We start from the raw sequence: 57,671 nt of genomic DNA on the forward strand, positions 1-57,671 counted from the left end.
GAGCTTTAAAGGTGTAATGCATCACATAATCAATAATAAACAAATTAAATTTCAACAAACTTAAGATGCATAGAATATGAAAATGTCACAAAAAGTCTTTTATTTTTAAAAACTTAAGACAGCTATCTTTTTGATCGCCCAAGTTGTTACGACAAAAGATACTATAAGGTTTTTACCCCCCTTTATTTACACTGTTTTTTGGCCACAGCCTCAGCTAAGTCAGATTCCCGCCCATTTCCCAGAAGTTTGTTGGGCAATTCTCTTTAATTTTTTTTAAAATACATTATTTTAAGCGCCCAATAAAGCGATTTTGCAATCAATCATTTGGGCAATAAACAGGCAGGCCACCCCTAGCCTTTTTTTATGCCCAATAATAGCCCGTTAATGAAAACTTTTTTTTGGACCCTAATCACGCTATTCTTGGCCGCTAACTTGCTCGCCCAAAACCCTCCAAGCAATCAAGCAGATAGTCTCCGCCAAGATTCTATCGCCCAGGCCCATATCCAACTACTAGCCGATAGCCTCGCCCAAATTAACGTCAAAAGAGATACACTCCCACAATACGATACCCTTGGCATCGCTAGCTTCCAATATGAATGTATCCAAGAAAATAAAGAGAGCTTCCTCCGCTTTTCTGTGGTCAACAAAAAACCCTTTTTAGGCAAAATCTCTATCAATGGAGAAGAACAACTCCTCCTCTTTAAAGAGGGACAAAGCCAAAAACAAATTAACCCCCAACTCCAAGGAGAACTTTATCAGCTCTCTAGCCAATCGGGGCGACAAAAAACGCACAAGCTGGTCCACCTACGCAAACGTACCGACGGAAGCATCCGCGTTAAACCTATCCCCCTTTGGTGGTCTATTCTCCCCCCACTGGTCGCTATCCTGATCGCCCTGATGTTTAAACAAGTAGTCTTGGCCCTTTTCTTAGGCATCTTTTCCGGCGCCTGGATTGTCAGCGGAATGCCCCTAGAGCCCTACCTGATCGTTAAAAGCTTCTTCAGCGTTCTCGATACTTATATCATTAAGGCCATGTCCGATAGTGGCCACCTCTCCGTCGTCCTCTTTTCCATGATGATCGGCGGAGTGGTCGCCCTGATTTCCCGAAATGGCGGTATGGCCGGCATTGTCAAACAATTGGCCCCCCTAGCCCGTGGACCAAAAAGTACCCAACTGGTCGCCTGGTTCCTCGGTATCGCTATCTTCTTCGACGATTATGCCAATAGCCTGATTGTCGGCAATACAATCCGCCCCCTTAGCGATAAGTACAAAATTTCTAGAGAAAAACTCGCCTATATTGTAGATAGTACAGCCGCCCCTATCGCCGCTATTGCCTTTATTACCACCTGGATCGGCGCCGAACTCGGCTATATCGAAGATGCCCTCCCCAGCCTAGAAGGTATCGGCCAACCGCCCTCGGCTTACTCCGTTTTTCTCTCTTCTCTCCAATATTCTTACTACTCTTTCTTTACCCTCCTCTTTATCCCTATGATCGTGATCTTTGGCCGCGATTTTGGCCCTATGCTTAAGGCCGAACGCCGCGCCCGCCACCAAGGTCAAGTTTTTGCCGTCTCTGGCAATGATGGCGATAGTAGCGAACTAGAAGAATTGGACCCCAAGCCAGGCGCGCCCCTCCGCTGGATTAACGGACTGCTTCCCATTCTCGTCGTAGTACTCGGTACCCTACTCGGCCTGATCGATACGGGCATGAATAGTTGCTACCAAAACCTAATCGATAAAGGCCTGGCCCTAGAAAGTAATAGCTGGGAACTGGTCTGGCAAGAACTCGGCTACCTAGAAGCCGACCTCAGCCAAGGCCTCGCCGCCGCAAAAACAGAAGCCCTGGCCATTTCCGATTTGCGCAAGTTGGGCATCCTCATCGGTAGCTCCGACTCTTATTCTGCCCTCCTCTGGGCCTCTCTCTCGGCCATTATTGTCGCCATTTTCCTCTCCATGATTCAAGGAATCCTCAAGTTAGGAGAAGGCCTCGAACTGATGGTCTCTGGCTTCAAAACTATGGTGCCCGCTCTCCTGATTCTGGTCTTCGCCTGGTCACTCGCCCTCACTACAGAGGAATTGGGCACCGCCGAATTCCTGACCTCTAGCCTAGAAGGGAACCTCAGCCCCTACTTCCTGCCCGTGGTCATTTTTATCCTCTCCGCTCTGATTGCCTTTTCTACAGGCTCTAGCTGGAGCACCATGGCCATCCTCTACCCCATCGCCATTCCCATGACTTGGGAACTCTGCCGTGCCAATGGCCTCCCCATGGAAACGACCTGGGCCCTGCTCTATAATAATATCGCTATCGTCCTCTCCGCCTCGGTCCTCGGCGATCACTGTTCCCCCATTTCCGATACAACTATTCTTAGCTCACTAGCCTCCAATTGCCGCCATATCGACCATGTGCGCACCCAACTCCCCTATGCCCTAACGGTTGGTGCCGTGAGTTTGGCCTGCGGCTATGCAAGCACAGCTTTCGCTATTCCCTTTACGATTTGTTTCCCCGCAGGCTTAGTGGTCTTGCTTTTGGTCGTCATTTTCTTTGGCCGATCAGTCAAAAAGAATCCAGATGCAGAAGATAACCCTCCCCTAAATACAGAACAAGAATAATGATAACTGGCCCTTTTCACTTTTTGTGAGAAGGGCCTTTTTTGGGGCCTCCGCTGCGGCTTCGCCTTGCGGCGCTACGGGTACTCCCTTTGGTCGTTGAACTGGAGACTGTTTAATATTTTGTGTTTCCCCTTTTTGCTGCCTAGGGACAAGCCCCTAGGCGACTACTGGCCAAATCCTAACAAGCTAAAGGCCCAAATTTTATTCTAATACACAAAATCCTGAACAGTCCCCTACCCAGCTAGCAACCAGACCTAGCCAGCTAGCAAACAGACCTAGCCAGCTAGCAACCAGACCTACTCAGCTAGCAACCAGACCTAGCCAGCTAGCAGCCAGACCTAGCCAGCTAGCAACCAGACCTACTCAGCTAGCAACCAGACCTACTCAGCTAGCAACCAGACCTACCCAGCTAGCAGCCAGACCTACCCAGCTAGCAACCAGACCTAGCCAGCTAGCAACCAGACCTACCCAGCTAGCAACCAGACCTACCCAGCTAGCAACCAGACCTACTCAGCTAGCAGCCAGACCTAGCCAGCTAGCAACCAGACCTACCCAGCTAGCAGCCAGACCTAGCCAGCTAGCAACCAGACCTAACTTTTGCCCTTTTTCATTTTGTTGCCTTATTTTTACTTTTAACATCTCCCTAACAATTAGGGCTAAAGGCCGCAGCCAATATTTTTGGGGCCATCATCTTACTCGCCGCAGCGGCTTAAAAGTCCCTGCTTTTTTAGGCTAGACTAAATAGGTTTTGTTTTCAGGTCCTGCGGCTTTTAAGCTGCAACTACCTAAGCATCAAGAAAAACTAGCCGCCGAAGAAGACACTTAAGCTGGAAAAAGACAGATGAGCGGCCTAGCGATGTGCAGCAGTGGCGCGTAGCGCCAGACCAAGGAGCGAAGCGACGCAGGGCCGAGCGAATAGCGAGCTGCGAAACGTAGCGCCCGCCCTAGGCGGGAGGCCCCAAAACAACAGCAAGCAGCGACAACAAGCCCTTTAGGGCGCCGTTTGACGACTGAAAGGAGTAAGGTAACGCCCCGAAACATCCATCAATTAGCCCCCAAAAAAAAGCCCGCATTGCTGCAGGCTAAAACACAAAAACCAAATACTTCTTCGGCCCTATTTAGAGCGATAATTATAGCGCAATTGCAGAAAGAACTGCCGGCCCGGGCTAATCGCCATGCTGCCGCTGCCCCCCGAATGCGCAGAGCTGCCATCGCCGCTCGCTACGGTTTGTACATCCAGCAAATTGCGAACGCCCGCCCCTAGGGTCCAAACTTTCTTAAAGCGCTTTTGTATCGTTAGGTCCATTAAAGAATAGGCCCCTAAACTATACTCATAGACCTCATTTTCTTGTGTAATGGGGTTGTAGGTCTCGGCATAGCGCAATAATTTGTCATAATCTCGGCGAAAGATCGAGCAGCTCCAGCCCGTTTTGGCCCAATGATAAGAGAGCTGCTGGCTAAATTCTAGGGTATAGTTGTAGCGGGGCACCGCCTCCGAATCTTGGCTAAGGCTATTGTATCGGCCCGTATAAATGGCGCCCAACTGGATACGCCAACCGCCCTTTTGGTAAGACAGGCGATAATCGGCCCCCAAACTTTCGTAGCGCTCCAAGTTGAAATAGCTATACTGATTGCTCGCATTGGGCGCAGGTTGATAACTGCCCGAACTATCCACCACAAAATCTTGTAGTGTAATTTGGTCCTCAATATAATTGTAGAACAAATTGAGGCCCGTTTGCCAAGGTCCTTTGCGGTAATCTAAATTGAGGCGCAGATGCTGAGAACGCTCCGCCTTGAGGTCGGCATTGCCCTGAATAAAATGGTTGGCATCTACAAAATCCATATAGCGCTCTTTGAGCGAGGGCGCCCGAAAACCCGAAGCATAAGAGCCCCGAAGCGTCCAGTAAGGATGCCATTGCCAACGACCCTGCACACTATAGGTCAATGGGGCCTGATAATCGGTATGATAGCTCCCTCTAAGGCCCAATTGCAGGCGTAACTTGGCCGTGGGTTGATAACGGACCACCCCAAAAGCCGCATAATCGCCCTGCTCGCTATCCTCCTTGAGGCGTTGGCCCAAAGCGGCCTCCTGTCGAAAATCTAAGCCCGCTTGAAAATCCCAAACTTCTCGAAATTCAGTGGCCATCACCGCCCGAAAATGCCAGGCAGAAAAAGCTGAAGTATCAGAATCTAGACTATCATGCCGCAGCGCTTCGGGGTTTTCTCCCAAGGGCTGGCGGTAGGCATTTTTCTGCCGCTCATAAAGATTATTTGCCAAAAAAGCCTGCAAATGATAGCGCTCATCAAATCCCTTTTTCCAAGATAATTGTTGGTCCAAACTGCGAGTAGTAAAGCTATAATCATTGGCATAAGAAAGGCTGGGAAAATCAGGCAAACGAGTATCGCCCAACTGCTTAATTTCCTCTAGTAAGCCCCCAATACGATAGCGAAATTGCCCCAGTTTTTTGGCATCCCAACGCAAAAAAGCCTGTATATCATGCTGCGTTTTTGGATTAAAGGCCTGAGAACGCAGACTATCAAAACCATAACCCGCCCAATTTAAATATCGGTAGTTAATGCGGCCAGAAACAGCCTTATAACGGCCCCCAAAATAGGCAGATCCCTGATAGCGGCCCTTGCTTTCACCCAGCAAATGCCCGCCAGCCTGCCCACCTTCTTTGATAAAATCTTGGGTCACTAACTGAATCGTTCCACCCAGTGCATTACTGCCATAAAGGACAGACATCGGGCCCTCGACAATCTCCACCTGCTTAAGGTTTTCTAGGCCCATACGGCCCAAATCAAGCTGACCATCTTGTCTCCCCACCAAAGGGACACCATCCACTAAAACGTTAATATAACGGCCCGACAACCCCTGCATTTCTATCTGCGAGCCCAACACCCCATCCTGCTGAATCCGAATATTGAGTTGTTGTTGCAAAAGCTCGTCTAAAACCAGGGCGGCCCGCCTTCTAATTTCCTCTAAAGAGATGAGTTGCAGCGGCTCGATCGCCTTCGCTTGCCCAATAGGCAAAAACTCTCCACTCACAATCACTGCTTCTTCCTGCCGCTCCTCTAACAACAAGCTATCTGCAGTGGGTGGAGTTTGGGCGTTCAGCAGCTGCAAACCGCATCTCCAAAGCAAAAATGAGAAAATACTGCTAATCTTTAGGTAGTTCATATCTACTTTTTTCTTTTTTGGGGCTGCCCCGCCCTTGCGGGCGGGTCGCTCCCCTTTGGGCTCGCAGGTCTGCTCGGCCCTTCCTTTTTCGCTGCGCTCAAAAGTCGGTCTGGCCTTCGGCCACCCGCCGGGCAGCTCAGCCGCGGCCCCTTCGGGGCCTGTAGGACGCAGAAAATGAAGTTACTTAAACCGATTCGGGCTGGACCAAAACGGGCAAAGTTTCTAGCAAGGCACGCCAGTCTTCTCGTTCTGGAATACCGGGTTTGCGTGCGCCAAAGAAATAAGCAATCAGTTCTCCTTGCTCATCAAAAAGCTCTAGGCTAGAGACGATTCCATCGGCAGAGGGTTTGCGGACCCACCAAGCCTCGGCAACGCCAGCCAAATCTAAGTGCAGGTTAAAATCGGGATCCATGACATTGATCCAAGTCCCTCGCTCTACAATGCGTTTTACTGGACCTGTATGAATTTGGATACAGCCTTTATTGCCTACAAAGACCATAATGGGTTGGCCCGTCTCCGAGGCTTTTTCCAGCATTTGGGTAACGGCTGCTTTTTCCATTTGGCGGGCATGGCCTCCTGGGGCCAAACGCAGAGCATCTTGGCGGGCCAAGCCATGGCGCTTGAGCATCCCGAAGAAATCATGCGTATCTTGCAAATTCAACCAATCTTGCTGAAAGGCGGCCACATCTACCTCTTCTTTTGAAGCTTCGGGCCCTTCCCAGGCGGGATAAGGCAGCAGCGCTAAAGGCGATTGGTCCTCTGCTCGGAATTTATCCAACAGCTGCTGATAAGCCTCCATATTGCTCTCTTTGGTACAATAGACCTTATGCACGGCTTCCCCTCTATGATCAAAAAACTGTAAGCCATGCAACATCTCTTTTCCTTTGGGAATGCCTACGGCATAGACATAGGTCCAGCTAGACAAAAATAGGCGCAAATCGATATCGGGGTTTACCACCAGCCCCAGTTGCTGAGTTGGGCCCATAAAAGAGACATTTTCATAAATGCCTTTGCGCTCATGCACCACATAAGGGTTACGGCTAAGGGCCATCAGGCGGCCCAAAGGCGCTAGGCTAGCCAAAATCTCTTGGGGTTTATTCTCTAGGCGAATACAGCGGCCGCCCAGCTCCAATTCTAATAAAGACAGCTCGGCCACGCCCAATTTTTGGGCTGCTTGGCGGATGCGCAAATGAGGGGTTTCTGCTTGGAGGGCCGCATAAGCTTGGGCCAAATCCTGAGGCGTATTCAATTGATTCTCCATAATATGTTATATAGTTTGGCCCTTTAGCCAGCCGCTAAAGATGACCTGTGGACAATGATGTATAGGATGTTTTTCTATAAATGTTTCTACTTGATACATAGCTTTGAGGGCTTCTTGAGTGAGCACCTCTTCGGGCGGGCCGAGGGCCCATTGTTGGCCTGGGGCCAAGAGCAGTAGACGGTCGGCATATTGGGCGGCAATATTGATATCGTGCAAAATGGCCAGGGCTCCCAATTGCTGTTCTTTGCAAAGTTGGGCCACCAACTGCATCAATTGCTGTTGGTGGGCAATATCGAGGGCGGCTAGGGGCTCATCTAATAAAAGCAGGGCTTCTTTTTGCTCAATCGCCTCCTGCAGTTGCCAGAGGAGGCGGGCCAACTGCAGGCGCTGTCGCTCTCCGCCCGAAAGCTGTTGCCAAAGGCGGTCTTCATAGCCTTTTAGGCCCAATTGGGCCAGTAAATCTAGGGCTCGTTCATCAGAGAGGGCGGTCTTTTGTTGGGCATGGCCCAAGCTCATAAACTCTTGGACCTTTAAGGGAAAAGGCAGATGCAAACGCTGCGACATCACCGCCCTAAACTGGGCCATTTCAGATAGGCTGTATTGGGCCAAATCTTTCCCTTTGAGTTGGGCCTTGCCCTTAACTTTGAGAGCGGGCGTTTTTTGGCCCGCCAACCATTGCAAAAGAGAAGACTTTCCGACTCCGTTGGGGCCTAGAACCACCAAGAACTCTCCAGCAGAGAGCGAAAAGCGCAACTCTTCGAGCAAGGGCTTTTGGCCCCAAAACAAGGCCGCATCTACATCTAAAAGCATAATTACTTCGTTTATTTTGCGTCCTACAGGCCCCAAAGGGGCCGCAGGCCTAGCGATGTGTAGGGGTGGCCGAAGGCCAGACCCAGCCAGCTTGCTGGCGCAGGGCCGAGCGAGCAGCGAGCCCCGAAACGTAGCGCCTGCCGCAGGCAGGAGGCCCCAAAACATAAATAAGACTAGACCAACTGATGTCTTCCTCTGGCTTGCAGGACCAGATAGAAAAAAAGCGGAGCGCCCAAAAGGGTGGTCAGGACCCCAAGGGGCAGCTCTTGAGGGGCCAAAAGGCAGCGGGCGAAGGTATCGGCCAGCAAGAGCAGGCAGCCCCCCAGCATGGCCGAAGCCGGCAACAAAAAGCGTTGATTGCTACCTCGCCAAAGGCGGATAAGGTGTGGGGCCAAGAGGCCAATAAAGCCAATACTGCCCGAAAGCGCCACCGAAGCTCCCACCGCCAGACTGGCTGCAAACAAGACCTTCCATTTTATTTTCTGGCTATTCCAGCCCATATATTGCGCCTCGGTTTCGCCCAATAAAAGGGCGTTTAGGGCGGGGCCCATGGGCAGTAAAATGAGCAAGGCGGGGACTAAGCAAATCAATAAAATTAGCAAATTGGACCAGCTACTGCCGGCTAGGCTACCGAGGCTCCAAAAGGTAAAATCTCGGAGTTGGGCCTCATCGGAAAAATAAGTCAGTAGGCCCGTAAAGGCGCCACAAAGGGCGGTAATCGCCACTCCAGCCAGCAGCATACTGGCCGTATAAGTTCGGCCATTTAGCGTACTCATGCGGTAGACCCCCAAGCAGGCCAAAATGGCCCCCAAAAAAGCAAAAATCGGCAGGCCCCAAAGCGAATAACTGCCCAAAAGGGGGCCGATGAGGACCAAATAAATGGCGGCGGCCAGCATACTTCCGCCCTGCACCCCAATCAGGCTGGGTTCGGCCAAAGGGTTTTGGAAAAGTCCCTGCACCCCCGCCCCAGAAAGGCCCAGGGCCGCCCCCACAGCATAAGCCATAAGTAGGCGAGGCAGGCGAATTTGCCAAAAGAGAAAATAGCTAGCGCCCTCTTGGGTTTGGCCAGAAAGCAGGGCCCATAAATCGGCAGCAGAAAGCGGATAGGCCCCAAAAGTGGCTGAGCCTAAGAGCAGAAAGACCGAAAACAGTCCGCCTATCAACAGCCATTGTAGATCTTCCTTTGCCAGATTCATCACTATCTTTATTTAGATCAATTACTAATAGTGCAAGTATAGGCCCTATTTTTTAAAAGGCAAAACTTATTTAGACTTATTTTAAGTAAGCAGTCTTAAAAGATTTAGGCTAGTAAATATGAAGGCTGTTTGATATTCCTTAGATTAGCGATTCACCGAACGAATTGGATTGTGAAAAAAATTATTTTGACGGGAGCCTCGGGCTTTTTGGGTTGGCATTTGGCCCAGAGTTGGCAATTGGGTGGAGAGGCTGTAGGTTTATATTATCGGCAGCAATTTGAGGGGGCGCCTTGGTCTTGGGAGCGCATCAACTTATTGCGCGATCAGGAGCTGCGGGAACTACTAGACCGTTTGGCTCCTGATGCCATTATTCATGCGGCGGCCATTGCCAACAGCAGTTTTTGCGAGGAGCATCCGGCCCTCTCCTATCATGTAAATGTATATGCGAGTTTGACTCTAGCGGATTATGCCAAGGCTAGGGGAATTCCCTTTTTGTTTGTCTCTTCGGATATGGTATTCAATGGGCATTCGGCACCTTATGACGAAGATAGTTTTGCTTATCCGCTCTTGCAGTATGGCAGTCAGAAATTGGCGGTAGAAGAAGCTTTATTGGCCGATTACCCCAATGCTTATATTTGTCGCTTGCCCTTATTGCTGGGCATTGGGCCGGCTTACAGCAAGCATTTTTTTGGGCGTTGGTTGGCCCAATTGGCCGATGAAGAGGGCGAGCAACTAGCGGCTTTTAGCGATGAATACCGAACGCCATTATCGGCTTATGAGGCTGCTCGTTATTTGCAGCAACTTTTGGCTTTAATTTATTATAATACGGAAGAGAAATTGCCTAGAATTTGGCATTTTCCGGGGCCAGAGCGTTTATCTCGTTTAGCATTGGCCCAAAAAATGGCCCATTGTTTTGGCCTTGATGCGCATAAAATTTTGGCGGCTAGTTTGGCCGATATACAGCCTGCTCGCCCAGAGGACCTCAGCATGCAAAGTCTGTATGCTGCCAAATACCTCAACTACAGTCCCTTAAGTTTGGCCGCTCAGCTAGAGGAGATTGCCGCCAAAAGTTAAGGCCCAACTTATTTATTCTTTCTAAAGCTAGTTTATTCCCTATGCGACCCTTTCGACATCTTCTAATTGGTAGTTTTGTTTTTTTACTTTTGACTGCTTGTACCGAAGAGGCGCCCAAAGAGCAGCCTCGGGGGCCAGAGCATCGTTTGGCGGCCAAAAACAGCAAAACGAGCCTCTTGCCACAGTTTGTAGAAGTTAGTATTCCCAACCTTCGGCTGCGCTCTACCCCTGATTTGGAGGGGGCTGTTTTAGAGCGTTTGGCCTTAGAGAGTGTGGTAGAATACCTCAACGACAGCACCAACTTTACCACCCTAGTAGAAATGGGGGGCGAGGATCGCTATGAGCATTGGTACAAGGTGCGTAGTAGCAACGGCAATGAGGGTTGGGTGTATGGGGGATGCATCAAGTTTTTGACGGAGCGAGAGAACCTTCGTTTTCAGAGCATTAAGGAGAGTCAGGCGCCTATTCCCTTGAGCAAAAAAAAGGAAATTGACCCCATGGAGCAGGCGCAGATGAATCGTTTTGGGGAGCTGCTTAAAAAGATTTCGATACAAAAAAAATCGGCCTTTGAAGAGGCCATACAATACTATGAGGGGATGTTTCCCAACCGCAAAGCGGCGGCTTCAGATTGGGCTTTGGCCAAGCTAGTTGCGTTTCAGCAGCAGGTGCATAGCTATTGGGTAGACCGTTTGCCCAGCAGTAAATTTCAGGCCCATTTGGCCGAGCTCAAGCGCTATGGCTCTGTAGATATGCAGCAAAATGCCAGTTTGCGAGAGCTCGATCAGCTCTATTTGGCCTTTGCCTTGGGCCCCAAGGGCGAGCTATTGCTGGTCCCGAACATTGATAAATTTCAGCGGCGGGTGTATCGCATTGCCCCGGCCAATGGCCGTATTTTTCTAGACCTTTATGCCCAAGACATCGAGGAGCCGGTGCTTAAAGATGGGGAAATCATTCGGCCCATTACGGAGTTGGCGGCTCGTTTAATTAGCTGGGATAAGTTCTTATTGCGTTTGCCCGATTATGAGCTCAAGGACTGGATAGAGGAGCAAAAAAGCCTTTATTTGCGGGCCTTATTGCAGGGCACGGCCAATCGGCCAGCTTTTGCGGGCCAACCCAAGCGCTTAGAGGATGATTTTCAGTTGGCCTATAAAAACCTGCTCGAGCAAATGGGGGAAGCCAGTTTGATTCTAAAAATGCAGCCCTATGTCGAGGTATTGGCCCAAGAAAACTATATTTACAATGAGCGAGTAAGGGCGGCACAAGCCAAGGTATATGAATAATTTTTTGGGGCAGTCCCTCCCTTCGGTCGGGTCGGGCTGTCTCGCAGCTCGCTAATCGCTCGGCCCTGCGCGGGCTAAGCCCGCTGGGTCTGGCCCTTTGGGCCACTGCTGCCCATCCCTCAGCCGTTCTGGCCTTTGGCCAGGGGCGGCTAGGCCGCCCAAGCTGGCCGCAAAACCATACAGTATGATTATTAGTCCATATTTAGAAGAAGAACAAAAGGCCTACTTAGTAGAAAAATGGCAAGAGGCCGCTGGGGCTTATCCGATCAAGCCCAAGCAACAAGAAGAAATCTGGGATTTGCTCTATGCGGCCTATGCCGATTGGAATCGGCATTACCACAACCTTTCTCATTTGTATAATCTGCTACAGCTGGCGGATAAATGGGAGGCCCAGCTACAAGATAAAGCCTTGGTTCAGATGGCTATCTTTTTTCATGATGTAGAGTACAATCCCAAATCCAAAGACAATGAGCGGCTCTCGGCCCAATTTGCTCGGCAGCAGTTGCGGAGGTCCTTGGGGGCCAAAAAATGCAAACAGCTCGAACAATATATATTGAGTACAGTAAAGCATGCGCCTTTGCTCGATGAGCCCGACTGTCGTTTATTTCTAGATTTTGATTTGGCCATATTGGGCCAAAGTTGGTCTATTTATGAAGAATACGCCCGGGCTGTGCAGAAAGAATACGTCAATTGGTACAACTTCCTATTTTATAAGCAAGGGAGGCGAAAAGCCATGAAAAGCTTTCTGGATCGTCCTCAAATTTACTACTCGGCGGGCTTTAGGGAGCAATATGAGGAGCAGGCCAGAGAAAATATAGATCGAGAGATTAGCCAATAGCGCTTAAAAAGCCTATTTTTGGGCCTTTGCCTTTAGGCCAAGGCGCTGAGCGGCTTTAGCCGCCTTTCTTTTGGCTGAGGGATGGAAAAGGGGGCGGCGAAGCCGCAGACCGAGCTTTTGAGCCTAGCGAAAAAGCGAAGGGCCGAGCGAACAGCGAGCCCTGACACAGCCCGACCCGCCCGCAGGGCGGGGCAGCCCCAAAAAAACAGTCTTTGAAACAGAACAGCAACAAACAACCGATGAACAAACTATATTATCCAAAAGTATTTATCAAGCCGGGAAAAGAGAGTGCAATTTTGCGCAAGCATCCTTGGTTATTTTCTGGGGCCATCAAGCGCATTGAGGGGCAGGTAGAAGATGGCGATATTGTGAGCTTGCACCGCAGCAATGGCGAGTTTTTGGCCATTGGGCACTATCATCATGGCAGCATAGCCGTGCGGGTATTTAGTTATGAGCCCTTGGCGCCCGATGCTGATTTTTGGGCCGAAAAATTTAATCGGGCTTGGAAAGTTCGGCAAATAGAGGGTTTGGACCAAGACCCCAAGACCAACTGTTTTCGCTTATTGCATGGCGAGGGAGATGGTTTGCCGGGTTTGATCATTGACTTTTATGCGGGGACGGCTGTTTTTCAGGCGCATTCTATTGGGATGCATCGTTGTCGCAATGAAATTGTGGAGGCCCTCAAGCGTTGTTTGGGCGATAAGCTACAGGCGGTTTATGATAAAAGTAAGGCGAGTTTGCCGGCCCTTTATGCCCAAGAACTGGAAGATGGTTTGCTTTATGGCGAAGGGGAAGAAGGTTTGGCCGAAGTGTTGGAAAACGGCCATAAGTTTGAGGTCAACTGGATTACGGGCCAAAAAACGGGCTTTTTCTTGGACCAAAGAGAGAACCGTGCGCTTTTGGGGCGTTATGCCCAGGGGAAAACTGTATTGAATGCCTTTTGCTATTCGGGTGGTTTTTCGATTTATGCCTTAAAGGCGGGAGCCAAGCGGGTAGACTCTGTAGATGTATCGGCCAAAGCGATTGATTTGCTCAACAAAAATGTGGCAATAAATGATTTGGAAGGGGAAACGCATCGGGCGTACACCCAGGATGTCCTCAAATTTTTGCAGCAATCGGAAGAAAAATATGAAGTAATGGTCCTTGATCCTCCGGCTTATGCCAAGAGTCTTAAGAAGCGGCATAGGGCGGTTCAGGGATATAAGCGATTGAACATTGAGGGCTTTAAGAAAGTGGCGCCGGGAGGTTTGCTATTTACCTTTTCTTGTTCTCAGGTGGTTGATGAGCAGTTATTTTACAATACCATTACCTCAGCGGCTATTGAAGCGGGTCGGCAGGTGCGGGTACTGCGTCGTTTGAGTCAGCCGGCAGATCATCCTGTGAGCATGTTTCATCCAGAGGGGAGTTATCTTAAGGGATTGCTTTTGCATGTAGAGTAATTTTAGAAAAAGCTAATAGAATTTGTCTATTAGCTTTTTTTTGGTCTTTCATCCTCGAGCTATCTTCTAGAAGAGTTTATTCTGGCAAAATCGGGGCCCTAAAAAACAAAAAAGAGCGCAGTACCCTTTGGGTACTGCGCTTTTTCTATTGGTCCAATAGCTTAATCTAGAGCGGGTAAAATTTTGCCAGTGCAGGGGCCAAAGCCGATGCGTACTCCTTCGGCGTTGTAGCCATAGCCAGAGAGGCTAAGTTCATCGCCATCTTGGAGGAACTTGCGTTGGCTGCCGTCGGGCATATCGATGGGGCGGGTACCTCTCCAGCTTAGTTCTAGCATAGAGCCGTAGCTAGAGGGTTCTTTGCCTGAGATTGTACCGGAGGCGCAGAGGTCGCCAACTTGAACATTACAGCCATTTACGGTATGGTGGGCCAATTGCTGGGCCATATTCCAGTACATGTACTTAAAGTTAGATTGGCAGATAGTTTTCTCTGCTCCCTTTGCAGTTTTGAGGCTAACTTCTAGTTCAATATTGTAGTTTTTCTTGCCTTCATATTGGAGGTAGGGAAGTACTTCGGGGTCTTGTTTTGGGCCTTTTACGCGCATATCTTCAAAGGCGTCTAGGCTAACGACCCAAGGGGAGACGGTAGAGGCAAAGCTTTTGGCCAAGAAGGGGCCTAGGGGGATATACTCCCATTTTTGGATATCTCGGGCGGACCAGTCATTAAAGAGGAGGAGGCCAAAGATATAGTCCTCGGCTTGGGTGGTGTTTACTCTTTTGCCTAGGGGATTTTCTTTACCGATAACGAAAGCCATTTCCAGTTCGAAATCGAGTAATTTAGAAGGGCCAAAAACGGGATTTCCGTCATTGGGTTTTTGTTGGCCTTTGGGGCGGTGAATGGGCGTGCCAGAGACCACAATAGAAGAAGCGCGGCCATGGTAGCCTACGGGCAGGTGGCGCCAGTTGGGGAGCAGGGCATTATCGGGATCGCGGAACATAGTTCCTACGTTGGTGGCGTGTTCGATAGAAGAATAGAAATCGGTATAATCGCCTACTTTGACGGGCAGGAGTAATTCTACTTTATCGAGGGGGAAGAGGGCTCGGGCGCGGAGTTCGGCATGTTGGGCCATGGCTTTATTATCTTGGGCAAAGATTTCGGCTAGGCGGAGGCGGAAGGCCGAGGTTTTGGCTTTACCGAGGGCCATAAAATCGTTGATATAGCGCTGGCTAAAGACGGTTTTATCGAGGTCCATATCATCGAAGAGGCCTAATTTGGCCAACTGTTGTAGGTCGATAACGGTATCTCCGATAATTGTAGCCATACGGGGAGTAGACTGAGCTGTTTTGAAGACTCCGAAAGGCAAATTTTGGATAGGGAAGTCGTTATTTTGCTGAACGGGCAACCAGCTTTTGAGTGCTGCTGCTATAATAGAAGCCATATAATATTTTTAGATGAGTTTATTGAATAGCGTCTAAGCTATAAAAAAAAGGGGAAGCCACAAGGCTTCAAAACTTAATTTTATTCAAAATTTGGCTGGGTTGGGTGATGAATTGGCCTAGCGATGTGGAAGGGTGGCCCGCAGGGCCAGACCGAGCGGGCGAAGCCTGCGAAGGGCCGAGCGAAGAGCGAGCCCTGTAACGTAGCGCCCGCCGCAGGCGGGAGGCCCCTAAAAAAAATAGAAAAGCCCCTGTAAAGAACAGAGGCTTTTATAGAAAGGGCTAAGATTAGCCACCAAAGTCATCGAAAGAGATATTTTCTTCTGGCACCCCTAGGCGATCTAGGGTATCGATCACTGATTTGTTCATCATGGGAGGGCCACAGAAATAGTACTCAATTTCTTCTGGTTCTGGGTGGTCTTTAAGGTATTGCTCGTAGCAAACGGGCATAATAAAACCTTTAAAGCCATCGCCATTGGCTTCGATATTTTCTTTGACCTGCCAGTTATCTTCGGGCAAGGGGTTATCGAGAGCCACATAGAAGCGGAAGTTAGGGAACTGCTTTTCGATTTCGCGGAACTGTTCGATATAGAAGAGTTCTCGGCGGGTACGTCCACCATACCAGAAAGACACCTTACGGTCGGTTGTTTTGAGGGTATGGAAGAGGTGGAAAAGGTGAGAGCGCAGAGGTGCCATACCGGCACCACCGCCGATGTAGACCATTTCTTTTTTGGTGGGTTTGATATGGAACTCACCGTAGGGGCCAGAAACCACTACCTTATCGCCAGGTTTCTGGTTAAAGATATAAGAAGAGCAGACACCGGGGTTAATATCTTGGTAGCCGTCCCATACGCGTTTGCCATCTACCTGTTTAAACTTGAAAGGAGGCGTAGCGATACGGATATTGAGCATTACGATATTTCCTTCTGCGGGGTGGTTAGCCATAGAGTAGGCGCGGAACTGCGGTTCATCGTTCACCATTTGGAGGTCCCAAAGTTTGTAGGTATCCCATTCGTCTTGGAATTTATTGGGATTATCGCCATGGTGTTCGGGGTGGGCTTCGATATCGATATTTTTGTAATCCACGGTAATTTTGGGCACATCGATTTGGATATATCCACCTGGGTCGAAGTTCATCTCTTCGCCTTCTGGGAGGCGGACCACAAACTCTTTAATGAAAGAGGCTACATTATAGTTAGAGACGACGGTACACTCCCATTTTTGGATACCGAAGATTTCTTCGGGGACACGGATTTCCATATCGCCGCGTACTTTCACTTGGCAAGCTAGGCGCCAGTTATCTTGGGCATCTTTACGAGAGATGTGGTTGAGTTCGGTGGGGAGGATATCACCACCGCCGTTATCTACTTGGCAGCGGCACATGGCACAGGTACCACCACCACCACAGGCAGAGGGGAGGAAAACACTTTGGCTAGAGAGTACCCCGAGGAGAGTTCCGCCGGGTTTAGCCTCAAATGTTTTCTCGCCATTTACCTTAATCTTAACATCTCCTTGGGGGAGAAGTTTTTTACGGGCAGAGATCAGTCCGGCAGACATAAAGAGAATGAGGACCGAAAAGACGATGACTGCCAGTATGATAGGAATAATAATTTCCATAAGGTCAGCTATTTTTTAATTCAGACGAAAATCGCTTTGATTAGTTAAAAGCCGCGGGATCGATACCCATGAGGCTCATAAAGGCAAGGCCCATAAGGCCAGTAAGGATAAAGGCCATACCCAGGCCGCGGAGGGCGGGTGGGATAGCGGCGGTTTTGAGTTTTTCGCGGATAGCGGCGATAGCTACGATAGCGAGGAAGAACCCAAGTCCGGCGCCGAGGCCAAAAGATACAGAAGTACCAAACTCATATTCTCTAGAGACCATAAAGAGAGATCCGCCGAGGATCGAGCAGTTTACGGTAATGAGCGGCAGGAAGATCCCGAGGGAGTTATAGAGAGAGGGGGAGACCTTCTCGATAATCATTTCTACCAGCTGCACCATAGAGGCGATAACAGCGATAAAGAGGATTAGTCGTAAAAATACGAGGTTTACGCCTTCTACGATAGCTCCATCTTGGAGAATATATGTATTAAGTAGCCAGTTGATAGGCACGGTAATACCGAGAACAAAGATAACGGCGAGGCCGAGACCGAAGGCTGTTTTTACAGTTTTCGATACGGCTAGATAAGAGCACATTCCTAGAAAATAGGCTAGGATCATGTTATCGATAAAGGCCGCTTTGATAAACACGTTCAACGCATCCATGATAGTTGAATATTAATTAGCGTTTGGAAAAAGAGGTTAAATCTAAGATACATCTACGAGTTTGGGGTTCAGGCTACGCTGAATCCAAATAAAGATGCCGATAATGAAAAGAGAAGCCGCGGGCAGCACCATTAGGTTATTGGCGATATAGGCGTCGGGCATAACTTTCCAGCCCATAAAACTTCCTTTTCCAAAGAGTTCGCGTACAATAGCCATAGCGACGAGGACGACACCATAGCCAATACCGTTACCGAGTCCATCGAGGAAAGAGCGCCAGGGCTTGTTGGCCATAGCGAAAGCCTCTAGGCGTCCCATTACGATACAGTTAGTAATAATAAGGCCGATAAATACGGCCAAGCTTTCGTAGGCGCTATAAGCGAAAGCGCCGAGCACGATTTCTACTACCTGAACGAGGCCTGCAATAACGAGAAGTTGGACAATCATACGGATTGAGCCGGGGATGCTATTGCGGAGCATCGAGATAATCAGGTTAGAGAAAGAGGTAACAAAAATGAGGGCTACAGCCATAATTAGCGAAGGATAAACCTGAGAGGTAACCGCTAGGGCCGAGCAGATACCCAAAACCTGTACGGTAATGGGGTTATTATCGTTAAGGGGGTCAGTCAGTAATTGACGTTCCTCTTTACCGAAGCCAAAGGCGGGTTCTTTCTTCTCCGCCTCGGCTAGCTGTTGTGTATCTTGAGCCATAATGCTAAAAATTTAAACAAATGAGATCAAATGCAATGCGGGGGCGGCTTAGCGCTGTCCGATTGCTTTATTATCGGCAGATTGAAGGCCTTTAATGTAGGGCAAATAATTGCCGATACCGCGCTGCATCATTTCAGACACACCATCACAAGTAACAGTAGCGCCAGAGATGGCCTTTACTTGATATTCTGGATGTTTGATATTTTTCTTTAGCACTTGTACAGAGACATATTTACCTTCTTCGTTAAAGATCTGCTTATTTTCAAATTGGGCTTTGAAGTCGGCATTATCTTTAATTTCGGCACCAAGACCGGGCGTTTCTCCTTTGTGGTCAAAGTTTACGCCAGCCACCTGCCATTTGTCGGCATATTCTAGAGCGACATAGCCCCAGATTTTGTCCCAGAGTCCGTTTCCACGAACAGCAAGTACAAAATAGTTTTTGCCTTCGTCTCCTTCATATTGATAGATAGGATAGACACGATTTTCAGCGGCGAACTTCTCTTCTGAAGCGAGGTCAATATCGACGAGTTTGCTATACTTTACGCCTTGGCCACGTTCATTGAGTTTATCGAGAGCCGTTTTAATTTCTGTTTCAGATTCTGCGGCGGGCTTCTCTTGATCGAAGAGGATATTGCCATTGGCATCTAAGATAGAAATCTTCACTTTTTGGTCAAAGACAGACTGCACATCGGCAGACATATCTTGGCCGGGGATACAGCTAAGAATAGCTTTTTTCTTAGCGGTTTCTTTGTTCTTCAAGAACATAGGGTTCAAACTATTGAACAAGAGCGAAAGCACAATGGCAATAACTCCAGTTAGCTTGAGCACATACAAATAGATTTGCGTATTACTTTGCATATTCCTTCGCGCGTTTCAATCGTTTACTAATATTTCCTTCGAGTACGTAGTGGTCTACCAATGGAGCAAAAACGTTCATGAGTAGAATTGCAAGCATCCATCCCTCGGCATAGGCGGGGTTCATCACGCGGATGACCATACCAAAGAAGCCGATCAAGAAGCCATAGATAATTTTACCACGGTTGGTTTGGGCAGCGGTAACGGGGTCAGTAGCCATAAATGCCATAGCAAAGAGCAAACCGCCCATACCGAAGTGCTGATACCAAGGTACATTCATAAATACAGTAGCATCCCAAGCGTTAAAGATCATCCCGGTGAGGGCAGTACCAATAACAAAAGAAAGCATTACTCTCCAGCTCGCTACTCTAGTAATCAACAAGAAGATCGCCCCAAAGATAATAGCGGGCTTAGAGGTTTCACCAATACAGCCGGGGATACCGCCCATCCACATCTGCAAAGCAGAATATTGAGAAAGGATACCGCCAGTTACTTCACCAGTGACTGCATCTACCTGCGCCCAACCCTGTGCGGCACCAAGGGCCAAAGGTGTGGCTCCAGAATAGCCCGCTACAAAGGGAGTTCCTTGCACAAAGGTACTCCATCCGGCAGCATCAAAAAGAGGATTAAACATAGTGTGAGCCCAGTAGTAATCGGCCACTTTAGTAGCTCCATCTTCGGCCAAAGCCCAAGCAGCAACCCAAGGACCATCCCCTGAGATTTCTGTAGGATAAGCAAAGAAGATAAATACACGAGCCAAAAGCGCTACATTCAATACGTTCATACCCGTTCCACCAAAGGCTTCTTTACCAATCACTACAGCAAAAGCTACAGCCAAGGCCAACATCCACAAAGGAATATCGGGGGGCATGATTAAAGGAATAAGCATACCCGATACCAAGAAGCCCTCTTCTACAGCATGGCCTCTTCGAGCAGCAAAGTAAAACTCGATCCCGAGCCCTACAACATTAGCAACAATAACAATAGGAAGCAATTGCACCAAGCCAAAAACAAGCTTGAGGTGAAAGGCTTCAATAAAACCAGTATGAATACCAAGAGCAACAAAGTGCTGATGGCCAATATTAAAAGTTCCTACCAATAGGCAGAGCTGTAAAGCGATCACTACATGAAACATAGTGCGCTTCAAATCCATAGCATCACGAATGTGCACCCCTTTTCCCTTGGTCGTCAAGTTTGGCTTGAACATAAAGGTAAAAAAGGCATCATAAGTAGCATGAAGAAACTGATTCTCCTTACTAGGCTCAATCCGTTTCCAGAAGTCTATTAATGCCATAACAAATTAGTTCTTATTTAGGTGGCTGAATCCAACGTTTTATAATCAAACCCTATTGAGCACGTAGCTCCTCTAGGCCTTCTCTTAAAATTGCTTGCAAAGGTTGCTTAGATGTACATACATACTCGCAAAGAGCAATATCCTCCTCGCCGAGCTCCAACAAACCAAGACCTTCCATTTTCTCAAAGTCCTTGGCCAAAATGGCCCGCATTACATGCTGAGGATAAATATTCATGGGCAAAACGCTCTCATACTCCCCTGTCATCACAAAGGCACGCTTCTCTCCATTAGTGTTTGTATCAGGTACATAATGAGTGCCCGGGAAAAATCCACCAGGGAATGTCCGCGAACGTGTGGGGTGCCCCGCCTGAGGAACCAACCAACCAAACAACTCATAATAATTACCTTCTTTTACCACAGATAATTGGTCGTCGTAAAAGCCCAAAAAGCTTTCTCGCTCCACCTGCTTACCCGACAAAAGATCGCCAGAGACAATGCGGATGCTACGCACCTCTACCATTTTCTCCTCTTTCTGCCCCTCAGCATTACGTACATACGCTTTCTCTGTAGTCATATCATCTGCCATGCCTTCCAATAGCGCAGCAATATGAATCCCCTGATGAACACGAGCATAATAACCCTCTTCAGCCGGCAATTCAGCGCCACCCACAGCAATTACTTTAGAGGTATCAAAAATACCCTCCAACAACAACTGACCAATCAAAAGTACGCCATGTACATCGGTATGCCAGACAACCTGACCGTTGGGAAGCACAGGGTCTACATGATGAATGTGTACCCCTACATTACCCGCAGGGTGCTGACCCTGAAAATAATGAAGCTCTACACCCTCTACCTCATCCGCTTTCAAGAAAGCATCAGACGGACGCTCCTGAGCCATGCCGTTTACTCCCAAATGTACCTTCGTACCCGAAAGCATCGCCAAAGCCGCTAAGCCCTTGCGAAAAGCAGCCTCCTTACCCGCTACAGAAAAATTGGCATCTGTAGCCCAAGGAGCCGTGTCAAATGTAGATACAAAAATAGACTTTGGCGTCATGCTAGGATCTGCAACAATGTCAAAAGGACGCTGACGCAAGAAAGGCCATGCCCCACTCGCCGTCAAGAAATCAACCAAGTCAGCACGACTAGCCGTCTCCAAATTAGGCACATCCTCATGCTTGTGGTACTGCATCTCTCCCTGGTCAGCCAAAATAACCAACTCGTTGATCGAACGCTTCTCCCCACGACGCAACTCAATGAATTCTCCACTCACTGGCGCAGCATAAATAATCTCAGGATGCTTCTTGTCATAAAACAAGGGCTCCCCTGCCTTAACAGTAGCCCCCAATTCAGGCATCACCTTAGGTATAGGCGACATCCCAATTAAGTCTTTTGGCTTCAACGCATAAGTAGCCGAGCGTAATTCCCGAATACCCGCCTGGCCCAAAGAAGGACCACCAGCCAAGTTGACATCAAATCCCCGTTTGAGGCGCTTTACAGGCGCATCATCCGGTACATACTCCCCCTTTTTCTTGCCCAACCCCAATAACTCTTGCAAGCTGGTGGGCAATACGGAGTAGCCGCTGGTGTCTTCCCCAGCCTGACTTGCCGTTACCTTCAACAGCCCGTCTCCTAGCGTCAATAGTGTAAAGATGAATAACACCAACACTATCGCAATGATAATTCCCCAGGTCATCTAATTTTCAAAATTTTATTTCAATTCAATAAAAATTGTGTACCAAGCCCACATTATAAATGCTAGCTTTTCTAACTTTGCAATAGACAGAAGCCCCCCCAAAGCTGCGCAAAACTACCAAAACTAAGGCGTCCAAAAAAATTTAAGGCCTTTGTTTTGTAGCATTAGTCACAGTTTTATAGATCTCTGATCGACTTTGCGCAAATATATAATTTACTATCACATTCTATAGCCCCCTTTTTAGCTTTTATTAACCTCTATTTTTATTTAGAAGTAGTCTAAATTACTTTACATATGTCTACCCCAATACAACTGCTAAAAAAACACAAAATTAGAAATACCGCCATCCGTAGAGCCATCCTGCAGATCTTTATCCAAAAAGACTACGCCCTCTCACATGCCCAAATAGAAAAAGATCTCAAAGGCCAATTCGACCGAGTGACGCTCTACCGAAATCTCAAAACCTTTGAACAAAATGGCCTGATCCACCGTATCGCTAGCGAACAAGAGAGTGCCCAATATGCCCTCTGCCAAGATAGCAATTGCCAAAATCATAAACATAGCGATGATCACCTGCATTTTCGCTGCACTAAATGTAAACGCACGTTCTGCCTCAACCATAACCCTATCCCCGAAATACAACTCCCCCAAGGATTTACCGCCAAAGAAAAACAAATTTTACTCATCGGGCAATGCCCCAATTGCCAAGATTAAAACAAGAATTTTTTAGTTATGTTTATTCTCAATATTACGCATAAAGTGGATGCCGATATCCTCCAAGAATGGAAGAACTGGATGCAAGAAGAACACATCCCCGCTATCATGGATACTGGCCTTTTTACCAATTTTCAATTTTCTAAGGTCCTCTTTCCCAGAGATGAAGAAGGCGCTAGCTTCGCTATCCAACTCCATTGCCAAGAACTACGCCTCCTCCAACGTTTTCAAGCTAAGTTTTCCAACGATTTCCACGCTCAAATGGCCCAGAAATATGGCACGAAATGCCTCTCTTTTCGTACCGTTCTCGAACTCCAATAAAATTCCTACAGTATGGCTATTCTAAACATTCCCGACCAAAATTTCCAATCCCAAAACCCTAAGGAAATTCAAGATTTCCTGGCCCAAAAAGGCATTCTCTTCGATCAATGGCAGGCCAAAGAAAAACTTCCCCTCCAAGCTAGCCAAGAAGAAGTCCTCGCCGCCTACAAACATGTCCTCGAACCCTACATGAACCAAAATGGCTATAAGGTGGCCGACCTGATCAATATCAATAGCGAAACCCCCAACTACCCCGCTATCCGAGCCAAATTCCTCGATGAACATACCCATACCGAAGATGAGGTCCGCTTTTTCGTAGAAGGCCAAGGCCTCTTCTGGTTCCACCTGCCCAATTCCCCCGTTTTTAATGTACTCTGCCAAGCCGGCGACCTCATTTCAGTCCCCGCCAATAGCAAACATTGGTTCGATGCCGGCAAAGAAAACCCCTCGGTCAAAGCTATCCGCATTTTTATCGATATGGAGGGCTGGGTCCCCCATTATACGGGCAGCAACTTGGCCCAAAAATATGCCGCAGAATAAGTTTTTTATCTTGGGGCCTCCGCTGCGGCTTCGCCTTGCGGCGGTTACTCCCTTTGGTCGTCGAACTGCGGCCTAAAGGCCTTGTTGTCCTTGCGCAGCTCGCTGCTTTTTTGGGGCCTCCGCTGCGGCTTCGCCTTGCGGCGCTACGTTGCAGGGCTCGCTATTCGCTCGGCCCTTCGCAGGCTAAGCCTGCTCGGTCTGGCCCTAAGGGCCACCCTTCCACATCGCTAGGCCATTTGGCCTGCGGCCAAGGGCCGCTGCGCAGCCCTTCTTCTGCGGCAGACAGGGCCAAAGGCCCGCAGGCTGAGGGATGGATAGCAGGGGCGCAAAGCGCCAGACCCAGCGGGCGCAGCCCGCGCAGGGCCGAGCAGACCTGCGAGCTGCGACACAGCCCGACCCGACCAAAGGGAGGGGCAGCCCCAAATCCTTTTCTAAAAATAGCTAAATTGGCTCAAAACCATATGCCTAAATCTTTACATAGCCCCTACCCTATCCGTTTTGCTCAGGCCGATTTTCAAGCACTCAAGGAGCAGATAGAAGACGGAAATTATGGGCAGATTTTTGTCCTCCTCGATGAAAATACCCAAAGAGATTGTTGGCCCATTTTGGCCCCCACCCTGACGCCTTACTCCCCGCAGTTGCTCCAAATCCCCCCCGGAGAAGAACACAAAAATCTGCAAACTTGCCAAAGCCTCTGGACCAAATTGCTCCAAAAAGGGGCCCAGCGAAATAGCCTGCTCATCAATTTGGGCGGTGGCGTGATTGGCGATATGGGCGGTTTTGTGGCCGCTACCTTTAAAAGAGGTTTCGATTTTGTCCAAATCCCCACTAGCCTGCTGGCCCAGGTAGACGCTTCTGTAGGCGGTAAATTAGGCGTCGATTTTCAAGGACTCAAAAATGGGATCGGCCTTTTCCAATTCCCTAAAATGGTCCTGATTTATCCGCCATTTATCCAAAGCCTCCCCCCCGCAGAAGTCCGCAGCGGCTGGGCCGAAATCCTTAAGCATAGCCTAATTGCCGATGCCCAAAGCTGGCCCCAACTTCAAGAAATGCCCCCCCTGCAAGATATAGACCGCTGGCAACAAATTATTGCTCAGTCTATCCAGATTAAGGACCATATTGTAGACCAAGATCCTCAAGAAAAGGGCCTCCGAAAACTACTGAATTTTGGACATTCTATTGGCCACGCCCTCGAAAGCCTAAGCTGGAACAGCCCGCAGCCCCTCCTGCACGGAGAAGCCGTGGCCCTCGGCCTCCTAGCCGAAGCCTACCTCTCGGCCCAATATCTCCAACTTCCCCAAAAGGAATTGGACCAAATTGAGGCCGCTATCCGCCCCCTCTACCCTAGCTTTCCCCTGGCCCAAATTCCTCCCAATAGCTTCTTCCCCCTCCTTCGACAAGACAAAAAAAATGAAGGTAAAACCCATAGTTTTACCCTCATTTCCGCTATCGGCCAAGGCCAGTTTAATCAAAGCATTCCCTATACAGAAGAAGACCGTATTTGGGAGGCCGTGGTTTTTGCTTTAGGGGATTAGTGCTTTATTTAGCTCTTCTATATAAAGCTCCCAACTCCTATTTAGAAAAAATAAAAGCATTTGTTTCATCTCCTCATCTAATGGCAGGTAATCTTTTATTAAGTCATTAATGATCCCTTGAAATAGCATCGCTTCTATTTCCGTTATAATGCATTCATAGACCAAATGGAATACCTGTATTTCTCTTAGTCCCTCTATGAGCGATTGGTAAATTGGGAAAAACGAGCCCTCTAAAACGGCTTTAGTAGGCTCTGCAAAACCAGATTTAACCAACTCATTTTTCAACTGCAATTGGAAGTCATCTATAATCTTTTTTCGCTTTTCTTGTAAAGATGACCGATTCAGACTTAAACAGTTAATTGTAACTTCTGCCCGCTTCGTCTTTACATCAGTAAGTTTTGGACGAGGAACCAGCATACCATTAAAGTTTACGGCTAAATAATCTTCTACCGAATCTACCTCAGGATGTAAAAGAAGCGCTTGCTCTTCTAATAGATAATCATGATCAGCTTTTCGGCTTTGGTCGTTCAGATAATCTTCTATGTTCTGAGTTAAAGGAGACTGGGGCCCTGTCCGACGCAAAGCTTCATCTAAAAGCGGAAAGTCTCGATCCTTTGAGTTATTGCAGGTCTGACAAGCAGGAAAAATATTAGTCCACTCATACCCTAGCCACCAATAGGAATGCGGCCCTCTTTTAGGTCGATAATGCTCAATAGAGTAAAAGTTTTCAGTTCTTTGTACATTTCCTAATGCTTGCTCACAGTAGCCACACTTGTCATGATAATAAACAGCTAAGTCTGCTTTTAAAGCATGATTGTAAATTCTTTTAGTCGGCCTATGATTAGCCCCTTCCCTAATTAAAGTGGCTAATTTATTCCTTAGCTTTCGTTTCCATTCCTCAGGCGCAAGATTAAAGTTTTTGTTAATACTCCTCATCCTAATCCTTTTTATCTGAGGGATTAAAATCTTGCTGTTTCTTCTTATTCAAGAGGTCAAACAGCTTTTTATTTAGCGCTTTATTATCTTCTATTTCCTGATAATTACTTTCTGTTTGCAAATCGCCCTCCTCCTTATGCTTAATCGACCGCAAATCTTTCAAGCCAAAAAGAGGCGAACTCAAAACCGTATTCGGCAAAAGGTCCTCGATCTCTTTCTCTAGCCCCTCTAGACGCTCTACAAAGATGCCCCGCTCTTGGTCCCGATCTACCTTGAGGAAAACAGCCCCCTCAGGCGCCCCCAATAAGGGAATTGGACTATGCGTAGAGGCTATAAATTGTACATTCGGAAAAGCATCAGATAATAATTTAGGCAATTTATGCTGCCACTTAGGATGCAAATGCAACTCTAATTCATCAATCAATACAATGCCGCCCAAAGCCTTGATATCCGTAACCGTAGGCTGCAACTCATATAAATTAAGGACCAAATCTCCCAAAATAGCTAGGATGTTTCTGTAACCTGCGGAGAGACGATTGAAAGGCAAGCGCTCTGTCGTTTCGGCCCAGTCCCCCTTGAACCGATAGTACAAACGATCAAAGTTTTCCTCATCTATTTCTAGCTCTAAGTCGGGCACCACCTCCTCAAATAAAGCTTTGACCTGCTGATAACGTGCCTTAGATCGAGGATGAATCTCCTTGCGAGCAAACCAATTGATGTACTCATCTTCTATATCCCGAAGAGGAGCATCTGACTCAAATAAGGAACGGACCATATTGTACTCCCCGGCCTGCTTTACTACCTGACGAGGAACCAAACGAGAAGAACCATAGGCAATGACGTTGCGGTGGGGGTGGTAATGACCATTAACTGCTGTTACTGCACGACTAAAAAAACTATAACGGAGTCGTAGAAACAAAAAACCTCTATTTATCCCATGAGCTGAGACTCCTATTCCTTCTTTCAAAAACTCATAAGTCACCTCATCTTCTCCATATAAAGCAGCCGCTATGGCTTGTAATACTAAGGTTTTCCCATAGCCGTTTTCTCCAGTCAAAAAAATCCAGGAAGGAGCCTCCTCAAAATCAAGAGATACTTTTTTCAAGCTATATACATCACTAAAAAACAACCTATTCAGTTTCGCCCTAGGCAAAACAACTCGTCCCAAAAACGCATATAAATCCCATAAGACAGACTCAAAATAAGCTAGCGACCCCGCCTCTACTTTTTCATTCAGATAAACTGCAGAAAAGGCCTTGCTTTCTTTGACAAAAAAAGCAAGGTTCTCCTCTTCAAAGGCTTTGAGAAAAGCGGGCTTTTCTTGGGCCAGCTTTTCCTTCTCCATAAAAAGGAGATAGGCCGAAGTCAAAAACTCGAAAAGGGCCTCATCTTCTCTTAGAAAATCTGCATTAACAGCTCGCTTAATAGAGGCATCAAATTCTATTTCTTCTATTAAATGTCTGTCCTTAAGTAGTTTTTGACCTTGAACATACTCTATATACCCCAAAGCCTTCTTTAGGGACTCTAAAAAGTTCGATAAAAACAATTTCACCTTCCCTTCCCAGTTCGACTGATTAACTAGGAATGTATTTCCTCCAGCTGTCCAATATGCACTGTTCTTGACTAGAGCATTTAAACTATCATAGTTTAAAAAAGCAGTTTCATATTTTTTTTCAGGATCTAACCACAGCTCTCTATTTTGAGAATTTTCTAATGCTGCGAAGAGAATTGTATCCACATGTCCTCCCCCTTTACGCATATACATCATCCCCACAAAAGGATGCGTCAAAAGCGCCTGCTCTGCCCGATAAAAGCAATAATATGCCTCTGGCATAACCTTCCTCAAAAACTCAAAATTAGACGACATAAAGCAACAGAAATTAACTCCTCAATAATAATAACACTCAAAGGTAAGGAACCGAAACGAACTCCCCCTACTTATCCCAATTCAATATAGCCGCAGCCAAGCTCCGCAACTCCCCCGCTCTATTTTGCCAAAAGTTGAAGGAATACAACTCCAACACCCAATAGCCCTCTTGGGCCAAACGATTTTGGGCCTCTACCGCCGATAGATAATCGCCTGGGGCTTGCTGTTTCATCCAACCATCCAATAAAAGGATTAAGGGTTTTTCTCCCGCTCGACTAGATGCCACCAATAAGTTGGCCCAAACTCCCTCTACTTTCTGATTGACCAATAAACGCTCTTCATCTATGTAGCGACTCAAATAGGTTTTGAGGGCCTGACCAAAACTAGGGGCCGGCAAACTCAAGGCCTTGGGCTGCATAGAATAGGCCGCTGCCGATTGCCCCCTAAAGCTACTCAAAGGCAATTCTCCTACGCTCCATTGTTGCGCCCCCAATTGCAATAATCGGCGGCTCCGCTCTGCAGGCATTTGCTCCCCAGATTCTAATAGGACCAATTCAAAATGTGCCAAACGCTCTGGCAAAAATTCTTCTAGCATGGCAGGCGTAGCCATGATGACCGGAGACAATTGATGAATCCGCTCCCAACCCAAACGCTCAATCAAAGCCGCCAAGGGTTCATCCTGCCAAGCTCTACTCCCCTGCGATAAGGGCAATTTGTTGTTTTTCTTCCAATCCTGATGCAATTCTTCATGCCGCAAAGCTACATTCTTGCGGGCCGCCTCTCTCAAATGTGGCTGCAAACTGCGCTCCTGCGCCAAAAGGTCCTGCAAATCGGTCCCTGCCGAAGGTAAGGCCAAAGAATAGGTAGCCGCCAAATAGTTATAGTAGTACCAGCTCTTAAAGGCCGTTTCCCAAGATTTGGGACGGCTAGCAATCAACGCTTGGAGCAACTGCCGCCCCCGCTTGCCCAACAATAACCAATGTTTCCGCCAGCGATAATAGGCCAAGAAGTTGGGCAACTCCTCTTCTATGGCCAATAACTGCGCAAAGCTATCTCGCAAAAACTGCTCTCTAGCAGGCAGAGAATCAGCCCCTAAATTAAAGCGCTTTTTAAAGAAAGGTAGGGCGTTTAGACCTTCTAAGGCCTCCATTAAGCGCTCTTCCAAAGCTTGCAATTGCGACTTTCGGTCCAAGGGCAAGATAGAGCTCAACTCCAAAGCATTGACCTTCTCCCGCATTTGCTTGGGCAAACGCTGGCCCCAATGCTGCGCCCGCTTTTCAAACTCCTGAATGTGCTGATAAAGGGCATTGATGCTATTAAATTGACGCATTTCCTTGAGCGCAAAAACAAAGTATCGCTTGCTATCATAAAGCGATAACAATTGCTCGTATTCCTCCGCAATTTGCTGCTTGGCCGCCAAAAGCTGCTGATGCCGCTTAGAAAATACCGACATCAAACGCAAGCGATTGCTATAACCCGCTCTGTTTTCTCCAAACTCATCGCCATAAACCTTCTGATAAATGACCATCATCTCCTGCAAACGATCCAGTTGCTTGCGCAAGGCCATCGCATGCTGCTGATGATGCAATAATAACTCATCATAGTAGGCATCCAAAAAGCTGCTGTAATCTAAATGTAGCTGTCGGAACTCCTCGGTTTTCCAAGGCAATTCCTTTTGCAAAAGCTGCTCCGCCGCCTCCTCTGTATTTTCTAAAAAAAGCTCATCTCTCAACTGACTCAAAGGGTGGGCTAAGCTCCGCACAGGGGCAAATAACTGCTCCTGCTCCCTAATGGCCTGCAAGAGCTCCTCATATTCTTTGGGACTAAAAATGTAGTCTTCTTTTTGCAAGATTCTCGACAAAAATTGCTTGCCTTCTTCTTGCTGATAACCCAAATAACGACCCAACATCTGACTCCAATCTTCCCCCAATAAACCTTCCTGCCCCAAAGCAGCTTGACCCTGATTCAATTTCTGCAACTGCAAGAGATATTTCTGCAATTGTAACTGATAACTGGCCTGCTCTTTCTCCGATTGCTTTTTGGGCTCCTTGGCCAATAGGCTAAATAACTGCGCCCGAGCCTCCTCTTTGTTTTTCCAAACCCAAGCCGGCCCAGGCAAAACCCCCTGTTCCATAAACTGGTTCTGATAGGCTTCTATGCGATTTAAGGGACAAACCACTAAGGCGTTTCCACCATCTGCCAAAAGGGGCGCTATGGCCGCAATAGGCAAACGAGGTAGACCAACACTGCTCTGCAATTGCTGAACGTTTTGGCCCCCATACAAGGCCTGCAATAAAGTCCGCTCTGGCCCACTAACCGCTAGAGCAGCTAGTTTACTATGCCAAAGAGGCTTCGGACTCCCCTTTAACCCTAGAGGCAAATCACTATCTAACTCCTCATGCTGCTCCAATTGCCCCAAGATCCCCGCCCAATAGATGGCGTTTTTGGGCCGCTCTTCTTCCGATAATTGCGGATGTGGACAAGGATAAAGCTTGGGCAAGCCCGGCGCATCCAAACCTAACTTTTCGGCCAACTGATTTAAAGCATCTAATAAAGTTTGCGCCTTGAGCTCCTCTTTAGGGGGCAAAATTTCTTCCCAATCTAACTTAAAGCGACTAATCAAGTAGTTTTGCAATAGTTCATTATACTGCAAGGCCGAATCCGAATTATAAGACAACATCCAATGCCGAGGATCCCCATCTTCCGCAGCCTCTAGCTGCAATTCCCAAATGAAAATAGGCGCCTGCACCAATTGGCCCAAACCCTCATCCTCTAAAAGCAATAAGGGAAAACCTAACTGCAGTTTCTGCTGCTGGTTGGCCAAACTACTAAAGCGCTCTTGCATGGCCGCAAGCCTCGCCTTTTCCGTACTTTCTAACTGCTTGTGCTGCCGTAGGTCCAAACCAAACTCAAACTCCTTTTGCTTGAGCAATTTAGCCATCAAACGCACGGGCAGTTCAGCCCCCAAGGCATTCAATAACCACAAATCTAATTGCCGCTCATCTAAGGGCAAAACATTGAGCTGGGCCAAGGCCGCTAAAAATAATTGATCACTGGAGGAGGTTTCTTTGGGCTGCAACATAAGGAGCTATTTTATTTTGCTCTAAAATAATCAAGTCTGCCGAATTTGATAATTTTTTTTCGCCTCTCTCTGTCGCTCTTCTTTTCTTCCCTTTTTTCTTTTCTTCTGCTATTTTGGGGCTGCCCCCTCGCTTCGCTCGGGGTCGGGCTGTCTCGCAGCTCGCTATTCGCTCGGCCCTGCGGCGCCAAAGCGCCTTGGTCTGCCGCCTTTGGCGGCCCTGCTGCCCATCCCTCAGCCGTTCTGGCCTGCGGCCAGTAGGGCCTTGCCCAGCCAAGCAGGACTTTCTTCCCTTTTTATAGCTTCGGCCTTGGGCCAAACCTCCTAAAGAGTCCTCTCAACGCATTTTTTTTCTAGCGAATGCTCCATTGCAACCCAAAAAGACCATTTCTTCTTCAGCGAATGCTCCATTGCAACCCAAAAAGACCATTTCTTCTTCAGCGAATGCTCCATTGCAACCCAAAAAGACCATTTCTTCTCCAGCAAATGCTCCATTGCAACTCAAAAAGACCATTTCTTCTCCAGCGAATGCTCCATTGCAACCCAAAAAGACCATTTCTTCTCCAGCAAATGCTCCATTGCAACCCAAAAAGACCATTTCTTCTTCAGCAAATGCTCCATTGCAACCCAAAAAGACCATTTCTTTTCCAGCGAATGGTCTTTTGCTATTGCAGCCAAGATGTCGTTTTGGTCCAACTAGGGCCCTTGGCCCTAACTGGCCGCAGGCCAGAACGGCCTAGCGATGCGAAAGGGGGCGGCGGAGCCGCAGACCAAGGCCGTCAGGCCGCAGGGCCGAGCAGACTTGCGAGCCCTGAAGCGTAGCGCCGCAAGGCAAAGCCGCAGCGGAGGCCCCAAAAAAAAAGACTCCAAAAAGGAGTCTTTATATAGATTAGTAGGTCTTGGGAGTAGGCGGTTTATTTTTGGACCAAGCCAAATAGATCCCAATAATAATAAAAGGAATAGAAAGCATTTGTCCCATATTTAATAGTGCCTCTTCGCTAATTCCCTCATTGATTTTGGTATACTCCAATAAGAAGCGATCAAAGAAAAGGAGGGCAAAGAAGACCCCAAATACTTGGCCTTGTTGGACCTTACCATATCGTTTTGCATAGTACCAAAACATAAAGCCAAAAATGGCCAGATAGCTAATGGCCTCATAGAGCTGAGAAGGGTGTCGGGGCTCCATGGGGTCTCCATCTCGGGGGCTCATGAGTCTAAACTGAAAAGCCCAAGATAAATCAGTAGGCTCTCCAACAATTTCGGAGTTCATGAGGTTACCCAAACGGATAAACATACCGGCCAAAGGCACCACCACGGCCAGTTTATCGAGGTACCAAAAGATAGATTTCTTTTGTCTGCGGGCCAAGAGCAACAAAGCAGCTGTAATGCCAAAGGCGCCGCCATGGCTAGCTAGGCCTCTAAATCCAGTAAATTGAAATTCGGGCTCAAACTGTACGGGCAGAAGAATTTCTAGAGGATGTTGAGAGAAGTACTCCCAATCATAGAAAATACAATGGCCCAGGCGCGCGCCCAAGATGGTCCCGATGACTACATACATAAGGAACTGGTCCAGCAGCTCGGGCTTTTCGCCTTCTTTTTTGACCAATCGGAGGATGATCATATAGCCGAGGATAAACCCAAAGGCAAAAAAGAGCGAATAATAGCGGAGTTCAAAGCTACCAAAGCGGAGCAAAACGGGATCTGGAGACCAGGGGATATAATTGAGTAGAAAATTCATACGGGCAGGTTTAAAAATAACTTGCCACAAAAGTAGAAAAAAATAATTGACTTAGGTGTTTTTTTGATCCATCAACCATTTCATAGCCGACTCCTTATTATTATCAATATAGAGATGTGCGATGCTTTGCATTTTGATCACATTGTGTAGCATCTCATAAATATGAGGGTCTGCTTTATAGTAAATACTCCATCGATAACGATCATCTAAAAAGCCCATTTCCATCAGGCTAGTAGCGAACTCAAAATTCTCTGCGGTTGTCAGCATAGACAATGTCTCGCTAACATCAAAAAAGACATAGGGGCAATCATGTTTTTCAATGGTTGCAATAATAGCTTGCATAGCCTGTGCTCCTGTATCAGTAAGGGCTACTCCTGTAAATTTCCCCTCAATAAAGTGTTCTTTGGGGTGGTAGTGTAAACTTATCCCTTTGAGTTCCATAAAATTATCCATTAAAAGGTGTGTGAAGTGTTTTTTTTGGGGGGGCTAGGGATTTTTCTGGCAATTAAAATAGTACTTTTTTGCATTATCCTGTCATTTTTTGATTGGATTCGGGAGGATTTAATGATTCTGGGCACCAGATTCTGCTAGGGCTGCATCTTTTTGAATAGTTGAGGATAATCTAGTTTGGCTGTAAATAGTCATAGATTTTTTTCCTATCCTTGGCTAGCGAACTTTCACTCACTTAACTTAAATTTCCCTATGTATTTATTCCGTCATTCCAGGCTTTTAGCCTTATCTAGCCTATTGCTTTTCAGCTTAGGCATAGGCTATGCCCTTTCTGGGGGCTCGCCTTTTTCCAATCATCCCAAGCTCAGGCAGTTACAAACCAAAATGGAGGAGCAGCAAGAGCAGAGGGGCCAAGAATTAGTTTATTTACAATGCGATCGGCCCATTTATCAGCCAGGCGAAGACCTTTGGTTTTCGGTCTATTTGCGTCATCCTTCTGACCTCTCTCCTTCTACAATTTCAGAGGTTGTGTATGTAGAATTGCTCAATGGCAAAGGGCAGGTTTTAGATAAAAAGCGCTATACCTTAGAAAATGGGCAAACTGCTGGCGATTTTCAGTTGCCCGTTAGTCTTTCTGGAGGTTACTACAAGCTAAAGGCCTACACTCAATGGCAAAAGAACAGTCAGCAATTTTATGAGCGAGAGATTCAGGTCCAAAAGCCTGTACTTCCTCGTTTAAACATGCGGCTTCGCTTTCAGGAGAAATCCTATGCCCTAGGGCAGCAGGTCAATGCCGAGCTTCAGTTGCAGCAGCTCAACAAGCAGCCTTTGGCCAATCAGGCATTTAGCTACCAGTTGCTTGTAAATGGTCGAAAAGTAAAAGAAGGCCAAGGAAAAACTAATGGAATGGGCCAAGCTTTGGTACAGACTCAACTCCCAAAAGAAGAGTCTACGCAGCAGGCCCTTATCAACATCTTTTTTCCTTTTGAGGGGCAGCAAGAAGCTATTGCTCGGCCCATTCCCCTACAAATGGGCAATGTAGATCTACAATTCTTTGCAGAAGGGGGTGATCTATTGCCTGACTTTCGGCAGACCTTGGCTTTTAAGGCCGTAGATGAAAAGGGGCAGGCCGTCAAGGTTTCTGGACAAATCTTTACTGCCGAAGGCCAATACCTACAAGACTTTAGCAGCTATCATGCGGGCATGGGCAGCTTGTTGTTTCAGCCCAAAGCTGGAGAGCGCTATTATGCCAAAGTACGGAGTCCCAAAGTAAACAAGGATAGTTTTGCCCTGCCTGTTGTGCAAGGCAACAAAAGCATGGGCCTGCGTTTGCGCAGTCAGAACAGCCAGTTTTTAGACCTTGATATCTTGAGTACAAAAGAGCAGCCTGCTTTTTTGGTCCTCCACCAACAGCAACAACCTTATTATAGTAAGGACCTAAAATTGGCCCTAGGAGCTAGCCCTTTGCAAATTCCCATAGCCGACTTACCTATGGGCCTAGTACAACTCACTCTATTTGATGCAGAAATGCAGCCCATAGCCGAGCGTTTAGTCTTTGCCAATGCCGAAAAGCGCTTGCAAATTCAGATTCAGACGCCTAAGGAGAAATATCTCCCTAGAGAGCAGGTAGAACTAGACATTCGGGTAACAGACCATTTGGGAAAGGCCGTTAATGGCCAATTTGCTTTATCGGTAGTCGATGAAAGCTTGCTCAGCTTTGCCGATGATGAAGAGCCGCATATTTTGGCCAGCCTGCTATTAAGTAGCCAGCTCAAAGGCAAGATTGCTTCGCCCAACTTTTACTTTGATGAGGCGGATGACCTAGAAAGAGAAAAACCCCATATTCATCGCCCTACTGCTTTGGACCAACTACTGCTCACCCAAGGTTGGCGCAACTTTGACTGGGAACAGTTGAAGCAAGCCCCCAACTATGCCTATCAGGCAGAAAAAGCTCGCTTTTTGGGTAAAATTATAGATGCCCAAGGGCAAGGCATCCCCAATATTGAGCTTCAGCTAGGCGGCAAAAGCTTTAGGACCAATGAAGCAGGAGAATACAACATCTTCTGGCCCAACTATAAGGGAAAAGTAGTAGCTCAGCTCACTAATAAGGGCTTTTTAGACCAGCAAATTCACTTTTCTATTTATGGTCAACAGGGAGCAAACATCTATTACCGCCAAATTTTGCTTTCTGGCAAGGTACAACAGGAAGAAAAACCAAGTCGCCACTTCAAAAAAGGGAAACTGCAGTTCTATGGCCGTGGTCGATACCTAGGCGAGGCCAAGATCAATAAGAAAGGAGAATACCAAATTAGTATTTCGGAGAGAGTAAGCGAAGCCCGCCTTGTTCAGGGGGATATCTCGCTGCCCACAAAGCGAGTTCAGCTTCAAGGAAAGGGAGAAAACCGTAGGGCCAACTTTCAGTTTAGCAAAAAGGCCCTGGTAGAGCGCAAAAAAGAAAGAGCCATTGCTCAACTACAGCTAGCTCGAAGAAGCAAGAGCGCTCAGGTCAAACAACTAGAAGCTCCTCAGTTTGATGATGCTGTCTTGGAGCTAGAAGGAGATCTAAATGGAATTATGGGTGGTGAAGGCCCTCCTCCTCCGCCCCCTCCGCCTCCGCCCCCTGCTCCCGCAATGGTTCCGAATGAGGCTGAAATGGAAGAGCCTGATGTTGAAGAAGATGAAAAAGCGCAGGCGGAAGTAATCGAGCTAGTAGAAAAAGACCTCGTTATGGACAAGCCCATGCCCAAGCCTATACCTAGACGAGAGATGGAAAGAAACAAAGAAGTCCTTCGTCAGGTTGTTATGCAAATTGATCGGGCCAGAACCTTCTATGCTCCTGCTTATACAGCAGAGCAGGCCATGCCTGACAAGCGGACCGACTTTAGAAAGACCTTATACTGGGAGCCCCTAATCCAGCTAAAGAACGGGCGAGCCAAGCTAAGTTTTTATTGTAGCGATGCCATTACTCAATTTAAAGTTATGGTAGAGGGTTGTGGACAGACAGGCGGTGTAGGTCGCCAAGGCAGTCGCTTCTTTGTACAAACTCCATTGAGTTTATCGGCCAAGCTCCCTGCTCAGGTCCTCAAGCAAGATCGTTTAGAAATTCCGGTAAGTATAGCCAACCGCAGCAGTCAGGTCCAAAAAGTACAGCTTAGCCTAGATCTTCCTGAGGGCATCAGCCTACTTACTGACTTAGGGCCAATGATCGAGCTAGCCCCTACAAAGGCCATCACTAAATTTGTGGCCATCAAAATTGGGCAAGAGGCCCAATCTGGCAAGTTGGGCTTGGCCCTAAAAGGCGAGGCTTTTAATGATGCCATGGAGCAAGATCTAGAGATCTTAGACAAGGGTTTTCCGGTCCGTTCGGTTTATGCGGGACAGGCCCTAAAGAACCGCATGCAGCTCCACTTAGAAAAACCCGTAGCGGGAAGCATTCGGGCAAAGTTTAAGGTTTACCCCAATAGTTTGGACCAAGTCATGGATGGCATTGCGAGTATGATGCGGATGCCTTCTGGTTGCTTTGAGCAAACCTCTAGTAGCAACTACCCCAACCTTTTGGCCCTCAACTACCTAAGAAGCAGCAATCAGAGTCGCCCCGCCCTAGAAGCGCAAGCCAAACAATACCTAGAAGTAGGCTATGGCCGTTTGACGGGCTATGAATCGCCCTCTGGAGGTTTTGATTGGTGGGGAAGGGACCCTGGGCATGAGGCCCTAACGGCCTATGGCTTAATGCAATTCATTGATATGCAAGCTGTATTTGATGTGGATCCCGCTTTGATAGCGCGCACGCAAAAATGGCTATTATCTAGACGAGATGGCCAAGGGGGCTGGAAGAAAAACCCCAACCATCTACACTCTTGGGCTACTTCTGAAATTACCGATGCCTATATTGTTTGGGCTTTGGCAGAAGCGGGTTTGGGCCAAGAAATCGAAAAAGAGCTTACGGCCAGCTATAAGCAGGCGGTAAAGTCTGAAGATCCTTATCTAACCGCTTTGGTGGCCAATGCCCTTTGGGCGGCCAAAGACAAGCGAGGCAAGAGCCTGCTGCCCTTTTTGCGGGCAGCCCAACAAAAGGATGGGGCTTATAAGGGCGCTAAATGTTCGGTCGTTAACTCTACAGGGCAGGCTCTTTTGGCCGAAACTACAGCCCTAACGGCTATAGCCCTTATGCGCTATGATGGCTTGACGGCTCAGGTGACTAAGGCCATTGACTTTTTGCCCAACTGCAAAAACTACTATGGTTATGGCTCTACGCAGGGTACTGTTTTGGCCCTTAAAGCCATCTTGGCCTATACCGAACTAAATAAGCGAGCCGCAGAATCGGGCCGTATATTGGTGTATAAAGATGGAAAGAAGCTCTTTAGTCAGGAGTTTGTAGCGGGCCAAAAGGAAATCCTTCTGCCCGATTTGACGCCCCACCTCAGCGCAGGCAAGCAAAACATAGAATTGCGCTATGAGGGTTGCAAGCAGGCCCTTCCCTTTGAGTTAGAACTGGCCTATAATACTAGCCTACCTCAAAACTCGGCAGCTTCTGTACTGCGTTTAAAAACGCAGCTTTTGCAAAAAGAGATTCGGATGGGACAGCAGGCCAGCCTAGAGGTCCAGATGAAGGCAGAAGGGCAGCAAAACCAACCCGTAGTGATGGCCATGATTGGCATCCCCGCAGGTTTGTCGCCTCAGCTCAAGCAACTGAAGGCCTTGCAAGAGCAGGGATATTTTGAGCATTTTGAGTTATTTGAGGACTTTGTGGTTTTGCATTTGGACCAACTACAGGCCCAAGAAGAGCGCAGTTTTCAGTTGGCGCTCAAGGCAGATATTCCTGGGAGCTATGAGAGCTCGGCCTCTTCAGTCTTCCGTTATTATACGCAGGAAGAGCGGCAATGGGCCGCCCCCTTAGCGATCAATATTTTGCCTTAAGGGCTAAAACCTACAGCCGCCTATTTTTTATAGGCGGCTCTTTTTTTGGTCCAAAGGCTGCTGTTCTTTGCATTTTGCAGGGCGCAAAGCGCCCGCAGGCCACAACAAGGCTGCAAGCCGCAGTTCGACGACCAAAGGGAGTAACCGCCGACGAGCGCAGCGAGGCGGAGGCCCCAAATTAGCCGCATATCCCTTCATAAACAAATAGTTAGGCCCTATTCAGGGTAGATAAGAGGAGGCAAAAAAGGGGTAAAGCCTCCACCTTTGGAAGTTTTTAACAGGGCCAAGGGCTAATCTGACAAACTTTTAGTAAGTTTGCGAAGTTAAATTGACTTGAAACAAAGCCCAATGAATAATTTTTATTCCTTGGCGCATACCTTATAATAGGGAGCTTTTGGCTCCACCACCTTTTATCATTTCATATATGGAATATCTGATTGTCGCAATACAATTTATCCTTAGTTTATCCATTTTGGTCACCTTGCATGAGTTTGGCCATTTTTTGCCAGCTCGTTGGTTTGGCATGCGTGTAGAAAAGTTCTATCTCTTTTTTGATCCTTGGTTTGCGCTTTTCAAGACGCAGCGAGGCGAAACAGAATGGGGTGTGGGATGGCTGCCTTTGGGGGGCTATGTAAAAATTGCGGGCATGATTGACGAGAGCATGGACACCGAGCAGCTCAATCAGCCACCACAAGAGTGGGAATTTCGTTCTAAGCCAGCTTGGCAGCGTTTGGTTGTGATGCTGGGCGGAGTTACCGTCAATTTCATTCTAGGGTTCTTCATTTTTGGGATGTTGCTTTGGGTTTATGGCGAGAAAAAGCTGCCTGCAGACAATGTTCGCTATGGGGTTGCCGTGATGGAATTGGGCCAAGAAATGGGCTTAAAAACTGGCGATAAGATTCTTAAGGTGGGCAATAAAGAGCTCGACTATTTTACCTCTGGGGTGGTCTTGCAAGAGATTGTCATCAATATGGCCAAGAGCTTGGAGGTAGAGCGGGAAGGCGCTAGAATTGAGCTGAATATTCCCGATAGCACCGCTGGCAAACTGGCCTCAAACAAGGCGGGCTTTATGGAAATCCGGGTACCTATGGTGGCAGGAGACTTTAGTAAGGAGTCTACAGCAAAGACCGCAGGCATGGAAAAAGGAGACTCTATCATTGCCTGTAATGGGATGGAGGTGCACTTTTTTGATGAATTTGTTCGGGAAGTACAGCGGCAGAAAGATCAGGAATTGAGCATTACGGTTATTCGCTCGGGCAAAGACAAGCCTCTTGTGCTCAAAGTAACGCCTAATGAAGATGGAAAAGTGGGGGTTGCTCCTTTTGGTCCTGATCGTTATATGGAATTTGAAACCATTAAGCATGGGCCTTTGACGGCCTTCCCCCTAGGGGTACAAAAAGGTTGGAACTTCCTCTACTCGAACATTAAGGCTATGGGCCAAATGGTTACGGGCAGTGGTCATGTGAAAGCCACAGAAAGCTTGGGTGGCTTTATCTCTATCGCCAAATTATTTCCAACAGAATGGCAATGGGAGCGCTTCTGGTACATGACCGCCGTACTTTCGCTCATTTTGGGCTTTATGAATCTTTTGCCTATTCCCGCTTTGGATGGTGGACATGCCGTCTTTTTGTTGATAGAAATCATCATGCGCCGCCCGGTGCCACAACAAGTAATGGAAAAGGCTCAGGTAGTGGGCTTTATTTTGCTCATTAGCCTATTATTATTTGCCAACGGTATGGACTTTATTCGTTGGTTTAAAGGATAATACAGATGGAAGAGAAGGTCCTGCAAAAATACCTGGAGAAGCTACTCCAAATACAAGCTCGCCCAACTCATTTTGGCGAGCAGGACTTTCGCATTGCCCTGAGCGAGCTCAATTTGACCGCAGAGGAGAAAAAGGCCTTGGAGCAAGAATTTGAGCAGCGTTTTAAGTTGGGCAGCAACTATTATCAGGCAAAAAACTACGATAAAGCCATAGCGCAATTGGAGACGGCCAAGGCCATTGAGCCCTATCATTTGGCTTGTCATTTATTGCTAACCGATGCCTATAAATTGCGTTATTTGGCCGAGCATAAGCCAGCTGATTATGAGCGGAGCTTGGCCCTTTGCCAAGAGGGCTTGCGGCTACAATCGCATAATCCCTTTTTCTCTGGCGTAGAGACGGCGATCGAAAAATACCAGCAGGGCCGGCATCAGCTGCGTTGGGCGATGCTCGGGCTTTTTCCCTTGGCGGGCCTATTGTTGGCGGGCCTCTATTTTGGGGCACAGGCCAATTTATCTAGCTCGGCATTGCTGGCGATGACCCTTGGGTTTAGCCTTTTCGTAGCGGCCTTTTCGGCCTCCTTCTACTGGCATTATGCCAAGCGCAAAAAGGCCTTAAAGCGGGAGCGCATTTCGCTAAAATTTGTTCCTAAAAAATAAAACAGATCCCTTTACTTTTCTAGTGAAGGGATTTTTTTTGGGGCCCGCGGCCGCCCCAAAAGGGCGGGCGGCCGCCGCTAGGCTTCGCGGCTCGCAGGTCTGCTCGGCCCTGCGTTTTTTTTCGCTGCGCTCAAAAAAACTGGGTCTGGCCTTCGGCCACCGCTGCGCAGCGCTGGGCCATTTGGCCTTCGGCCAAGGCAGGCAAGCTGCCTATATTGGGCCATAAAAAAGCGCCCCTCCCCTCTTTTGGGCAGAAGCGCACAATCAAAAAACCAAAAAACTATCTATGAAAATCTTGGGAAAGGGTCAGTGGCGTAAAACTCGCCATCTTTCCAAGCTTGGATCTCTTCTTCGGTACAAAGGCAAGCGATCAGCTCCTTGCGATAAGTAGGAACATCTAGGTCTAGGCCAATAAAGACCAATTCATTGAGGCGGTCATCAAAGGGAGCGTTCCAGCGGGCCATCAGTGTTTCTTTATGGGCCTGAAAAACGGGATGTTCGTCTAGTTCTTCTTGCGTAAAACTACCCCACCAGTAGCCAGCCAAATCGGCTCTTAAGCTACCCCCTGCTTGCGACCAATTGAGGGCCAGTTTGGGCCGGCTAGCAATCCAAAACATTCCTTTAGAGCGCAGAATATCTTTGGGAAACTCTTGGCTGAGCCAGTTCCAGAAGCGTTCGGGATGAAAGGGCCGAGGATCTCTAAAAACGAAAGAGCCAATGCCGTACTCTTCAGATTCTGGATGGTGTTCTCCTTGCAGCTCTTGGATCCAGGCAGCAGATTGGGCGGCCTCTTCATAGTCAAAGCTATGGGTATTGATCAGCTCCTTGAGGTCCACCTTAGACTCTTGCGTAGCCATAATTTTGGCCCCAGCATTAAACTTGCGCAAGAGGTGGATCAACTGCTCCTTTTCCTCTTCAGTGACCAAATCTGTTTTATTGAGTAGAATCAGATTGGCAAACTCGATTTGTTCGGTGAGTAGATTAACGATAGGACGAGTATCGCTAAGGTCATCGGTAAGTTGGCGATCGACGATATTGTCGGCGCTAGAAAAATCTTGAAGAAAGCGGCTAGCGTCTACCACGGTCACCATACAATCTAGGCGACAAAGGGAGCGCAGCTCTTCATTGCCCTCAATGCCTTCTAGGCTAAAGGTTTGGGCCAGAGGAACGGGCTCGCTAATGCCCGTACTTTCAATCAGGAGATAATCAAAATCTCCAGTTTTGGCTAGGGCTGTAGCTTCTATAATTAGATCTTCGCGGAGGGTGCAGCAAATGCAGCCATTGCTCAGCTCAATCATTTTTTCTTCTGTTTGCCTAAGGGCTTGGCCCTGCTTAATAAGGCGAGCATCAATATTGAGCTCGGCCATATCATTAACGATGAGCGCCACCTTTAGGCCCTCTTGATTTTCTAGAATATGCTTGAGCAAAGTGGTTTTTCCTGCGCCCAAGAAACCACTAAGAATCGTTACGCCCAACTGCTGTTCTGCCATTTTTTTTCTTTATAAATATGCAACAATGATGCAAATATAAGTAAAGGCAGTCAATAAAATGCAACACTGTTGCATTTTATTGACTGTAGGCATTTAATTTGGGGACCGAAGGCAGATTTAGTTGGCGGCTGGCGGGCTAATTCTAGCCTTTGGGGTTCCTTTATACTGGGCGAAGCCCAGAACGGCTGAGGGATAGGCAAGGGTGGCCCGCAGGGCCAGACCGAGCAAAAATGCTTCGCATTTTTGTGAAGGGCCGAGCGAACAGCGAGCCCTGAGATAGCCCGACCTGAGCGTAGCGAGGGGCAGCCCCTACTAAAAAATGGGTTTAAAAAGAGAAAGTCTAAATAGAAAGCTGTAATTTGGGAAGAAATTTAACTCCTCCACTATGATTATATCGAATACAGAAGGGCTAGCTGGCCGAGAGATCCAAGAAGTTTTGGGTTTGGTTCGGGGCAGTACGGTTAGGGCTCGGAATCTGGGTCGTGATTTTTTTGCTGGCCTCAAGAACATTGTTGGAGGCGAGATAGAAGAGTACACTAAGCTACAGGCGGATGCCAGAGAGCAGGCCTTGCAGCGGATGATTCAGGATGCGGAGAATTTGGGGGCGGATGCGGTAGTGAATGTACGTTTTACGAGTTCAACTATTTCTCAGGGGGCTTCTGAGGTATTGGCCTATGGAACGGCTGTAAAATTAGGATAAAAGATGCAGATTGTATTTGTGATTTATGGGGGGACCACCCTCTGCATATTGATTTTGATTGCCTATTTTTGGTCATTGAAGATCAATAAGCGTAAAAAGGAGAACTTTGAGGAGCGGGATAATTAGTCTTATTTGGGGCTAATTCCTTCTTGATTGAGCCAATGGTGAATATCTTTTTTCTCTAGGGCTGCGGCAATCAGGCGAGGAAACTGTTGGGGAGTGCAAGCAAAAGCTGGGCTACCCAATTGGGCAAATTTTTGGGCCATATCTCGATCGTAGATGGGGGCACCTTGGTCATTTAGGGCGAGTAGCGAGATGAGCTGCACGCCTGTTTTTTTGAGTTGGGCCAGCCTTTGGAGCAGGGCTTGGCTATCGCCACCTTCATAGAGGTCGCTAATGAGGACTATGGTTGTATTTTGGGGAGATCGGATAGACTTTTGGGCATAAGCTAGGGCCTTATTGATATCGGTTCCGCCGCCCAATTGGGTACCAAAAAGGAGGTCTACGGGTTCTTGCATATAGGCGCTAAGGTCGACCACCTCGGTATCAAAGACAATCATTTGGGAGCGCAGAGCGGGCAAAGAGGCGAGCACAGCGCCAAAAATGGAGCTATAGACCAGCGAGCTGCCCATAGAGCCACTTTGGTCTACACAAAGAATAATTTCTTTAAGGGATTGGCCTTTTTTGCCAGAGCCAATAAGGCGTTCGGGCACTACTGTTTTGTAGCTTTGTTGATAATGCTTAAGGTTGAGGCGGATTGTTCGTAGCCAATCGATTTCGTTATGTCGGGGTCTACGATTGCGGACCGAGCGGTTCAGGGCGCCTTTTACGGCTTGGCGCAGGGGATTTTCGAGTTTTCTTTTGAGTTCTTCAACTACTTTTTGGACCAGCAGGCGGGCGGTTTCTCTTGTTTTTTCGGGAATCACCTTATTGAGAGAAAGCAAAGTGCTGAGTAGCTCCACATTGGGTTCTAGAGACTCCAGCAATTCGGGTTCTAGCAGCATTTCTTCTAGGCCGAGGCGGTCGAAGGCATCTTTTTGCATAATTTGGACTAGGGGGGCGGGAAAATACGTTCGGATATCGCCCAGCCAGCGATTCAGTTGGGGCGAAGAATCGCCGAGGCCAGCCTGTCCGTCATTTTGGTTATAGAGTGCCCCTAGGCATTGGTCCATAGCGCTGGCCTCTGCGGAGAGCTCGGTTTTATCTTCTGGATTTTCGGCTGCTTTGCCAAGGAGCAAGCGCCATTTTTGGATACTGCTAAAATCTTCTTGCATAGGGAATTAGGGCATTTCGGTAGTTCTTAGGCGGCCATTATCGTAGTATTCTGTTTTCATGACATTGCCTTGTTTATCCCAGTAGATCCAGCTGCCATGACGAGTTTGCGACCAGCGGTGGATACTGAGGGAGGCGGGCATATTAGATTTCCCTTGATATTTGAGTTGGCCATTACTCCAGTAGCTTTTGACCAAGATCGCTTTTTCGTCTTGCATTTCTACGATTTCTCGGACCAACTGTCCGGACTCGCTCCATTCCTTATACTCTCCACTCATTACATTATTGATCGAGAAGAACTGTCGTTGCGGAGAGCCATTGGGGAACCAAGAGCGGTAGCTACCGTGTACTCGGGTTTCCTTCATCATGACATCCTCTTCTTTTTGGCCATTGGCATACCAGCGTTTGACGCGGCCGTATTGGTCGCCATTACGATAAGGAATTTGAGATTTCATTTGGCCATTGGCGTACCATTCTACATCCATGGTTTTGCCTTCGCCCAGCAATTGGGTTTCAAAATACTTGCGGCCTTCTTTATCCCAGAGCGTTCTTGCGCCAATAGGTCGGCAATCGATATACTCTACTTCTTCGGCTTTTTTTCCATTTTTGTGCCATCGCTGCATACTTCCGCTAGGGCAGCCGCCCTGATAGCTCACACTTGCTTTCTTATCTCCAGAGCCATAGAAAAAGGTCCATTGGCCTTCTCTTGCGTTATAGTCTTCTTCTAAGGCGCTGCGCTTTGATTTTTTGCAGACCTCAATAGTTTTAGAAATTCCACGGCCATTATAGCTGCCTTCGGCCTCTTTATTTCCATTTTCATAATAATACTCCCAACGACCCAGCTTTTTATTGTTGGCATTGAGCTGCCCTTTGGACTTAAGCTGACCGTTGGGCCATTGTTCCTTTACTTCTCTTTGTGCCTGAAGGACAGAAAAGTTGGCACAAAGAAGAATGCTGCAAAATGAATATATAAAATAATGCATATACTTGTTTGTAGAAAGTTAGAGCAGATATTGCCGCAAAGTTACACTTTTAGATCTGAAAAATATATCGTATAAGTAGAATTATATTTATAATGCAAGTAGTTCTAAATTAAGTAAATGAGGTTACTTTTAGTGGTCTGAGGACGCTTATTATATAAGGTACACTTTTCTATTCTATTTTTTAAGGTAAATCTATTTCCAGCCCCCTATCTTGTCACTATCTACTACTTTTTAGTAGGAATTTTCAATCCTAATTGCTTTCTGATCGCCTCTTCGGCATGATAAAAATGTAAATAATCGCCAAACCAGCGCTTGGGGCGTATTTTTGGAGCGTGCACCATAGCCACATTCTTTTTGGGGTCAACCATCAGAATGCCTACTCCCCTAGCCTTGCAAATCTTAATCAGATTATCTTGCAATCTAAAGTCAATCATTTCAAAGGAGTCATTGGATAAAGACAACCATTGTTCGTTGGCGGGGTATTGAAATACCTGATGAATAACCTTCATTTCTTGATATTTGTGGCTATTTCTAAAAATGTAGGCATAAAGTGCAGAAGCTCCTAAAAATACACCCAAAGGGATCATAAAGCGAATCCAGAAAGACTCTTCGGTCATTCGCCAAACAAAAAACATGACCCCAGACAAAATGGTAAATAGCAAACCATGCCAAAGGCTATCTTTTACCCAAAGCTTATCTATTCGATACGGCTTTAAGGCCTTTAGTGTTTTATGCGATTTGGCCTCCATAGACACCACATAGGCTTTGGTTTTACTCATAGGGTAGGCCAAAAGCCCATCGGCTCGCTTCATGCCGTACTTGTGCTTGGTCCGTTCTTCCAGATTAGAGTAAAGCTCTTTGGGCCGTTTTTGGGTCTTGTAATAATGCTCCAAATAGGCCTGGGCAGCCTTTTGCACCTCCAGTTCAATCAAACGGTCTTCTTTGGGGATTCTCTTTTTTTTCTTTGCCATAACTTATTTTTAAAAGCGGTAGCATTGCTGCACAGCCTGTATATATTTTGAGTTTTTGCTTAGTCTAAAGGGAATTTGCTGGGCCAACTCTTCGGCTAAGGTGGCCTCTTCTGGCCCATATTTAAGTTCTAGAATTAACCCTTTTAGGGGCTGCCTCCCCTTGGGCTGCCAATAGGAACTAGGCCAAATCGCTGCCGCAGCTTGTTGGCTGTCTAAGGTCAGGCGCAAGCGCCCACCCAAAGCCGAATAATACTGCCGATAGTAGCAATTATAGACCTTGGGGGCCCAAGTATAGCCCTTTTGCAAACTATGTTCGAGTAGGGCGGCTAATTGCATTTTTGGCGAGTTAACATCCAAGTTAGGCAGCTGCCAAATATGCTTTCGACCCAATTCTCCCGTTTTTTGCTTTAGCTCCAAACGAGCCGGCTGCCAAGCATTTTGCCAAGGCCCATAAAAACGCAAACGATACTTGTAACGCTGACTGCTGCCCGCCAAATTGGCCCGATAACAATGCCAATTTATGCTATCAAAATAAATATTATGCAACCAACGAGGGGCATGATGTCTCCGCCAAGCAAAAGGCAGTTGCCGCAGCAAAACCTCTATTTCTGCTGGCCGATACCCTAAAACTACATACTTGCGCTCGTATCGCCAAGTCGTTTGCTCTTTTAAAGACATTCAGGTACTTTTATATTTTTTGGGGGCCTCCGCAGCAAAGCTGCGGCGGTTACTCCCTTCGGTCGTCGAAGACGAACTAAAGTTCTTGTTGTCGTTTCGGGGCTGGCTATTACTTGCTTCGCTGCGTCGGCTCCCGTTGGTCGGGTCGATCGGCCCTTCAGCGCTAAGCGCTTCGGTCTGGCCTTCGGCCACCCCTGCACATCGGTTACTCCCTTTGGTCGTCGAACTGCGGCTTGCAGCCTTGTTGTGGCCGGCCCTAAGCCAATACTAAAGTGGCAAATCTGTTTGGGCCACCACCAAAAAGCTCGTATTCGCCGAAAGCGCTTGCAGCGCTTTTTGGGCCGCTTGCAGTTGGGCCGTTTCGCAAGCAGGCAAAGAAAAAGAGAGCTCTAGGCCCATCCCCTCTCCTAGGGCATCCATTCTGCGGAGCTGCAATTTTGGTCCCAATATTTTTTTTAAACTTTGCTCTATCAAAAGGGGCTCTTCCAAATCGGTGCGGAGCTCCAGATACAGTGCGCCCTCTTTTTGGTAGTAGGCGGCGGGCCGCATCCAGTAATTGGCCAAAATGGCCAGGCTCAGAAAGCCAAATAAAATGAGGGCCAAAAAGGGCTGATTGGCCCCAGCCGCTAGGCCCAAGCCAATCACAATAAACAAATAACTCAGCTCTTCGGGCTCCTTAATTGCTGCTCGAAAGCGCACAATAGAGAGTGCGCCCACCAAACCCAAGGAAAGCGTCAAAGAAGATTTGACAATGAGCATGACGAGCATAGTGGTTAGGGCCAAGGGCATAAAATTGGCGGCAAAGCGTTTGCGGTTGGCCAAAGCTCGGCCATAGCGGACATAAATGGCCGCCAGCAGCCAGCTCAGTAGGGTCACCAACAATAAATTGATCACTAAATCAATAGGGTGAATACTATGGAGCAGATCTTGGCCATATAGCTGCAGTCTTTCGTATAAACTATTCATGTTCTTGCTGTCCGCCTTTTTGCTGCACCACCGCATCTACCGCTAAGCGATATTCTGAACTAGGCTTAAAATTTACATCCATCTGAGCAAATGGAATCTCGATTCCGGCCTTATCAAAGGCTTTTTTGAGGTATTCCTCCATATAGAATAGGGTTTCCCAATAGTCATCGGCTTTGGCCCAAACCCAAACCTCTAAATCTACAGAAGAGGCCCCTAGGGCCAAAACATTTACTTGATGTTGATAGGCTTTATCGGAAACGGCAAAGGGGCAGCCAGCAATTACTTCTCGGGCCACTCGGCGGGCTTGGTCAATATCTGCCGAATAGCTAATGCCCACGGGGGCAGAAACCCGGATAATTCCGGCTGCTGAAATATTTTCTAGGGCCTCATCGGTTAGTAATTTATTGGGGATGACGATACGGCGATGGTCCAAAGTTTCTAGGATGGTATTAAAAATCTGAATTTCCTTTACTCGGCCCATATAATCGCCAGCACGGACCATATCGCCGGTGCGGAAGGGTTTAAAAATCAGGATGAGGATACCGCTAGAAATATTGCTTAAGCTGCCTTGTAGGGCCAAACCTACGGCAAAACCAATGGAGGCTAAAACCGCCACAAAAGAGGTGGTTTCTACCCCCACAATATCCACAACCGAAATGGCCAACAGAATTTTGAGGGCCACCGAAACTAGGCTAATAATAAAGGGGCGGAGGTCTTTATCAAAATCATTCTTTTTCAGCAGATTGTTAATCAGCTTCATTCCTTGGCCAATAATTTTGAGGCCAAAATAGAGCAAGGCAAGGGCGAGCATTAGCCGAGGCGCATACTCCATAATCATATTAAAGAGGTTGGTCAGCAGCGCTTGATAGTCAATCATAGGAAAAAAAATTTAGGGGGCTAATCAATTATTTTGGTAGCTCAAAAATACAAGAATTGCATTAGAACCTTGTTTTATAGGCTGGCTTTTTCTTCTTCTGTCCTGCTTTGGGCCGATCTTTTTTGGGCGAAGAAGAGGGATGAATGGCCTAGCGATGTGCAGCAGTGGCCCAAAGGGCCAGACCAAGGCCGTCAGGCCGCAGGGCCGAGCGAACAGCGAGCTGTGAAACGTAGCGCCCGCCGAAGGCGGGAGGCCCCAAAAAATAAAAAAGGTCCAACTCTAAAAAGAATTGGACCTTAGGGTAAGTGAGCAGAGCTTAGAACTTACGTTTTGTGCGTTTTTTGCGCGTTTTGATTTGGTTTCCACCTTTGAAGCGGTTACCAGAGGGAGAACCCACGCGGAGCATAGAGCAGCGGAAACCGATAGTAGCAGAGGCCTTATCTTCGTCTAGGAAGCGGCGTTGGCCGGGAGAGAGCCAGTAGGCGCGATCGGCCCAAGAGCCACCTTTATAAACACGGGCCTTATCAGAGATAAGAGAGTGCTTGCCAAACTGGTACATATGTTTAGTTTCGTTATTGAGTTTAGAGTCGCCATAATTTAGGCGAGACTCGATATCGCCATCACCGTAGTTAATTACATTAGACTTGGTAAAGTTGCGGCGGTCTTTAATCTCATTATCGTCTAGCGGCTTATACTTTAGGCGGCCGATGCTATCTACACCAACGGGAGTACCGTTGCTATTGCGTTCTACCTGAGTAAAGACGTTACCACGGAAGCTATTCAGCTCGTTATTATCTTCTAGGGTAAGTGAAGTAGTGGGACGATAAACGTCTCGCACCCATTCGTTTACATTACCCGCCATATTGTACAGGCCAAAATCATTGGGTACAAAAGAGCGGACGGGGGCGGTAATACTTGCATTATCGTTTAGAGCGCCAGACATACCCATATAGTCACCACGGCCACGTTTAAAGTTAGCTACGATAGCGCCTTGGTAGCGGCCATGTTGAGGGTAGCGAACGGTAGTTCCGTCCCAGGGGTAGATACGGCGGTCAGTAATATTTTCGTCGCGGGCGGCACTTTGGTTACCCAAAAGAGCGAGGGCGGCAAACTCCCATTGTGCCTCGGTGGGCAGTTGATATTCGGGAAGCATGATACCATCTTCAAAGCGGACGGCACGTTCCTCGCCGGTAGCGGGATTTACGGCAGGTTTGGGGCCGGGTTGTGCTTGATAGATACCTGAGAGGTAAGAGCCCGTGCTAAAGGTATTTTCTCCTTGTTGGCCTTCAATAGAAGTAGGATCAATTTTACCTTGTTCGATGAGTAGCATCTCATTCACACGGTCCGAGCGCCATTTACAGAATTCGTTAGCTTGCAACCAAGTAACACCAACCACGGGATAATCCTCATAGGCGGGGTGGCGCAAGTAGTTTTCTACATAAGGTGTATTATAAGAAAGTTCATCTAGCCATGCTAGGGTATCGGGTAGGGCCTGCATATGCACTTGCGGCATAGAGGGGTACACTCGGCGGAGGTAGTAGAGGTACTCCAACCAATCGATATTGGTCACCTCGGTTTCATCCATATAGAAACTAGCCAATGATTGACGGCGAGGGGCAGCTCGGTAGTCTTTCATGACATCTTCTTCGGTTTGCCCCATATTGAAGGTACCCCCTTCAATAAGAACGAGATTAGGTCCAGTAATCTGGCCTTTATAGTTAGGGAGTTTTTCAAAACCACCCCATTCTTGCGAGTTATATCCCCAGCCGGTAGACTGAGAGCGCTGTTCGCGTTTGCAAGCAGTTGTAGCTAGTAAGAGGCCAGCCAAACTAAGCAGCAATAGTTTTTTCATGCTAAGCAAGGTTTTTTTTTCTGAACAAAAGGCGAAAACAAATTTATAAAAAAAAGCAGACTACCTAAACATTTTTAGACAATCGTTATAGTCTATGCGTTTTTTATCGGATGCTAGGTTAATAATCAGCGAGACTTCATGGGCGCCTCCAGAGGCATTGGCAAGACCGGAGAGCGTCCAATCATAGCTATAAGCTATTTTAATTGGCCCTTGCTGAACGCCAAGCATAAAAATAACGGCATCGGCATTAGAAAAAGTATGTCTAAACCAAATTCCCCCTAAAAAAATATCATATTGACTTTGGGCGCCAAGGTTTAGCTGCTTAAAATCACGCTGTTGGCTATATAAAATACTGGGCGAGATATAGGCGGCTTTTCTGATTTTTTTTCCTGTTGAAAGTGGAATTTGCCCCCCAAAGTGCAATGTATAGCGAATGGGTAAGGTGGCGGCCACCTCATTTAGCGACAAATAGCTTTCGCTAGGGGCGTTGATATGCTTAATCGAGAAGCCCCCATAAAAGTAAGGCATTTGATACAAAACTCCTGCCCCAAAATCCATATAGCTCAAATTATTGGCGCCCCGGGCTTCTTGGGTCGCATTGGTATTGCCCGAGCCATCTACCGAACCCGTGGCGGGGTCTAGCTGGTCCAAAAAGACCAGTTCATCCCAATTTAGGCGCTTATTGATAAACTGCCCCTCTAGACCCATCCGCAGCCGACTATTTTCGGCCAAATAGAGTGAATAGGTATAGTGCAGACCAATTTGCGTGCTAGCATAAATGCCATTGCCCGCCACATCGGCCAGAACCGAGGCCCCAAAACCACTATTTTGCTTGCTAAAAAACTGGCTGTAAGAAGCCGCATAACTCACATAAGCCTGCGAAATGCTTGGCCATTGGTTTCTATAATTCAAATGAAATACGGGCGCATCTTCCAAACCCGTCAAAGCGGGATTGAGCTGCAAGGGGGCCGCATAAAACTGGCTAAATACAGGATCTTGCGCCCTCAAAGGAGCCCAACTAAGAAGAAATAAACAAAGCGTAAAGAGAGGATAAAACTTGAGCATGCCAACACTTTTTTAAGTCGAGACGTTATTTTGATTGAGTCGTTTAGCCTACAAACTAAACGCTATTTTTCTATCTTTCGATTTTTTGGGGCTTTCCCTTCGGTCGCCAAGAATGGCCCAAGGGCCTTCTTGGCGCCTCGGGTCGCTATGTTTCGGGGCTCGCAGGTCTGCTCGGCCCATCGGCGGCTATGCCGCCTTGGTCTGGCCTTCGGCCACCCCTTCACAGCGCTAAGCCAAAGCAGCTTTCCTGCTTTAAGAAACGGCCCAAAATACAAAAGCGTACATTCTCATCTAACATTCATCTAGACTTTTACAGCATGCCTAACTCCTCTTTTTCTATTCTGCCCCTCTTTTTACTCTTAGCGAGTTCATTGTTTGGGCAAAACTTAACGCCTGTTCAAATACAGCTAAATTGGAGCCCCAGCTTCAAATCTGCAGATGCTCAGTTGCCACAACAAAAGTACCCCCATTTTGAGGGGGCCGTCTATGATGAGAACGAAATGCTGCCTTATTGGACCTATAGCCTTCGGCTGCGACAAACTAACCAAATTCAAGCCGAATTACAAGGGGCCATTTATGAACCCCTAGCCGTGCCAACCAACTGGCGCCCCCAACTGCCCGAACAAATCCAAACAGAACAATTATTTGAACGCGGACGCCCCCTGGCCCAAATTAAAGTTTTACCTATTCGCTATAATAGTAATAGCGGACAGTATGAGAAGTTAGTGCAAGCGGAGCTAAAAATTAGCCTCTCGCCTAGCCCCTCTCCGCTCGCTCGAAAATCTGTTGTGCATCCGGTCCAACAATCCACCCTAGCTAGTGGCCAAATTTATAAACTGGCCGTAAGCGAATCGGGCCTCTATAAAATTAGTCGCCAAGACCTAAGCGCCATGGGCTGGGAGCCCAACAGCATTAACCCTCAGCAAATTCAAATCTTTGGCAATGGCGGCCAAATGGTCCCAGAAATCATTGGCGATGCCCAAATGATTGACGACCTCCAAGAATTAGCCATCTGGGTAGAAGGCGAACAAGATGGCCAATTTGATGAAAATGATTTTGTGCTATTTTATGCCCAAGGCCCCAGAAATTGGCAGTACCAAAGCAGTACAAACCGCTATCAACATCAACAAAATATCTATAGCGATCAAGCCTGCTATTTTATTAAGGTAAATAGCGCAAATGGCCGCCGTATCAGTAGCCGAAATAATGGCAGCAATCCAGACTACAGTAGCAGCAGCTATGATGCCCTGGCCCATTATGAAACCGATGAAATTGCACTCATGGAGGATGTTATTGCCCTGCCGCCCAGTGGCCGCCTCTGGCTTGGCGCCCCCTTCCAAATTAGCCGAAGCCAAGATTTTAGTTTCGATATTCCCAACCGCCTTCCCAATGAAGAGCTGGCCGTTCAATCTAGCTTTTTGGCCCGCCTCATTAGCGGAACGGGTAGTGGCAGCCTAATCATCTCTGAAGGCAACCAAAGCAGACAAACCGGAACCCTAGGCACCGTCAGTAGCTATGTTTATGCACTTTATGCCCAAACACTTAATCAGAGCTTTAGTTTTGTTCCCGCTAGCAACGGAAGTATTAGCCTCAATTATCAGTTCAATCACCCTAGCTCTGGCGCAGAAGCTTGGCTAGATTATATCAGCCTGCAAGCCCGCGCAAATCTCCGCTACGAAAACACCCCCCTCTTTTTTAGAGATAGCCGCAGCCTTGGCGCCAATCAGGCCCAATATCAAATTGAAAATGCAGGCGCCAATCTCCAACTTTGGGACCTCACAGAATGGGGAAATATCAAGGCCCAAAACGTTAACCAAACAGGCAGCAATATCAGCTTTGTCGCCCCAGCCGATACCCTCCGAGAGTTTGTCCTCTTTCAGGCCGACAATATTGGCGCGCCTAGCCTTATTGGCCCTCTAGACAATCAGAATTTACATAATATTACCCAAGCCCCTCAATTACTCATTATTCATCATCCCGATTTTGCTAGCGAAGCCCAACGCCTAGCCCAACACCGCCAAGAACATAGCGGCATCACTAGCCTAGCCGTAGATATCAACCAAATTTATAATGAGTTTTCTTCTGGCCAACAAGATGCTACCGCCCTGCGCAATTTCTGCCGCATGCTCTACGAACGCTCTAACGGCAACGATAGCCTGCGCTACCTCCTCCTCTTTGGCGATGGTAGCTTCGACCCCAAGGGCCTAAGCAAAAAACGAACAGAACATCTCAATTTTGTGCCCAGCTACCAAACCCCCAACACCCTAGAGCCCCTGCGTACCTACACCTCCGATGACTTCTTTGCCCTTTTGGACCTAGGCGAAGGCAACCCCAATGCCAATCAAGCACTAGATATTGGTGTAGGCCGACTGCCCGCCGCTAGCCTCCTTGAAGCAACAACTATGGTCAATAAAATTATTGATTATGATACAAATCCATCAACACAGCAAGATTGGCGCAACCGCCTGACCTTTTGGGCCGATGATCAGGATAATAATATCCATATCAATGATGCCGATAATATTGCCCAAACCGTAGCCGCCAATCATCCTAGCTATAATATCAATAAGATTTATTTGGATGCCTACCAACAACAAAGTACCTCCGGCGGTAGCCGATACCCCGATGTTAATGCCAGTATTCTTCAAGATTTATTCAAAGGAACCCTGGTAGTCAATTATCTGGGCCATGGAGGCTGGGACGGACTCGCTCAAGAGCGAACCTTTACCCTCAGCGAAATTCAACAAATAAATAATCCCCAAAAATTACCCCTCTTTGTTACCGCCACCTGCTCTTTCGCCCCCTTCGATGACCCCAATAATCTTTGTGCAGGCGAACAGCTGATCCTCAAGCCCGATGCCGGCGCTATTGCCCTGCTCACAACGGTCCGTGTGGTCCTCGCCGATGCCAACCAACACCTTACCGCCAATACCTTTGACCAACTATTTTCACCCATCGGCAACCGTATGCCCACCCTAGGAGAAGTCCTCCAAAGAGCCAAAAATAATAGCGGCATCCTTAGCGCATCTAACTCTAGAAAATATGTGCTCCTCGGCGACCCCTCGATGACCCTAGCCTACCCCCAAATGCAAGTAGCCACCACTAGCATCAACGGACAAGCCCCCAGCGGCGCCGATAGTATCAGCGCCCTGCAGTTGGTCCAAATTGAAGGAGAAGTACAAGACCAAAACGGACAATTACTCTCCAATTTTAACGGCACCCTCTACCCCACCGTCTTCGATAAGGCCGATACCGCTAAAACCCGTGCAAATGACAGCGATAGCCAAATCCGTAACTTTATCCTCCAAAAAAAGGTGATCTTTAAAGGAAGAGCCAGCGTGACAAATGGCCGCTTTAGCTTCTCTTTTATGGTCCCTAGAGATATCAATTATAGCTTGGGCTATGGCAAAATATCTTATTATGCCGAAGATGGCCAGAGCATAGACGCTAGCGGCCAATACAACGGCATTGTGGTGGGTGGAACCAACCCCAATGCCGCCGAAGATAACGAGCCCCCAACAGTTAAGGTCTATATGAATGACCTCAATTTTGCCAAGGGCGGAGTCACTGACCGCAACCCCCTTTTGCTGGTCCAATTAGAAGACGATAACGGCATCAATACCGTAGGCAATGGCATCGGCCACGACCTCACCGGCATCCTGAGCTATACCATCGACGAACAAACTTATACCTATAATCTCAATGAGTTTTATCAGGCCGAGCAAGACGATTTCCGCAAAGGAAGCATAGAATACCCCCTAAGCAATCTGCCCGAAGGCCTGCATCAGGTCCAAGTGAAGGCTTGGGACGTATATAATAATATGGGCCAAGGCGAAACGGAGTTTGTGGTGGCCGATAATGCCCAAATGGCCCTCAATAATATTCTCAATTATCCCAACCCCTTTACGGATCATACCGAGTTTATGTTTGAACACAATTTGCCCAGCCAAGAACTAGAGGTGATGGTCCAAATTTATACGGTTTCTGGCAAATTGGTCAAAACAATCCAACAACCCATTAGCGCCGCCGAAAATACCGGCTACCGCATCGATGGCATCCACTGGGATGGCCGCGACGACTTTGGCGACCAACTGGCCCGAGGGGTCTATATCTATAAACTCAGCCTGAAGGCCGAAAGCCTGTCTGCAGAGGATGAAACAGAAATCAAACAAGAAGCTAGCTTCCAAAAATTAGTGCTATTAAAATAATTTTTTGGGGCTGTCCCGCCCTGCGGGCGGGTCGCTACGCTCTGCAGCTCGCAGGTCTGCTCGGCCCTGCGCCGCCTGCGGCGGCTGGGTCTGGCCTAACGGCCACTGCGGCGCATCGCTCATCCAAGAAAGGCGCCCTAGGGCGCCGAGCAGGCAGGCCTAAAGCCTGCCTGCGCCTTGGTCCAAAATGCTAGAAATAGCGCTTAAAGTGGCTCAGGCCCAAGTTTGTCCAGTTTTTTTAACAAAACTCAAAGATTTAGCCCTATTTTTAGGCGCCCAAACACAAAAATGTACAACTTATCCCAAACTAAAAGACTCCCCTCCCTTAAAACTTATAACTTAATTTTTTATCTATGTAGCAGCTTTACTTTGGGGCCAATACCTTTTAGGTGGCAGCCCAACTATTATCATCTTAAATTTAATCTAACCTCTTATGCAACAGAGAATCTTGCAGGCCTTCAGTTTTGTTCTAGGCCTAGGAATATTTTTGGGTTTGCCCGAAGCTAAAGCGCAATGTATCCAAACCCAAGATGGGCAACTCCTTCAACCCGATGGCAGCCCCTGCTCGAATACCATTATTACTGCTGTTCCCTTTTTGCGCATTACCCCAGATGCTCGCTTTGGCGCTATGGGAGATGCCGGCATTGCCCTAGATGCCGACCCCAATTCTATGCACTTCAATTCTTCTAACCTCGCCTGGGCCTCTAGCGATGTAGGAGTATCTATGAGTTATACGCCTTGGCTTCGCGCCCTGGGCCTCAATGACGTTTTTCTCTCTTATGTCTCGGTCTACAAACACCTAGATGACCGCCAAACCCTAGGCGGCTCGCTGCGCTATTTCTCCCTAGGAGAAATCCAATATACCGACGACCAAGGAAACGCCCTGCAAACGGTTAGCCCCAGAGAGTTTGAACTCACTGGGGCCTATGCCCGTAAAATGAGCCAAAACTTTTCGGCAGCCATGAACCTCAAGTATATTTATTCTAGCTTAGGAACAGGAGTAGCCGCTGGCGGAGAAACCCTTACGCCCGCCCATGCCTTTGCCGCCGATGTTTCCTTTACCTACAACAAACCCATGAAGGTCAATGATAAGGAAGCGAATCTGCGTATCGGTCTGGCCATGACCAACTTGGGCTCTAAAATTTCTTATACCCAATCTGCCGACCGCGATTATCTGCCCGCCAATATTGGCCTAGGCTCTGCCTTTACCTATGATATTGATGAGCATAACTCGATCACTTTTGCCCTAGATATCAATAAATTGATGGTGCCTACACCAATTCCCCGCAGCATGGAAGACGAAAACGGCAACCTAGTTGATAACCCTGAATATGACAGCGATGGAGATAGCGGCCAAGGAGATGGTACCGCCGACTATAAACAGCAGTCTGTGCCTAGCTCTATTTTCTCTTCTTTTAATGATGCTCCCGCTGGCGCTGGCGAAGAATTTAGAGAACTGATGTACTCTATTGGTATGGAGTATTGGTATAACAAACAGTTTGCTGTACGTGCCGGCCACTATAACGAGCATTCTACTAAAGGGAACCGCAAGTACTTTACTCTAGGCCTTGGCCTGAAGTACAATATCTTTAATATCAACTTCTCTTACCTAGTGCCTGCTGTAGCCGCCCAACGCAACCCACTAGATAATACGCTTCGCTTTTCGCTTGTTTTTGACTTTGGCGAGGCTCCTGAATTTGATACCAAGAAATAAACTGCTTTTTTACAAAAAGTTTGTAATATATTTGGCCAGCTCCCCCCTTGGAGCTGGCCTTTTTTATGGCCTAGCGCTGTGGAGGGGTGGCCGCAGGCCAGACCCAGCCGCCGAAGGCGGCGCAGGGCCGAGCAGACCTGCGAGCCCCGCAACATAGCGCCGCAAGCGAAGCGCTGCGGAGGCCCCAAAATATCGACTAACAAACAACAGAAAACAATATTCTTATGGCTAACATTATCCCTTTTCGGCCAGTTTTGCCCGACCTCAACGACATTATTTCCTTTGACGACTTTTTTGGCACCGCCAAACGCAAGTTCCCCCTCTATTATCGAGATGGCTACTACCAAATGGACCAAGAGCCCAGCCTGCTGATTTATCGAATTATCCGGCACAACCGCAGCCATACCGGCATTATTAGCTGCACCCATGTAGAGGATT

At 47.6% G+C, this 57,671-nt stretch carries 43 protein-coding genes (1 of these 43 only partly in view); 17 read left to right on the forward strand and 26 right to left on the reverse strand.

What is annotated here, in order from left to right; translation table 11 throughout:
- The first annotated feature begins 384 nt into the window (after positions 1-384).
- Positions 385-2,610: a Na+/H+ antiporter NhaC family protein gene (locus tag SAPGRDRAFT_RS03490; protein ID WP_002657220.1), complete on the forward strand. Its 2,226-nt coding sequence runs from the start codon at positions 385-387 to the stop codon at positions 2,608-2,610.
- 1,114 nt (positions 2,611-3,724) lie between these two features.
- Here the strand turns inward: SAPGRDRAFT_RS03490 and SAPGRDRAFT_RS03495 are convergent.
- The 4 genes from SAPGRDRAFT_RS03495 to SAPGRDRAFT_RS03510 form a co-directional block, all read right to left on the reverse strand.
- A complete protein-coding gene (locus tag SAPGRDRAFT_RS03495) occupies positions 3,725-5,791 on the reverse strand; it encodes a TonB-dependent receptor plug domain-containing protein (RefSeq protein ID WP_002657222.1) in 2,067 nt (688 codons plus the stop codon).
- Between the two features lie 184 nt (positions 5,792-5,975).
- A complete protein-coding gene (locus SAPGRDRAFT_RS03500) occupies positions 5,976-7,052 on the reverse strand; it encodes a hemin-degrading factor (protein ID WP_002657223.1) in 1,077 nt (358 codons plus the stop codon).
- A 6-nt stretch (positions 7,053-7,058) separates the two neighbouring features.
- Positions 7,059-7,862, reverse strand: a complete 804-nt coding sequence (locus SAPGRDRAFT_RS03505) for an ATP-binding cassette domain-containing protein (protein ID WP_037349797.1) — start codon at positions 7,860-7,862, stop codon at positions 7,059-7,061.
- 173 nt (positions 7,863-8,035) lie between these two features.
- Positions 8,036-9,058, reverse strand: a complete 1,023-nt coding sequence (locus SAPGRDRAFT_RS03510) for a FecCD family ABC transporter permease (RefSeq protein ID WP_002657227.1) — start codon at positions 9,056-9,058, stop codon at positions 8,036-8,038.
- A 129-nt stretch (positions 9,059-9,187) separates the two neighbouring features.
- Here SAPGRDRAFT_RS03510 and SAPGRDRAFT_RS03515 point away from each other — a divergent pair, with 129 nt between their 5' ends.
- From SAPGRDRAFT_RS03515 to SAPGRDRAFT_RS03530, 4 genes are all read left to right on the forward strand, one after another.
- Positions 9,188-10,132 (forward strand): SDR family oxidoreductase, encoded by a 945-nt coding sequence (locus tag SAPGRDRAFT_RS03515; protein WP_253271257.1) that lies wholly within the window; start codon positions 9,188-9,190, stop codon positions 10,130-10,132.
- A gap of 41 nt (positions 10,133-10,173) precedes the next feature.
- Positions 10,174-11,412 (forward strand): SH3 domain-containing protein, encoded by a 1,239-nt coding sequence (locus SAPGRDRAFT_RS03520; protein WP_002657231.1) that lies wholly within the window; start codon positions 10,174-10,176, stop codon positions 11,410-11,412.
- 184 nt (positions 11,413-11,596) lie between these two features.
- The gene (locus SAPGRDRAFT_RS03525; protein ID WP_002657232.1) at positions 11,597-12,250 is read left to right on the forward strand and encodes an HD domain-containing protein; all 654 of its coding nucleotides are present in this window, start codon (positions 11,597-11,599) and stop codon (positions 12,248-12,250) included.
- A gap of 239 nt (positions 12,251-12,489) precedes the next feature.
- A complete protein-coding gene (locus tag SAPGRDRAFT_RS03530) occupies positions 12,490-13,689 on the forward strand; it encodes a class I SAM-dependent rRNA methyltransferase (RefSeq protein WP_002657234.1) in 1,200 nt (399 codons plus the stop codon).
- 161 nt (positions 13,690-13,850) lie between these two features.
- On the opposite strand, the gene fahA is transcribed toward SAPGRDRAFT_RS03530, so the two are convergent.
- The 7 genes from fahA to nqrA form a co-directional block, all read right to left on the reverse strand.
- A complete protein-coding gene (gene fahA, locus SAPGRDRAFT_RS03535) occupies positions 13,851-15,125 on the reverse strand; it encodes a fumarylacetoacetase (RefSeq protein WP_002657236.1) in 1,275 nt (424 codons plus the stop codon).
- Positions 15,126-15,411: 286 nt separating this feature from the next.
- Positions 15,412-16,740 carry an NADH:ubiquinone reductase (Na(+)-transporting) subunit F gene (nqrF, locus tag SAPGRDRAFT_RS03540; protein WP_002657238.1) on the reverse strand — a complete coding sequence of 443 codons (1,329 nt, stop codon included), beginning with the start codon at positions 16,738-16,740 and terminating at the stop codon, positions 15,412-15,414.
- Positions 16,741-16,780: 40 nt separating this feature from the next.
- Positions 16,781-17,386 carry an NADH:ubiquinone reductase (Na(+)-transporting) subunit E gene (gene nqrE, locus SAPGRDRAFT_RS03545; protein ID WP_002657240.1) on the reverse strand — a complete coding sequence of 202 codons (606 nt, stop codon included), beginning with the start codon at positions 17,384-17,386 and terminating at the stop codon, positions 16,781-16,783.
- A 42-nt stretch (positions 17,387-17,428) separates the two neighbouring features.
- Positions 17,429-18,094: an NADH:ubiquinone reductase (Na(+)-transporting) subunit D gene (locus SAPGRDRAFT_RS03550; protein ID WP_002657242.1), complete on the reverse strand. Its 666-nt coding sequence runs from the start codon at positions 18,092-18,094 to the stop codon at positions 17,429-17,431.
- 48 nt (positions 18,095-18,142) lie between these two features.
- Complete coding sequence (nqrC, locus tag SAPGRDRAFT_RS03555; protein WP_002657243.1) at positions 18,143-18,952, reverse strand: NADH:ubiquinone reductase (Na(+)-transporting) subunit C; 810 nt, start codon at positions 18,950-18,952, stop codon at positions 18,143-18,145.
- The gene (locus tag SAPGRDRAFT_RS03560) at positions 18,942-20,243 is read right to left on the reverse strand and encodes an NADH:ubiquinone reductase (Na(+)-transporting) subunit B (RefSeq protein WP_002657245.1); all 1,302 of its coding nucleotides are present in this window, start codon (positions 20,241-20,243) and stop codon (positions 18,942-18,944) included. Before SAPGRDRAFT_RS03560 ends, nqrC begins: the two co-directional genes overlap by 11 nt.
- Before the next feature lie 52 nt (positions 20,244-20,295).
- Positions 20,296-21,939, reverse strand: coding sequence for an NADH:ubiquinone reductase (Na(+)-transporting) subunit A (gene nqrA, locus SAPGRDRAFT_RS03565; protein WP_002657247.1), 1,644 nt, complete (start codon positions 21,937-21,939; stop codon positions 20,296-20,298).
- 294 nt (positions 21,940-22,233) lie between these two features.
- Between nqrA and SAPGRDRAFT_RS03570 the strand changes: the two genes are divergently transcribed.
- The 4 genes from SAPGRDRAFT_RS03570 to aroB all read left to right on the forward strand — a co-directional run bounded on the left by SAPGRDRAFT_RS03570 (position 22,234) and on the right by aroB (position 25,049).
- Positions 22,234-22,653 (forward strand): Fur family transcriptional regulator, encoded by a 420-nt coding sequence (locus SAPGRDRAFT_RS03570; RefSeq protein ID WP_002657250.1) that lies wholly within the window; start codon positions 22,234-22,236, stop codon positions 22,651-22,653.
- A gap of 18 nt (positions 22,654-22,671) precedes the next feature.
- Positions 22,672-22,974 (forward strand): DUF4286 family protein, encoded by a 303-nt coding sequence (locus SAPGRDRAFT_RS03575; RefSeq protein WP_002657251.1) that lies wholly within the window; start codon positions 22,672-22,674, stop codon positions 22,972-22,974.
- A gap of 12 nt (positions 22,975-22,986) precedes the next feature.
- Positions 22,987-23,514 (forward strand): 1,2-dihydroxy-3-keto-5-methylthiopentene dioxygenase, encoded by a 528-nt coding sequence (locus SAPGRDRAFT_RS03580; RefSeq protein ID WP_002657253.1) that lies wholly within the window; start codon positions 22,987-22,989, stop codon positions 23,512-23,514.
- A 461-nt stretch (positions 23,515-23,975) separates the two neighbouring features.
- Entirely contained in the window at positions 23,976-25,049 is a 1,074-nt protein-coding gene (gene aroB / locus SAPGRDRAFT_RS03585; RefSeq protein WP_002657255.1) for a 3-dehydroquinate synthase, read from the forward strand.
- Here the strand turns inward: aroB and SAPGRDRAFT_RS03590 are convergent.
- The 6 genes from SAPGRDRAFT_RS03590 to SAPGRDRAFT_RS03620 all read right to left on the reverse strand — a co-directional run bounded on the left by SAPGRDRAFT_RS03590 (position 25,038) and on the right by SAPGRDRAFT_RS03620 (position 33,122).
- Complete coding sequence (locus SAPGRDRAFT_RS03590) at positions 25,038-25,985, reverse strand: hypothetical protein (RefSeq protein ID WP_002657256.1); 948 nt, start codon at positions 25,983-25,985, stop codon at positions 25,038-25,040. The genes aroB and SAPGRDRAFT_RS03590 overlap by 12 nt on opposite strands.
- A gap of 1 nt (position 25,986) precedes the next feature.
- Positions 25,987-27,852, reverse strand: a complete 1,866-nt coding sequence (locus SAPGRDRAFT_RS03595; RefSeq protein ID WP_002657258.1) for an AAA family ATPase — start codon at positions 27,850-27,852, stop codon at positions 25,987-25,989.
- Between the two features lie 67 nt (positions 27,853-27,919).
- The gene (locus tag SAPGRDRAFT_RS03600) at positions 27,920-30,934 is read right to left on the reverse strand and encodes a hypothetical protein (RefSeq protein WP_002657259.1); all 3,015 of its coding nucleotides are present in this window, start codon (positions 30,932-30,934) and stop codon (positions 27,920-27,922) included.
- Positions 30,935-31,268: 334 nt separating this feature from the next.
- Positions 31,269-31,571: a hypothetical protein gene (locus SAPGRDRAFT_RS03610; protein WP_002657261.1), complete on the reverse strand. Its 303-nt coding sequence runs from the start codon at positions 31,569-31,571 to the stop codon at positions 31,269-31,271.
- Between the two features lie 249 nt (positions 31,572-31,820).
- A complete protein-coding gene (gene lgt / locus SAPGRDRAFT_RS03615) occupies positions 31,821-32,669 on the reverse strand; it encodes a prolipoprotein diacylglyceryl transferase (RefSeq protein ID WP_002657263.1) in 849 nt (282 codons plus the stop codon).
- A gap of 51 nt (positions 32,670-32,720) precedes the next feature.
- Positions 32,721-33,122: a hypothetical protein gene (locus SAPGRDRAFT_RS03620; RefSeq protein ID WP_002657265.1), complete on the reverse strand. Its 402-nt coding sequence runs from the start codon at positions 33,120-33,122 to the stop codon at positions 32,721-32,723.
- 381 nt (positions 33,123-33,503) lie between these two features.
- On the opposite strand from SAPGRDRAFT_RS03620, the gene SAPGRDRAFT_RS03625 reads away from it, so the two are divergent.
- The 3 genes from SAPGRDRAFT_RS03625 to SAPGRDRAFT_RS03635 all read left to right on the forward strand — a co-directional run bounded on the left by SAPGRDRAFT_RS03625 (position 33,504) and on the right by SAPGRDRAFT_RS03635 (position 40,457).
- Positions 33,504-38,036 (forward strand): MG2 domain-containing protein, encoded by a 4,533-nt coding sequence (locus SAPGRDRAFT_RS03625; RefSeq protein WP_253271258.1) that lies wholly within the window; start codon positions 33,504-33,506, stop codon positions 38,034-38,036.
- 424 nt (positions 38,037-38,460) lie between these two features.
- Positions 38,461-39,801: an RIP metalloprotease RseP gene (gene rseP, locus SAPGRDRAFT_RS03630; RefSeq protein ID WP_002657268.1), complete on the forward strand. Its 1,341-nt coding sequence runs from the start codon at positions 38,461-38,463 to the stop codon at positions 39,799-39,801.
- A 5-nt stretch (positions 39,802-39,806) separates the two neighbouring features.
- On the forward strand, positions 39,807-40,457 hold the full coding sequence (locus SAPGRDRAFT_RS03635; protein WP_002657271.1) for a tetratricopeptide repeat protein: 651 nt from the start codon (positions 39,807-39,809) through the stop codon (positions 40,455-40,457).
- Between the two features lie 284 nt (positions 40,458-40,741).
- Here the strand turns inward: SAPGRDRAFT_RS03635 and SAPGRDRAFT_RS03645 are convergent, their stop codons facing one another.
- Complete coding sequence (locus SAPGRDRAFT_RS03645) at positions 40,742-41,947, reverse strand: GTP-binding protein (RefSeq protein ID WP_002657272.1); 1,206 nt, start codon at positions 41,945-41,947, stop codon at positions 40,742-40,744.
- Between the two features lie 385 nt (positions 41,948-42,332).
- Between SAPGRDRAFT_RS03645 and SAPGRDRAFT_RS03650 the strand changes: the two genes are divergently transcribed.
- Both SAPGRDRAFT_RS03650 and SAPGRDRAFT_RS23745 read left to right on the forward strand, forming a co-directional pair.
- Entirely contained in the window at positions 42,333-42,647 is a 315-nt protein-coding gene (locus SAPGRDRAFT_RS03650; protein ID WP_002657273.1) for a YbjQ family protein, read from the forward strand.
- Between the two features lie 3 nt (positions 42,648-42,650).
- Complete coding sequence (locus tag SAPGRDRAFT_RS23745; RefSeq protein WP_002657274.1) at positions 42,651-42,773, forward strand: hypothetical protein; 123 nt, start codon at positions 42,651-42,653, stop codon at positions 42,771-42,773.
- A gap of 2 nt (positions 42,774-42,775) precedes the next feature.
- On the opposite strand, the gene SAPGRDRAFT_RS03655 is transcribed toward SAPGRDRAFT_RS23745, so the two are convergent.
- From SAPGRDRAFT_RS03655 to SAPGRDRAFT_RS03700, 8 genes are all read right to left on the reverse strand, one after another.
- The gene (locus SAPGRDRAFT_RS03655; protein WP_002657275.1) at positions 42,776-43,921 is read right to left on the reverse strand and encodes a vWA domain-containing protein; all 1,146 of its coding nucleotides are present in this window, start codon (positions 43,919-43,921) and stop codon (positions 42,776-42,778) included.
- Between the two features lie 6 nt (positions 43,922-43,927).
- Positions 43,928-44,902: a toxin-antitoxin system YwqK family antitoxin gene (locus tag SAPGRDRAFT_RS03660; RefSeq protein ID WP_002657277.1), complete on the reverse strand. Its 975-nt coding sequence runs from the start codon at positions 44,900-44,902 to the stop codon at positions 43,928-43,930.
- Positions 44,903-45,126: 224 nt separating this feature from the next.
- Positions 45,127-45,873 carry a hypothetical protein gene (locus tag SAPGRDRAFT_RS03665; protein ID WP_002657279.1) on the reverse strand — a complete coding sequence of 249 codons (747 nt, stop codon included), beginning with the start codon at positions 45,871-45,873 and terminating at the stop codon, positions 45,127-45,129.
- A gap of 9 nt (positions 45,874-45,882) precedes the next feature.
- A complete protein-coding gene (locus SAPGRDRAFT_RS03670; RefSeq protein ID WP_002657280.1) occupies positions 45,883-46,551 on the reverse strand; it encodes a VTC domain-containing protein in 669 nt (222 codons plus the stop codon).
- Between the two features lie 267 nt (positions 46,552-46,818).
- Complete coding sequence (locus tag SAPGRDRAFT_RS03680) at positions 46,819-47,517, reverse strand: DUF4956 domain-containing protein (protein ID WP_037349805.1); 699 nt, start codon at positions 47,515-47,517, stop codon at positions 46,819-46,821.
- Positions 47,510-48,394: a mechanosensitive ion channel family protein gene (locus tag SAPGRDRAFT_RS03685; RefSeq protein WP_002657285.1), complete on the reverse strand. Its 885-nt coding sequence runs from the start codon at positions 48,392-48,394 to the stop codon at positions 47,510-47,512. The genes SAPGRDRAFT_RS03680 and SAPGRDRAFT_RS03685 overlap by 8 nt, the downstream gene beginning before the upstream one ends.
- Positions 48,395-48,710: 316 nt before the next feature.
- Positions 48,711-50,246: an SUMF1/EgtB/PvdO family nonheme iron enzyme gene (locus tag SAPGRDRAFT_RS03695; protein ID WP_002657287.1), complete on the reverse strand. Its 1,536-nt coding sequence runs from the start codon at positions 50,244-50,246 to the stop codon at positions 48,711-48,713.
- Between the two features lie 60 nt (positions 50,247-50,306).
- Positions 50,307-51,311, reverse strand: coding sequence for a PorP/SprF family type IX secretion system membrane protein (locus SAPGRDRAFT_RS03700; RefSeq protein WP_002657288.1), 1,005 nt, complete (start codon positions 51,309-51,311; stop codon positions 50,307-50,309).
- Between the two features lie 317 nt (positions 51,312-51,628).
- On the opposite strand from SAPGRDRAFT_RS03700, the gene porU reads away from it, so the two are divergent.
- The 3 genes from porU to SAPGRDRAFT_RS03720 form a co-directional block, all read left to right on the forward strand.
- The gene (gene porU / locus SAPGRDRAFT_RS03710; RefSeq protein WP_002657289.1) at positions 51,629-55,519 is read left to right on the forward strand and encodes a type IX secretion system sortase PorU; all 3,891 of its coding nucleotides are present in this window, start codon (positions 51,629-51,631) and stop codon (positions 55,517-55,519) included.
- Between the two features lie 433 nt (positions 55,520-55,952).
- Positions 55,953-57,233 (forward strand): type IX secretion system outer membrane channel protein PorV, encoded by a 1,281-nt coding sequence (gene porV / locus SAPGRDRAFT_RS03715; RefSeq protein WP_002657291.1) that lies wholly within the window; start codon positions 55,953-55,955, stop codon positions 57,231-57,233.
- A 224-nt stretch (positions 57,234-57,457) separates the two neighbouring features.
- A protein-coding gene (locus SAPGRDRAFT_RS03720; RefSeq protein ID WP_002657292.1) for a DUF1015 family protein crosses the window boundary here: on the forward strand, positions 57,458-57,671 show its 5' end (the start). Its footprint extends 905 nt past the window's final position; 214 of the gene's 1,119 nt are visible here — the first part of the coding sequence; the start codon lies at positions 57,458-57,460; its stop codon lies beyond the right edge, outside the window.

The organism is Saprospira grandis DSM 2844 (assembly GCF_000275825.1).
Classification (GTDB): Bacteria; Bacteroidota; Bacteroidia; order Chitinophagales; family Saprospiraceae; genus Saprospira; species Saprospira grandis_A.

What these genes read in the sequence shown, in the direction of transcription:
- SAPGRDRAFT_RS03490 (WP_002657220.1), top strand. Translation starts at nt 385, where the DNA reads ATGAAAACTTTTTTTTGGACCCTAATCACGCTATTCTTGGCCGCTAAC.
- SAPGRDRAFT_RS03495 (WP_002657222.1), bottom strand. Translation starts at nt 5,791, where the DNA reads ATGAACTACCTAAAGATTAGCAGTATTTTCTCATTTTTGCTTTGGAGA.
- SAPGRDRAFT_RS03500 (WP_002657223.1), bottom strand. Translation starts at nt 7,052, where the DNA reads ATGGAGAATCAATTGAATACGCCTCAGGATTTGGCCCAAGCTTATGCG.
- SAPGRDRAFT_RS03505 (WP_037349797.1), bottom strand. Translation starts at nt 7,862, where the DNA reads ATGCTTTTAGATGTAGATGCGGCCTTGTTTTGGGGCCAAAAGCCCTTG.
- SAPGRDRAFT_RS03510 (WP_002657227.1), bottom strand. Translation starts at nt 9,058, where the DNA reads ATGAATCTGGCAAAGGAAGATCTACAATGGCTGTTGATAGGCGGACTG.
- SAPGRDRAFT_RS03520 (WP_002657231.1), top strand. Translation starts at nt 10,174, where the DNA reads ATGCGACCCTTTCGACATCTTCTAATTGGTAGTTTTGTTTTTTTACTT.
- SAPGRDRAFT_RS03525 (WP_002657232.1), top strand. Translation starts at nt 11,597, where the DNA reads ATGATTATTAGTCCATATTTAGAAGAAGAACAAAAGGCCTACTTAGTA.
- SAPGRDRAFT_RS03530 (WP_002657234.1), top strand. Translation starts at nt 12,490, where the DNA reads ATGAACAAACTATATTATCCAAAAGTATTTATCAAGCCGGGAAAAGAG.
- fahA (WP_002657236.1), bottom strand. Translation starts at nt 15,125, where the DNA reads ATGGCTTCTATTATAGCAGCAGCACTCAAAAGCTGGTTGCCCGTTCAG.
- nqrF (WP_002657238.1), bottom strand. Translation starts at nt 16,740, where the DNA reads ATGGAAATTATTATTCCTATCATACTGGCAGTCATCGTCTTTTCGGTC.
- nqrE (WP_002657240.1), bottom strand. Translation starts at nt 17,386, where the DNA reads ATGGATGCGTTGAACGTGTTTATCAAAGCGGCCTTTATCGATAACATG.
- SAPGRDRAFT_RS03550 (WP_002657242.1), bottom strand. Translation starts at nt 18,094, where the DNA reads ATGGCTCAAGATACACAACAGCTAGCCGAGGCGGAGAAGAAAGAACCC.
- nqrC (WP_002657243.1), bottom strand. Translation starts at nt 18,952, where the DNA reads ATGCAAAGTAATACGCAAATCTATTTGTATGTGCTCAAGCTAACTGGA.
- SAPGRDRAFT_RS03560 (WP_002657245.1), bottom strand. Translation starts at nt 20,243, where the DNA reads ATGGCATTAATAGACTTCTGGAAACGGATTGAGCCTAGTAAGGAGAAT.
- nqrA (WP_002657247.1), bottom strand. Translation starts at nt 21,939, where the DNA reads ATGACCTGGGGAATTATCATTGCGATAGTGTTGGTGTTATTCATCTTT.
- SAPGRDRAFT_RS03570 (WP_002657250.1), top strand. Translation starts at nt 22,234, where the DNA reads ATGTCTACCCCAATACAACTGCTAAAAAAACACAAAATTAGAAATACC.
- SAPGRDRAFT_RS03575 (WP_002657251.1), top strand. Translation starts at nt 22,672, where the DNA reads ATGTTTATTCTCAATATTACGCATAAAGTGGATGCCGATATCCTCCAA.
- SAPGRDRAFT_RS03580 (WP_002657253.1), top strand. Translation starts at nt 22,987, where the DNA reads ATGGCTATTCTAAACATTCCCGACCAAAATTTCCAATCCCAAAACCCT.
- aroB (WP_002657255.1), top strand. Translation starts at nt 23,976, where the DNA reads ATGCCTAAATCTTTACATAGCCCCTACCCTATCCGTTTTGCTCAGGCC.
- SAPGRDRAFT_RS03590 (WP_002657256.1), bottom strand. Translation starts at nt 25,985, where the DNA reads ATGAGGAGTATTAACAAAAACTTTAATCTTGCGCCTGAGGAATGGAAA.
- SAPGRDRAFT_RS03595 (WP_002657258.1), bottom strand. Translation starts at nt 27,852, where the DNA reads ATGTCGTCTAATTTTGAGTTTTTGAGGAAGGTTATGCCAGAGGCATAT.
- SAPGRDRAFT_RS03600 (WP_002657259.1), bottom strand. Translation starts at nt 30,934, where the DNA reads ATGTTGCAGCCCAAAGAAACCTCCTCCAGTGATCAATTATTTTTAGCG.
- SAPGRDRAFT_RS03610 (WP_002657261.1), bottom strand. Translation starts at nt 31,571, where the DNA reads ATGGTCTTTTTGGGTTGCAATGGAGCATTTGCTGAAGAAGAAATGGTC.
- lgt (WP_002657263.1), bottom strand. Translation starts at nt 32,669, where the DNA reads ATGAATTTTCTACTCAATTATATCCCCTGGTCTCCAGATCCCGTTTTG.
- SAPGRDRAFT_RS03620 (WP_002657265.1), bottom strand. Translation starts at nt 33,122, where the DNA reads ATGGATAATTTTATGGAACTCAAAGGGATAAGTTTACACTACCACCCC.
- SAPGRDRAFT_RS03625 (WP_253271258.1), top strand. Translation starts at nt 33,504, where the DNA reads ATGGAGGAGCAGCAAGAGCAGAGGGGCCAAGAATTAGTTTATTTACAA.
- rseP (WP_002657268.1), top strand. Translation starts at nt 38,461, where the DNA reads ATGGAATATCTGATTGTCGCAATACAATTTATCCTTAGTTTATCCATT.
- SAPGRDRAFT_RS03635 (WP_002657271.1), top strand. Translation starts at nt 39,807, where the DNA reads ATGGAAGAGAAGGTCCTGCAAAAATACCTGGAGAAGCTACTCCAAATA.
- SAPGRDRAFT_RS03645 (WP_002657272.1), bottom strand. Translation starts at nt 41,947, where the DNA reads ATGGCAGAACAGCAGTTGGGCGTAACGATTCTTAGTGGTTTCTTGGGC.
- SAPGRDRAFT_RS03650 (WP_002657273.1), top strand. Translation starts at nt 42,333, where the DNA reads ATGATTATATCGAATACAGAAGGGCTAGCTGGCCGAGAGATCCAAGAA.
- SAPGRDRAFT_RS23745 (WP_002657274.1), top strand. Translation starts at nt 42,651, where the DNA reads ATGCAGATTGTATTTGTGATTTATGGGGGGACCACCCTCTGCATATTG.
- SAPGRDRAFT_RS03655 (WP_002657275.1), bottom strand. Translation starts at nt 43,921, where the DNA reads ATGCAAGAAGATTTTAGCAGTATCCAAAAATGGCGCTTGCTCCTTGGC.
- SAPGRDRAFT_RS03660 (WP_002657277.1), bottom strand. Translation starts at nt 44,902, where the DNA reads ATGCATTATTTTATATATTCATTTTGCAGCATTCTTCTTTGTGCCAAC.
- SAPGRDRAFT_RS03665 (WP_002657279.1), bottom strand. Translation starts at nt 45,873, where the DNA reads ATGGCAAAGAAAAAAAAGAGAATCCCCAAAGAAGACCGTTTGATTGAA.
- SAPGRDRAFT_RS03670 (WP_002657280.1), bottom strand. Translation starts at nt 46,551, where the DNA reads ATGTCTTTAAAAGAGCAAACGACTTGGCGATACGAGCGCAAGTATGTA.
- SAPGRDRAFT_RS03680 (WP_037349805.1), bottom strand. Translation starts at nt 47,517, where the DNA reads ATGAATAGTTTATACGAAAGACTGCAGCTATATGGCCAAGATCTGCTC.
- SAPGRDRAFT_RS03685 (WP_002657285.1), bottom strand. Translation starts at nt 48,394, where the DNA reads ATGATTGACTATCAAGCGCTGCTGACCAACCTCTTTAATATGATTATG.
- SAPGRDRAFT_RS03695 (WP_002657287.1), bottom strand. Translation starts at nt 50,246, where the DNA reads ATGAAAAAACTATTGCTGCTTAGTTTGGCTGGCCTCTTACTAGCTACA.
- SAPGRDRAFT_RS03700 (WP_002657288.1), bottom strand. Translation starts at nt 51,311, where the DNA reads ATGCTCAAGTTTTATCCTCTCTTTACGCTTTGTTTATTTCTTCTTAGT.
- porU (WP_002657289.1), top strand. Translation starts at nt 51,629, where the DNA reads ATGCCTAACTCCTCTTTTTCTATTCTGCCCCTCTTTTTACTCTTAGCG.
- porV (WP_002657291.1), top strand. Translation starts at nt 55,953, where the DNA reads ATGCAACAGAGAATCTTGCAGGCCTTCAGTTTTGTTCTAGGCCTAGGA.